Here is a 57156-nt window from a genome sequence, read left to right on the forward strand (position 1 = left end):
CGTAATATCAGATGGGCATGTAATGGATGGGGGTTCGGTATCGTTTACTGTTACCTTAAAGGAGCAGGTTGCAGCATTGCCTGCACTATCGCTAGCAGTGCATTCTACGGTTGTAGTTCCCAATTGGAAAAAGTCTCCTGATTCAAAGGTACATTCAACCATGTACGGTGGAACACCACCTGTAACATCAGGAGGCGGAAACTCAACCCTAGCTCCACATTGGCCAGGATCATTTCTTAGTGTGATATCCTGTGGGCAAGTAATGATTAATGGTACCTGACAGACCTCAACATTATCAATTCCAGTTTGGTTTGCAACCCCCGTGTACCTTACTCTGGTAATAAGATTTGAACCTGCCTCCACAGAAAGGTTTGACCAAACATCAAAAACTTCACCAATTACATTTGGGGGACCAATTGTTGTATCTACCAGATTTCCATTACTATTAAAAGCTTGTAACGTAACAGGAAAACGAGATGAGTAAAATAAACTAAGGCTAGAAATAGGCTGATTAAATAAAATTTCCTTAAATGGCCCATCTAGCCAAAAAGCCGTTGTACTTGGCGAAGGCTCATTCTCAAAGTTTCCACTACCTCCTGCATCACTATCAACTAAACCCAGCCACCCAGGAAAGAATACCTCAGTAAAACCCAAATTCATATTAGGCACTGAATTTAAATCTCCTACTCCTTCAAAGGTAATTATCGGACAGTCATTTTGGAATATTTTTATAGGAGGTCCCGTACGTCTAACATTTATTTTTTCTATTGAACCATTGTAAAAACCATTGACTCCGTTTGACATAAAAATCTCCTTTCTGCTTATTTTTATTATAATACTAATCTTTTTCCTTTCATCTAACATCTTATGTTACTAGATGCAAAGGTGTATAGGTGACTACCATTAAACAGTTTTTTAAACTCTTACAATATCAAATTGTTAATGGTTCCTTTCCAACTCCCAGCAGATTCATTTGGTTAAGGATTGGTAAAAATATAAAAAACTGCAAGGCCTTTCATCATACTAAAATTGATGTCTTGAAATCTTATAAAACTCATCAATGGCTTTGAAACAGAATAAGATGGCACTTCCTCTGAATCATCAGGTTCCTCTAATACATCCGCAATTCTCTCTACTGCCGTAGCAGAACGCTGAAATCCTGCCCACTGTCCAGCCACATGCATACCTTTTGCAGGAAAGTAAACAGGCTGTAGCTTTTGTGAAAGTATTGTAAGAAAATTGGCAAGCACGCGTTGCCCTCGCATTGAAATTGATTAAGGAAAAGCGCATTAATGAAGTAAACGAACTTATTTGCCTTGAAACACTGAAAGCAAAAATAGCAAAAACCACAGGAACAAGCCCCTGCTAAAACAGATATGATTAATAGTAATAAAGTTTTGACACTCCCTATATGAGAAAAAGTAAAGATGTTTACCAAAGTGGGAGTTTTGATGCTGATAAAGACCCTGAAGAAAAGAGCCTTACTCAGTACAATTCCGCTTTAAGATCAGAATGGACAGGAGATGGTTTTCAGCAAACCCATATAGATATGAACTAAATGGAAGTAAAGAGCACTCCTTAATCCAAATTGAGGCAGTCTCTAATGTTCAGCTAAATTCAAGGAAATTAAGACTAGGGATGCGATCTCCAATACCCAAATAGCGAAAAAAGCTGCAGGGCCAAATAGGCCCTGCAGCTTTTTTCATCTCAATTACTTGTTATTCCTCCACTCTTTCATCCTTCCCCGCCAGCCAAAAAGCCGTAGCTATGGAACCAAAAATCACGATAAACGGCGCATAAAACATTACAAATTCCGCCATGATTCTCCCCTCCTACGCATGGTCGTCACGCTTCCCCTGTACATAGTCTTTATTGAAAAGAAACAGCCTTAGCAGCAGATAAAGGGACGGCAGCAGCAATCCCAGTCCTGCTATGAAGGCAATGACCAGGGCGATGGCCATAGCTTCGTTTGTGAAACCGTCATAAATGGTCAGGTATGGATAAAGCAGATACGGATAATGCGAGATCCCATAGGCAAAGAAAGCCACAAAGAATTGCCCTGTCAGCAGCCCGAATGCAAGGCCGTAGTATCTTCTCTTCCATATTAGATAGACGGTTCCTGCAAACAGCAGGAATGAGATGCCGAACAGCCACCACAAATCCATTAATCTGCTGAAATGCTCAGGATTATGATCCCTCAGTTCGACAATGATGCCTGCCGCTGTTACGATAGAGGGCACCGCCCAAATAAGAGCGTATTTCCTCAGCAGTTCTGTGGCCGGTTCATCGCTTGCTTTATTGGCATACCAGGTAAGGAACACTGCTGATATATATAGTACTGCTGTTATACTCAGCACAACAATGCTCCATGTCAGCGGGCTGGTGAACAATGTCCAATAGTCAAGCTCCAGTCCCTCTGAACTTTCACTAACGAATCCGCCTTCTGAAATGGTCAGGACTATGGACAGAGATGCAGGAATGAAAAGACCTGAAAGTCCATACAAATAGGTCCATCTTTTTTGTCTAAGTCCCCCGTAGGTGGTAAAAGCGTAATAAGATCCGCGAATGGCAAGCAGGACTATCGCAATACTTGCCGGCACCAGCAGGATCGTTCCATAATAGTAGGCAGTTCTTGGGAAGAATCCCACAATGCCAACAAAAAAGAACACCAGGAATACATTTGTAACTTCCCAAACCGGTGATAAATAGCGTTGTATAATTCGCGTTAAAATATGCTGTTTTCCGCGGAATAGACTGTATGCGTTGAAAAATCCTGCTCCAAAATCAATAGACGCAACGATGACATAGCCGAATAGAAACAGCCATAAGACGGAAATTCCGAGGATCTCAAGCGTCATCGAAGCTCACCTTCTTTCTCCAGCTCACGGTCGGCCAATTCCTGCTCGACCGGATTTTTGCGGAACATTCTGGTGAGGACAATGAAGCTTCCGATTGCCAGCACGAGATATAATCCTGCAAACAGCAGAAGCATAAGGTCTACCTGGCCGCTTGAAGTTGCAGCATCTTCAGTACGCATGATGCCCCGGAGAATCCACGGCTGCCGTCCCACTTCCGCAAACCACCATCCCGCTTCAATCGCAATGATCGATAATGGTCCGCCAAGAACGATCAGCCAGCGGAACCATTTCGCCGAAACAAAGCGCATTTTAAACCAGGTGCCCAGGACATAGATGAGTGATAGTGCCGTCATCCACATGCCAATGGTTACCATAAGGTCAAATAAATAATGGATATAAAGCGGCGGAATTTCATCTTCCGGAAATTGATCGAGTCCGATCACCTCTGCATTCGGATTGCTGTGTGCAAGAATGCTGAGTGCATATGGAATCTTAATTGCATACTTCACTTCTCCGTCATCAAGAACCCCATAAAGCATTAACGGTGCCCCTTCTTCTGTCTCAAAATGCCACTCAGCGGCAGCCAGTTTTTCAGGCTGGTATTCTGCAAGATATTTCCCAGAGAAGTCACCAATTACCGCTGTAGCGATTGAGAAAATCAATCCGATTTTCATTGTAAGCATTAATGCCTTCTTATGGTAAATATGATTCGATCCTTTCAAAAGGCGATAAGCACCTATTGATGCCAGAACAAAAGCTGATGTCATATAGGCAGTGGAAAGCACATGCGCAACCTTTGTCGGCATGGCAGGAGTGAACATCGCCAGTACCGGGTTAACATTAACAAGCTGGCCATTCACAATATCAAATCCCTGCGGCGCGTTCATAAATGCATTTACAATTGTAATGAAAATTGCTGAAAATGATGCCCCAATTGCGACCGGGATTAATAAAAGCAAATGCTTCTTCTGATTCTCAAAGCGATCCCAAGTATAGAGATAGATCCCGAGAAATATCGCTTCAAAGAAAAAAGCAAATGTCTCCATAAACAGAGGCAGCGCAATGACATTGCCTGCGAGTTCCATAAAGTTAGGCCACAGCAATGAGAGCTGCAGTCCGATGGCAGTGCCGGTAACAACTCCGACAGCCACGGTAATGACAAAACCGCGCGTCCATCTTCTGGCAAGCAGAATATAATGTTCATCCTGCTTTTTGATTCCCACCCACTGCGCTATCATAATCATGAGCGGGATGCCGACACCAATGGTTGCGTAAATGATATGAAAGGATAATGTCAGCTCTGTTAAGACACGGCTGAAAAAAACTGATTCTTCATTTCCCATTTAATATTCTCCTTTTCCTATCCTGCAAAAATGCGTCCGATAAAAGAAAGCCCCATAATGATAGCCACTGTAAAAGCAAGCCACATTAATATGCGTTCCTGTTTTTTATACATTCACTCACTCCTCTTGAATGCTCACTATATCACATTATTGCACAGTTCCAGCCTAAAAGCTGTGACACTTAAACAACATTTATATGAGGAAAATGTGAAACTATGTAATTCCTTTTACAGCTCCCTATTCCCTTTTGAGCATAGATTAAAACGAAAAGGACATTGGAATTTGCCATGCCAAGTTTAAACAGAGATTTCTGTGTATATGTAGACCCTAATGCAGATATCTCTGCGTCGTTAGTTTTGTCTTTTTTTGTCCATTGAGCCGGCTCCTGTTTTTCTTATTAATCTGTTCAACCCTTCAAGTTTATTCTTTTTTGCCAATAAAAATCCCGGTGCATACACACCGGGCAAGAGTTAAATTTTTTTCACTGCCGTTTCTGGATCTTCACCGCCTGATACCAGGTCGAATGCCCGCTTATAGGTATTTTCCTTATCCAGCACAGCATAAAGGGTTTTAGCTACATCCTCCCGAGGAATGAAGCCCCGCTCCAAGTTTTCCGCTGCTTTAATTTTGCCGGTTCCCGGGTCATTTGTCAGGCCGCCCGGACGTACGATTGTGTAGTTCAAGCTGCTTTTTTCCAGAATTCTGTCGGCATAATGCTTCGCCGCGAAATATGGCTTGATCGTTTCACTCCACTTATCGCGATTATTTGCCTGGATAGCGCTCACCATAATAAACCGTTCCACACCAGCCTTCTCAGCCGCTTCAATTGTTTTTGCCGCTCCGTCAAGGTCAATCAGCAGAGTTTTGTCATAGCCGGTATTTCCGCCGGAACCTGCAGAAAATACAATCGCATCACAGCCTTTGGCTGCTTCAGCCAATTCATCAACTGTTCCTTCAAGGCTTGCTAGGGCCGTTTCCACGCCCATATCTTCAAACTGGCGGACCTGCTCTTCTTTTCTGACCATTGCTCTGGCTGTATGTTTATCCTCTTCTTTTATAAGCTTGACCAGCTGCTTTCCAATTTGCCCGCTTGCTCCGACGATAAGAACTTTCATGGATACCTGCCCCTTTCTGTTTTATGGCCTTTATTTTTTCAAAAGAATAATGCGTTATCAAATGAACTGTTTAAGGATCCAAACGAACAATTCGCCTTTTATAAAGAGCCGCAATTGTATTCATGATTAATACAGGGATTTTCTTTGGAAAATATCTTCTTCTGTAAAATTTATAGAATGCATGCTTCAAGTCATCCCACTGTGTGCAATTCTTCGTTTGCTTAAATCGGGCAACATCAATGATTTTAATATGCCCATCCTCTGTAAGAATAATGTTGCGCAGGTGAATATCCGAGGGATTTAGCCCACTTTCCCTCGCAAGTTTTAAGGCTTCATCAATTTGTCTTATTGTCTCCTCTTTTATCGGTACCCCCTGTGCAAGACAATCAAACAGAGTCAGCCCCTGCACATAATCAATTACAATATAGTTATCTCCAGAGCCATACAAAGAGGGGTAGTATGGATGGTCAGGCAATGCCCTGTAAATCTCCGCTTCATCCCTGGCAATTCTTTTAAATTCCGGAAAAAAGACTTTTAATACAAGATTGGTTTCTTTAATCCTAAAAGCAAAGGCACTTCTCCCTGCCCCAATAAATTCCAGGCTGTTATCATTTGCTAGAAGTCTGGTCCAATTAAGACTTCTGGAAAATTTCACACTGTCTGCAAGCTGTTGATACAGTTTCATTATTAAACCTCCCTGTTCCAGACTCTCCTAAAAAATAAAAGGCACTGAGCCATTTATTGGTCTCAGCGCCTTAAAAACAAAAGAGACCTTACCAAATAAATGGTAAAGGTCTCGCAAGCAACATCTGTTGCCAGTAAAGCCGGAGATTTAACATCCCGTATTGACGACTCTACTTGAAAGCTACTCCCCTTTAGGAAGAATCCGAACTATTTTGTTAGCTTAATTATATGTTGTATGCAGATATTAGTCAAATGATTCGGCCGCTCAAAAACTAATTATTCCTCAAAAATAGAGTTTGAAAGCAATCGGAAGAGATAATCCGTGTGATCACGGAAGCCCGCTTCAAGGCCGATTAACGTAACATCCTTATCCTGCTCTTTTACCATGATAGCCTGGCCCTGTGCTGCATTGCGATTTTTCCAGTGTCCGGCGACAAAGAAATCTTCTTCATCAGTAATGGCTGCCAGTACTTCATCATTTTCTGTGCCAGTATACCAGACTGGGCGGTAAACAAATCCAAGGTCATCTTCAGTGTAGCCTGCTGATGCGCCTGTGCCTTTATAATCTACCTTAATGATTCCATTGCTGTTGGATCCCCCTGTATTAATAACATCGTCAGTCAGGCCAAGAGTCTTTGTGGCACGGGAAGCACCGGCGCCTACAGCAATATATTTTCCGCCTTCAGAAACGAATCTTTCTACATATCCTTTAAATGCAGCCAGCTCTTCCTGATTTTTAAGGCCAAATTCTTTATTGGCATTGCTTAAATTTGAAGAAATTAAATTTTCTGTTCCGCTGTAAACAAAGACATCATGGGAAGCAAGACCGTTATTCGCTACTTCTGATGGCGTTAATTCCGTGACACTAAAGCCTAATCTTTCAAGAGCCAGTTTTGTTCCTGAATGAGTTTGAGCCTTGTTCATCCCTCCATCTTTTAAGATGGCTACACTTACTTCGCCAATTGCTTTAGCTCCAGCAGGAACCTTCCCAGAAGTGATATTAAGGCCAGAATCCTTAACAGCTGCTGAAATGGCATTCGCTGATCCCTCAGCATAGAAGTTACCTTTACTGTCGCGTTTAACCATTATCCCCTGCTCAAGAAGTGTATTCACGAGCTGAACTGCTTTCACGGAGCTGTTTGGAATAATATAAGGTCCTTTTCCGCTGATTGAGCCCTGTTCTTTTACATTATTCACTTTCGAAACCGCTGCCTTTACATCACTTTGAACAGCGATTGCTTCAAAGCCCCATAGCTCCGGAAGACTCCAGGCAGAAATATCATACATGGCAGGTGTATCATCAGTTATGTCCTCTCCATCCCAAAGCATGGTGTTTGCCAGTCCAGCCTTTGCCTGATCCATCGGTACGATGTAAGTGCCTTTCGGATAGGTCTTTCCATCAGATGTAAAGGCTTGTGAAGCCTGTACAACCTCGATATCATTCTTAATTAAATGATTCACAGCCTTATTTGTTACTGTGGGATCTTTCTCATTCACAGGCAGGACATACGCTTTTGGGAAATATCCCTCTTCATGGAAAGGGTGATCAAAGTTAATACCGCGCTTAAACATTTCAATTTGATCGGTAATCATTTCGTCCTTATTTTCTGTTGCATATTTTAATGCTCCCATAATGGCATTGTACATCCAGCGTACGCCATCTTCGTCATTTGTCGGAGCTTCAAGGGTATGCCCATATGCACCATGATACATGGCGTACATCGGTGTGAAAATCGGCGGGTAATCATCCCAGCCTGCAGAATCATCACGCTGCGGAATGTAGGTGCCTTCCATGTCACTATACAGTTTGCCTGTGTAATGATCCTTGTCGTCCATGATTTCAGCTTCCATAGCTGCCGCCTGATCATTAGCCCATTTTTGGTATAAATCATACTCATAGTTTGGATTATGAGGCGGTGTACAAGGTTCAATCAAACCCTGTTTGTTTGGCGCATAATTTTTCACATACCCATGTGTATCAAGGAACACCATCGGGTTCCACTCTTTAATAAGAGAGACGGTTTCCTGCGTTTCAGGCTGTGATTGCGTGATAAAATCACGGTTCAAATCAATTCCTTCACCATTAAAACGGGTCGCATCCACACGACCATCCGGGTTCTGCACCACGTTAAAAATTAGAATGTTATTATCCAGAATCTCCTTTGTCTCCCCGTCATTCTGTGTGGCAAAACGTTCAATCAGCTGCATCACTGCATCGCTTCCCACAAACTCTGTCCCATGGATCGATCCATTGATCATGATTGGCACTTTAAAATCCTGATTTTTAGCAATCCAATCCTGGGCTTTTTCAGGGTTTTTGAACATCTGCTTTCTTAGAGCCTGAAATTTGCCAAACTTGCCATGTGCACCAGGGTCTGCAATGGTGACAACATAGAGTGGATTTCCATCAGCGGAAGTTCCTTTTACCTCCACCTTCACTCTATTAGACTGTTTTTCAATTTCTGCAAGTTTTGTCCCTATTACTGAGAATTTCATAAAGTCGTAGTTTTCGCTATTAAATAAACTTCCGTCCTTTTCCTCTGACACATTAACATTGATCCACTTCGGACTAACGGCATGAGCGGAACTTAATGGAACAGATGCCAAAATACTTGCTGCCAGAACTCCTGATAAAACTTTCCTTTTTTTCATTATGTACCTCCAGTTGCACTTTTTGTATATTTATAAGATAGAGTTCATTTTAATTCAATTTGTTCAGTTGTGGCAATGCTACTATTTTCCTAAAATAATCTATTTAAATAGAAAAGAGGGACCAAGAAATGATCCCTTCTACTTTTCTACTTAAATGCTTCAACTCCACCCTGAACAGGAAGAATTATATGGCTTCTTTCCGGATCGACGGTTATTTTCGTGCCTGCCTCCGGTCTGATTGTATAGTTATAATCACTCGATAAAACGACGACTCCCAGGCGATCACCTTTTTTAAACACATAATCATCCGGCTGCATATCCCATGTAAATGTATATTCACGGTTCTGTGTAAGCCCAGAAGATCTATTTTCACTGTGAAGGTTCTGCGGATCCATCCACCCTCTAGTAACAATTTCCGGCTTTCCTTCCCCATATTTAACAAGAAGGGCTGTTAAGTTGGCTGTTTCCCGATCAATGCTGGCACGAATCTGAATCTCTGGTGTCCCGCTCATGCGAATATCGTTTTCTAAAGGCGGAGTCAAATAGACGAGCCTATTAGCTAATGAAGCATCAGGATTCAGAGCCAGCTCTTCAGCCTTAATTGCTGCATCGTCCACAAAATGCTGATTTTTCTTGTTCTTATTTGGTACGGGCTGCCATTCTAAGCTGCCGCCTCCATCGGAAGCCGGTTTAAAATGTAGTTTTGCGCCTGTTGTTCCTGTAGCCGGCCAGTTTGTCTCTGCATGCCACGTCTTATCCTCTCTTTGAATATCAACCATTGGTTCATCCATGACATCATTTTTAATATCATACAGCCAGTAATCAAACCATTTATTTAAAGTCGGGAGCCAAACATCACGTCTGAAGCTGTAGGGGCTGGAATGGCCGCCCTGATGGAGCCACATTTTCCTCGGAACATCATTCTCGCCAAGTGCCTGCCACCAATCTGAAAAATGCTTTGTTTTAACATTCCAGTCATTTAATCCATGGACAATAAAAACACTTGCTTTTACGTGATCAGCATCCTTTGTATAATCTCTTTTACTCCAGAATTCATTATAATCACCAGTCTCCCTGTCCTGGCCTTCCGTTAATTCTTTTATGACATTGCTGCATGCTTCAGGGTTTTTCCTGGTTAAAATCGCTTCCGCCATATTATCCGCATCTTCACCTTGATATCCGCCTGGTGCAATCACAGCACCATTTGAACGATAATAGTCATACCAGCTGCTGATTGCAGCAATAGGCACAATTGTTTTAAGGCCTTCCACTCCAGTGGCGGCCACAGCATTTGGCAGTGTTCCGTTATAGGAAACTCCTGTCATCCCAACGTTTCCTGTTGACCAATCAGCTTTTATTTCCTGTCCCTCTGCATTGAAAGCTTTTGTTCTTCCATTCAGCCAATCAATTACAGCCCGTGTTCCAAGGATTTCATGTTCATCCCCGGTTGTAGGACAGCCGTCAGAAAGGCCTGTCCCTACGCTTTCCGCCAGAACAACCGCATAGCCTCTGGGCACAAAATAATCATCATAATATCCCGGGAGATTTGCCTGCGGTTTCCCCTTTTCCCCCTTGTCTTTCCCCTTTCTTGGCACAGTGTTAAGTTCTGTATCCACATCATAAACCGGTACACCTTTAATTCCGGAACGGTAAGGGCTCATTTCATAAATAACAGGTACCTTTAAACCTTCCTCTGTTTCTTTTGGCCTGATAATATCAGCTCGTACCCTATCCAGCTTTCCATCCCGATCACTGTCAGTGGCTGTTTCAACAAAAACTCTTTCGACAATGGCATCGTCCAGGGAAAATACGGGCTGTGTCATGCCATTTTCGACTTTAATCTGTGTTTCAGCTGAGGCAATGCCGCTGTGGCTGTCTTTACCTGTTGAAGGGAAAGCCCCTCCAGTAACCAGCGGGAAAGCGATGGCTGATGTTAGGAACACTTTTAATGCAGATTTTTTCATAAAAATCCTCCCTTTATAAAACCTTATAATTTTCAGAATATATCAAATCCACAAAAGTTTCGATAGCCGAAAGACCTGTATTTTTTAGAAGGTAAGAGATAACAAGCCACCGGAGTCCTTCTAAAGTCATGACAAAAGATGTATGTATCATTGATATGGTACTTTGCATCTATCATTTTCTTGAATCCTAAAAGTTAATATCTTCCTTATCTCCCAGAATTAATTAACCTGCTAGGATAATCGATTCGTTTTACTCTCTGTTAAAAGGAAGCAGAGCTATGTAAGCGAATACATATAGATGGATTACTAGTCGAGGGGGAATAAATGATGAAAGTTGGAAAGAAAGCTTCTTCTGTCATGCTTGCAGCGATTCTGACAGCTTCAAGTTTGTATGGGGTGCCTGTTCAATTTGTGCAGACTGCTGAGGCAGCGCAAAGCCAGGCAGAACATCCCGGCTCAAAGGCGTTTGATCAGAAGGTTATCGCAAGGATAGAGGCAGCTCGCATGATGGAGGATGTCAGGTATTTATCAGAAACCATCGGGCCGCGGGTTGCAGGAACTGATGCGGAAAAAGAGGCCGCAAATTTCATTCAAAAACGCCTTGAGTCATATGGCTACACAGTCGAAACACAAGAGTTCAGCATTCCTGATAAAATGGCTGGAGGTTTGCACACCAGTGATTTGAAGGAGGTTCTAGTAACTATTCCTTCCGGGTCCGGATCGACGCCTGAAGAAGGAATTACCTCTGAATTATATGATGCCGGATTAGGCAGGGCAGCTGATTTCTCAGAGGAAGCATCAGGAAAAATAGCACTCATCTCACGGGGAGACATTACTTTCTCTGAAAAAGTTTTAAATGCAGTAAATGCCGGTGCTGCAGGGGTCCTCATTTACAATAATGTGGATCAGCCCGCCCCTATGAATCCCTCAATCGGGGGTCCATATACTATTCCTGTGGGAAGCATAACGAAAGCAAGCGGAGAAGCACTCCTTCAAGATGTTGCGGCACAAAACAAAACGGTAACACTGAGTGTAAAGAGATTTCAAAACATAAAATCGCAAAACATTATTGCCGTCAAGAACCCTAAGCCTAATAAAGGCGGTGAAGCTGATATTGTCCACATTTCTGCGCATTTCGATAGTGTCCCATTTGCTCCAGGGGCAAGCGATAACGCATCAGGTACTGCTGTTGCCCTTGAGCTGGCGAGAGTTCTGAAAAGTTATCCTTCTGACAAAGAATTGCGTTTTGCATTTGTAGGTGCAGAAGAAATTGGGCTTCTTGGTTCTAAGCATTATGTCAGTCAGCTGAGCGGCAGTGAAATAGAGCGGAGCATTGCAAATTTCAATATGGATATGGTAGGTACAGCATGGGAAAATGCAACCGCGATTTACATGAATACTCTTGATGGCCAGGCAAATATTGCAACAGAAACTGCTCTTGCTACTGCAGAGCGCATTGGCACACCTTCTGAATTAGTGCTTTATCAGCGCGGCGCATCCGATCATGTTTCTTTTCATGATGCAGGCATCCCGGCTGTTAACTTTATCAGACGGGAGCCTGTCACAGCGAATCTTGAGCCGTATTATCATACACCGCAGGATTCCATCGAGCACATAAGTGCCGAGCGGATGAAAGAAGCCGGGAACCTAATTGGCGCTTCAGTTTACAGCTTAATTCGAAAGTAGAAAAGTAGAATTGTTTTAAGGATCCCCAGGTTTTCCCCTGGGGATATTTTTTATTGCTTTCCAGCTATCCATCAAAGCCAATGCGTTTACATGCAAAATAAAAGGGTAAACTATCTTCGTTCTAAACCTCTTGTTTAATAATTGATGTTTTTACCGTTTAAATTGTAAAGAATTCGGGTAACATAATTGTAACATTACAAATAAATTAACTAACTGCCTGTTAGTCCTTTATATCCCTAAAGGAGGGAGTCATCATGGATTTTGAACACGAGGCTGTCATACTAAAGAGAGAACTCTCCCTTCTCATGGATGAATATGAAAGGTGCGAGATTGACGACGTAAAAAGTGAAATATCAAAGGATATTCAACTGCTGAGCCGTGCAATAGACGATATACTTAATTAAGTATATACCTGGGCATGGCTTTTTTTTATATTTTAATTTCCCGTTTTTTTAACCCATGGTTTATATTAGGAGTGATGTTTTATGCCTCAGCACATTTACTACAGTTTCATCCGCCTGCCTTTAGTAATCAGGATTCTGTTGATTGCCCTGTTGGTGATCTTTCTTTTTGGCGGATTAATACATATTATCGAACCCTCCTCCTTTCCGACCTTTTTTGATGGAATCTGGTGGGCTGTGGTTACAGCTTCCACCGTGGGATTTGGAGATTTATATCCGACAAGCACAGCCGGGCGCATTATAGGAATTGCGCTTATTTTAACAGGAGCGGGCTTTCTGTCTACATATTTTATTTCACTCGCAACAGCCGCAGTGACCCGGCAGAATGACTTTTTGGAGGGAAAAGTTGAATATCGGGGCAAAAATCATATTGTTGTGATCGGCTGGAATGAACGTGCACGCGAGATCGTAAATACACTCGGGGGCGATGGGATGAACCATTCCATTGCTTTAATCGATGAAACATTAAAATCAAATCCTGTCCCCCATAATAATGTCCATTTTATTCAGGGACGCGCTAACAGAGATGATGTCCTTATGAAGGCAAATATATTTGACGCGCAAAAAGTAATCATAACAGCAGATCAGAATAAAGATGAATTGCATGCTGATATGAATTCAATCTTAACCTTATTGGCAATCAAAGGGTTAAATCGGAATGTTCAATGCATCGTGGAAATATTAACTTCTGAACAGGCAGCAAATGCCAAAAGAGCGGGGGCTGATGAAATTGTCCAGACGAATGTGCTCACAAGCTTCGTTATGATCAACAGCATTTCTTCCCAGGAGCTCGTTACTTCTTTTCTTGATTTGCTGGGACAGCTTGATAAACGAAAATTAACGTTTCAGCCTGCATCGGAAGAAATAGATAATAAAACCTTTGCTGAACTTAGTGCAGAGCTTATGAATGAAGGCATCCTCCTTTTAGGTGTTAAAAGAGGGGAGGAAACTCTGGTTAATCCTCCCCAGCCATTTAAAATTCTTCAGCAGGATCAGCTGATTGTTATACTCGGTTAATCTCTTATTAATATGGACTCAAGCTCTTCGACAAGCGCTTTGCCGAGATCAATGAATTCCTTCGGAAAACTGGCGTCCTTATCCACAGGCTCCGAGAATTGATCAAAGGAGGCGCTGAAATTTCCGGTATAAGCGTGGTCATCAAGACCGCGCTGGTACTTATGGGAAAGCAGAAACGGCCTGCCTATCTCCACCGTACAGCTTGGATCATCAAGCTGCCCATCAATTGCCTTAAATGGGACCCTTAAAAACTGGTACCCCACCTCATCATCAATTTTATAGTCAAAAGAACCGTGATCATAATCCCAGTTCCCGCCAATCGAATAGCCAATCGGCTTCAAAGCCTGCTCCAGCTTATATAAATCAAAATGCTTTCCTTCCACTTTTGAAGGTATCTCAATCACTGAATCCATCCCCTTTTAAGCTTTTTGCTTAGTTTCTCCAAAGTAAGGGATATCATGAATCCGATGTCAGGAATTAGATGGAACTTTGTTTTCTCCATTTAAAAAACGCCCACCCGCAGGCAGACGTTCCTTACTCTTATTTCAATCTCTTTTCAAGTTCAGCTTTTTTCTCTTCAAATCCTGGTTTTCCTAATAGGGCAAACATGTTCACTTTGTATGCTTCAACACCAGGCTGGTCAAATGGATTCACTCCCAGAAGATAGCCGCTCATGGCACATGCTTTTTCAAAGAAGTAAACCAGATAGCCAAATGTATAGGCATCCATTTTTGGAATGGAAACGATCAGGTTTGGCACACCGCCGTCTGTGTGTGCAAGCATAGTTCCTTCAAAAGCTTTATTGTTCACAAAATCGACAGTCTCACCCGCAAGATAGTTCAGGCCATCAAGATCATTCTCTGCTTCTTCAATTGTAAGCTCATGGCGTGATTCTTCCACTTTGATAACCGTTTCAAAAAGGTCCCGGCGGCCTTCCTGAACATACTGGCCTAATGAATGAAGATCAGTGGAGAAGTTTGCTGATGAAGGAAAAATTCCTTTCTGGTCTTTTCCTTCACTTTCACCGAACAGCTGCTTCCACCACTCTGCAAAATATTGAAGACCTGGTTCATAGTTGATCAGCATTTCAATCGTTTTGCCTTTGTTATAAAGAACATTGCGGACAGCAGCGTACTGATAGGCAGCGTTCTCCTGAAGCTCAGATTTGCTGAAGTCTTCGCGTGCCTGTGCAGCACCGTTCATCATATCTTCAATGCTCGCACCGCTGACAGCTATCGGTAAAAGACCTACTGCTGTAAGAACAGAATAGCGGCCGCCCACATCATCAGGAATAATAAATGACTCGTAGCCTTCTTCTGTCGCAAGAGTTTTTAAAGCACCTCTCGCTTTGTCGGTGGTAGCATAGATTCGTTTACGCGCTTCTTCCACACCATATTTTTCCTCCAGCATTTTGCGGAAAATACGGAAAGCCAATGCCGGCTCAGTTGTTGTGCCTGATTTGGAAATCACATTAATGGACCAATCTTTTCCTTCAAGCAGATCCATTAAATCCTTCATGTATGAAGAACTGATATTGTTGCCGGCAAACAGTACCTGTGGAGTGCCGCGCTTTTCTTTTGGAAGTGCATTATAGAAGCTGTGCTGAAGCATTTCAATAGCCGCACGCGCTCCAAGATAGGAGCCTCCAATTCCAATCACAATAAGAACATCAGAATCATTCTTAATTTTCTCAGCCGCTTTTTGAATGCGGGAGAACTCTTCTTTATCGTAGTTTGAAGGCAGATCGATCCAGCCTAAATAGTCGCTGCCAGCTCCAGTTTGTTCATGAAGGGAGTGGTGAGCAACCTTCACTGCATCCTGCAAATATGTAATTTCATGTTCGCCAAAAAAAGGAAGTGCTTTTGAGTAATCAAAACGAACGTGTGTCATGAATGTCCTCCAATTTTTCTCAATTTTAAACAGCTGTTATTATTTGCTGTCATCTCTATTCCACTTTAACGAAAGCCCTAAAGTTAATCAAGAATCATCCCATATTGTAAGCGTGTCCAATTTTGACATATTTTTTACACATTAATAATGATTGCCATTTCCCGGTGAAAAATGTAAAAGGACCCCGCCTCTTGGCAGAGTCCAGTCTGAATGTTATAAAGAAGCCCGGTAGATTGAAACCACGTCAGCATGATTCAATTTCGCGAAATTGCCAAATTCCCCGTTTACCGTTGCTTTATCTGCCATCAATTCAATCTTGCTGTCATCGATGTCATAATCAGCCAGGCGGGCAGGCGCTCCAATGCTGTTCCAGAATTCACGAAGCTTTTCGATCCCTTCAAGTGCTGCCTCTTCATCCGTTTTTCCTGCCGGATCCACATTAAATACACGGACAGCCAGCTGCTTAAATCGTTCAGGCTTCACGTTCAGATTATGCTTCATCCAGTTCGGGAACAGTATGGCAAGGCCGCCGCCATGAGGAATATCATAAACAGCCGATACGGCATGCTCGATATTATGCGTTGCCCAGTCTCCGCGATAGCCCATATTCAGAATTCCATTCAACGCCATCGTGCCGGAATATAAAATGGTTGCACGATGCTCATAGCTTTCGAGGTCTTCAAGAAGTTTAGGCGCTGCTTCCATTATAGTAATCAGCAGGGATTCACACATGCGATCCTGAAAATCAGTATTTTCTTCAAGATGGAAATAATGCTCCAGCACATGGGACATCATATCGACAATTCCATACACCGTTTGATTTCTTGGCACTGTGAACGTATTAACAGGATCAAGAATTGAAAATTTAGGGAATGTCACAGGACTGCCCCATCCGTATTTTTCGTTTGTTTCCCAGTTTGTAATAACAGATCCGGCATTCATTTCAGAGCCGGTAGCAGCTAGTGTAAGAACCGTTCCAAACGGCAGAGCTTCTGCAGCAAATGCTTTCTTGATAACCAGATCCCAGGCATCGCCATCATATTTTGCACCGGCAGCAATAGCCTTAGTGCAGTCGATTACACTCCCTCCACCAACAGCGAGCAGGAAATCGATGCCTTCATTTTTACAGATTTCAACACCTTTGCGTACGGTAGAGATTCTTGGATTAGGCTCAACCCCTGCCAGTTCAAAAACTTCAGCATCAATTTCTTTCAGCTGAGCCATCACTTTATCGTATAAACCATTACTCTTAATGCTTCCGCCGCCGTAAATAACAAGAACCCTCTTGCCGTACTGAGGGATTTCAGTCTGCAAGTGCGACAGCTGATCTTTCCCAAAAATTAATTTAGTTGGATTATAAAAGGTAAAATTTTGCATATCACCATCTCCTTTTCCCCATCATTATCTTTCAAATTTTAAGCTATTGCAAAAAGTATGATTCGATATTCGGACTGCTGCTAAGACCATCCTTTTCATTATGGCCCTTTACGAATATTCCGATGAATATTTTTCATTTCCGTGCAGCAACATAATAGTGAACCTATACTATAAGGAGGAAACATCATGAGTGGCATTCAGCGTATTGCACTGGTTCTTACAATTATTGGGGCTATTAACTGGGGTTTAATCGGATTTTTCCAATTTGATCTTGTGGCAGCTATCTTTGGCGGCCAGGATTCAGCCCTTTCAAGAATCATATATGGTCTGGTGGGCATCGCCGGCCTAATCAACTTGGGCCTTCTCTTCAAACCAAATGAAGAACTGGAAAGAGAGCCTGAGACTGAGACTAGACCAACCCGTTAATGCATGCAAAAAATCCTTGCACATTGTGTGCAAGGATTTTTTATTGAACGAGTATATACCATTTGCTGAATTACACCCAGCCTCTGAAGCGGGATGCTTCAGACATTTTTCTCGCGCCGACCATGTAAGCAGCAAGACGCATATTTACCTTTCTTTGCTGTGAAGTCTGGTAAACATTATCGAAAGCCTGAACAAGTACTTTTTTCAGCTTTTCTGTAACTTCCTCTTCAGTCCAATAGTACCCCTGGTTGTTCTGCACCCATTCGAAATAGGATACAGTTACACCGCCTGAGCTGGCTAACACATCAGGAACAAGCAGGATTCCCCGGTCTGAAAGTATTTTTGTAGCTTCAAGAGTAGTTGGGCCATTTGCTGCCTCTACTATGATGGGAGCTTTAATATTATGGGCATTTGCTGCCGTAATCTGATTGGACACAGCCGCAGGAACCAGGATATCGCAATCCAGTTCAAGCAATTCTTCGTTTGTTAAAGTGTTATCGAAAAGAGTCGTTACCGTTCCAAAGCTGTCGCGTCTATCAAGAAGGTAATCAATATCTAAGCCATTTGGATCATATAGAGCACCATATGCATCTGAAATGGCGACCACTTTAGCGCCTGCATCATGCATAAATTTTGCCAGGAAGCTTCCTGCATTACCAAATCCCTGAACAGCCACACGGGCTCCTTCAATGGAAATGCCGTGCTTTTTCGCAGCTTCCTCGATGCAGATTACTACACCCTGTGCAGTTGCCTTTTCCCTTCCTTGCGATCCTCCGAGAACAAGTGGCTTGCCTGTGATGAACCCAGGAGAATCATACTCACGGAGGCGGCTGTATTCATCCATCATCCAGGCCATGATCTGTGAGTTCGTATAAACATCCGGAGCAGGTATATCTTTAGTAGGTCCAACGATCTGGCTGATTGCCCTTACATATCCTCGGCTTAAGCGTTCCAGCTCCCCCATTGACATGGAACGGGGATCACAAATGATGCCGCCTTTCCCTCCTCCATAAGGAAGATCCACAATCCCGCACTTTAAACTCATCCACATGGATAAAGCTTTTACTTCATCCTCATTTACTTCAGGATGAAAACGAACACCGCCCTTTGTCGGTCCTACCGCATCATTATGCTGAGATCGGTATCCGGTAAAAATTTTTACCGACCCGTCATCCATCCTAACTGGGATTCTCACTGTGAGCATCCTCAGCGGTTCTTTCAGCAGCTCATACATCTCATCTGCATAGCCGAGCTTGTTCAAAGCTTCTTTAATCACAACTTGAGTTGAAGTAAATAAATTTAAAGACTCTTCCATTTTTTGTTCAGTTTCTTTACCAGCTACTCCTGCAGCTCCCATCATGGCACCTCTTGATTTTAATATTTAGGAAAATTACAGCAATACTCCATAACCGGCGGCCCTGCATCACAGATTCAGACACAAAGGCCAACTGTCCGTATAATTGTATTAGCTTAATACTTTATTGATTCTTTCAATTGCCCAATCAAGCTCTTCTTCAGAAATGACTAAAGGAGGGGCAAATCGAATAACCGTGTCATGCGTTTCTTTGCAAAGCAATCCTTGTTCTTTAAGCTCTTCGCAATATTTGCGTGCCGGCTCACTCAGCTCTACACCGATAAATAAACCGCGGCCGCGCACTTCTTTAATAACAGGATTATTAATTTCTTTTAATTTGTTCATGAAATATTCGCCGAGTTTAAGGGAACGATCTGCCAGCTTTTCTTCAACCAATACATTCAAGGAAGCAACAGATACGGCACATGCCATTGGGTTTCCTCCAAATGTTGAACCATGTGATCCAGGGTTGAATACCCCAAGAACATCTTTATTCGCAACCACACATGAAATCGGGAATACTCCCCCTCCAAGCGCTTTACCTAAAATGAACATGTCAGGATCTACATCTTCCCATTCACACGCAAACATTTTTCCGGAACGGGCAAGGCCAGCCTGGATTTCATCTGCAATGAATAATACATTGTTCTCCTTACAAGTTTCATATGCTTTTTTCAGGAAGCCTTCAGGAGGAATCACAATTCCAGCTTCACCCTGGATTGGCTCAATTAAGAAAGCAGCCGTATTCTCAGTGATTGCTTCTTTAAGCGCGTCAAGGTCTCCGTACGGAATCAGCTTAATGCCAGGAAGCATAGGTCCGAAGCCTCGCTTATATTCTTCTTCAGAAGAAAGCGAAACCGCTGTCATAGTACGGCCATGGAAGTTACCTATACAAGCAATGATTTCCGCCTGATTATCTGCTACCCCTTTTACATCATAAGCCCAGCGGCGTGCAGCTTTAATTGCCGTTTCAACCGCTTCTGCCCCTGTATTCATCGGAAGAGCCATGTCTTTATTTGTCAATTCGCAAATCATTTCATACCAAGGACCCAGCTGATCGTTATGGAAAGCACGTGAAGTTAGCGTTACGCGGTCAGCCTGATCCTTCAGCGCCTTGATGATTTTCGGATGGCGGTGGCCTTGGTTTACAGCTGAATAAGCACTTAGCATATCCATGTATTTATTGCCTTCAGGATCTTCCACCCAAACACCTTCCGCTTTGGAAATAACGATTGGAAGCGGGTGATAATTGTTTGCACCGTATTTTTCAGTTTGTTCGATAAGTGAATGTGATTTTGTCGCTTCAGCCAATTAAAATTCCTCCTATTTCAGAATAGTCCTTTTTATTGTAACGTTAAGCTATTCTACTTTAAACTATTTTGGGTTTTAGCATGCACAGGATATGAAAAATCCCGTACATGCTTTACAAGTCTTAGTACATTTCAGAAGTAGTCTTCGCCTGCATGTGCAGAAGGATGTAGTCAGGACCGCCTGCTTTGGAGTCTGTTCCTGACATGTTGAATCCGCCGAATGGCTGGTATCCAACGATCGCACCTGTACAGCCGCGGTTGAAGTATAGGTTTCCAACATGGAAATCTTCACGCGCCTTTTGGATGTGCTCACGGTTCTGTGTGATCACAGCTCCTGTTAAGCCGTACTCAGTGTTGTTGGCAATTTCAAGCGCATGGTCGAAATCTTTTGCCTTTGTGAAGCCAACGACTGGCCCAAAGATTTCTTCCTGCATTAAGCGCGCGTCTGGTGCAAGGTCAGCGAATACAGTAGGTTTGATAAAGAAGCCCTTAGAATTGTCTCCTTCTCCGCCTGTCATCAGCTTGCCTTCTTCTTTGCCGGTTTCAATGTAGCTCATGATCTTGTCAAATGCACCCTGGTCAATCACTGGACCCATGTAATTGCTTTGGTCTTCAGGGTTGCCCTGCGTTAATTCATTAGTCAGTTCTACCACACGGTTCAGAACCTGATCGTATACATCTTCTACGATCACTGCACGTGAGCATGCCGAGCACTTCTGGCCGGAGAAGCCGAAAGCAGATGCCACGATTGAAGTAGCCGCTAATTCAAGGTCTGCTTCTTTGTCGACAACAATCGTATCCTTACCGCCCATTTCCGCGATGACGCGCTTCAGCCAGATTTGGCCTTCGTTTAATTTAGATGCGCGCTCGTTGATGCGAAGACCTACATCACGTGAACCTGTGAAGGAGATAAAGCGAGTGTCTTTATGGTCAACCAGGTAGTCGCCCACTTCTGCACCGCTGCCCGGAACAAAGTTTAGAACGCCCTTCGGAAGGCCTGCTTCTTCCATCACTTCAACAAATTTCGCAGCCACAACCGGTGTTGTAGAAGCTGGTTTTAATAGAACTGTGTTTCCTGCTACGATCGCAGCAACAGTTGTGCCGGCCATGATCGCAAGCGGGAAGTTCCAAGGAGAGATGATGATGCCCACTCCCAATGGAATGTAATCATAACGGTTATATTCGTTCGGACGGCTGTTAACAGGAACACCGTCTTTGATTTCTAAAATTTGGCGTGCATAGTACTCAAGGAAGTCAATCGCTTCCGCAGTATCAGCATCTGCCTCGTTCCAAGGCTTTCCTGCTTCTTTTGTTAAGAGAGCAGAGAACTCATGCTTGCGGCGGCGGATAATCGCAGCAGCTTTGAATAAAACATCTGCGCGTGTTTCCGGCTTCACTTTTCTCCATGTTTTGAATGCTTCCACAGCAGCCTGCATCGCTTTTTCCGCAAGCTCGCGGTTTGCCTTTGAAACACGGCCAACTACTTCTTCTTTATTAGAAGGATTGATTGATACAATTTTATCTTCAGTAGAAATGCGCTCTCCGCCAATTAAAAGATCATAATCCTGTCCTAAATAGCTTTCGACTGTTTTTAATCCCTGTAAGTACGCTTCACGGTTTTCTTCTGTTTTAAAATTTGTGAAAGGTTCATGTTTGTACGGCTGTACCATGATGCCATCCCCCTTTAATAAATTCATTTTTCATCCACCATTTTGTGATGCAAGAACTGTGCCAGATTTAAAAAGCTGACAAATGAATATTTTTATTAACTAAGAGCAAAATATATTTGCTATTTTTCAAATCACTAATAGTAATTGGTGCAAATTTTAATTGCATATATTTAAATTAGTATATACTATTGAATAAACTGCCGAATGAAGGAGATTACAATGAATCACAGGGAATTTGAACAGCTCCAAATGAAAAGCAAGTTCTTTCAGCGGATATTAGATGAAATTGATGTTGGTGTCCATGTAGTGAATGAGGAAGGACGAACTACATTCTATAATAAAAAAATGGCCCAAATAGAAGGCATGGATTATGAAGATGTATTGGATAAAAATCTGCTGGATGTATTTTCTTTCAATCAGGACGAAGACAGCACCTTACTTCAGGCGCTCAAAAATGGCAGCAAAATTAAAAATGCCAAACAAACCTATTTTAACAATAAGGGACAGGAAATCACCACGATCAATAACACTTTTCCAATTATGGAAAATGATGAACAGATAGGCGCTATGGAAATCGCACGTGATGTGACCAAGCTTGAAAAGCTGATCAGAGAAAATATGAATAAACGCGGAGACACACGCTATACTTTCGATAGTATTATTGGAAGCAGCTCAGAAATCCATGAAGTTATTGAAGCGAGCAAAAGAGCAACCCGGACAAGTTCTTCTGTCCTTATTATCGGGGAGACCGGCACGGGGAAAGAGCTTTTTGCCCAAAGCATCCATAATGGCAGCAGCCGCTCTTCAAAACCATTTATCTCCCAAAATTGCGCTGCTCTTCCTGACAGTCTGATAGAGGGTCTTTTATTCGGCACAAAAAAAGGGGCATTTACAGGCTCCATTGAAAGGCCAGGATTGTTTGAACAGGCAAATGGCGGAACTTTGCTGCTGGATGAAATCAATTCACTTAATCCCTCCCTGCAGGCAAAGCTTTTGAGAGTTTTGCAGGAAAAAACGGTCAGAAGGGTCGGTGACACGAAAGACCGGACAATAGATGTAAGAATTATAGCAACTATTAACGAAGACCCGATTGATGCTATCTCAGAAAACCGCATGCGAAAAGATTTATATTACAGGCTTAGTGTTGTTTCCCTCTTTATTCCGCCTCTGCGTGAGAGAAGAAAGGATATCCGGGATCTTGCACAATTTTTCATAGAAAAATACAATCAGCTATTTGGGATGAATGTAGCGGAAATCGATGAAGAAGTAATGAGCAAATTCGAGCAATACGATTGGCCGGGCAATGTAAGGGAACTGGAGCATATTATCGAAGGTGCCATGAATCTGCTTGATCAGGAAGAAGCGATCAGCTATGTGCATTTGCCTCTTCATTTCCGGAATAAGCCTCAATTCAAGGAGGAACCGCACGAAACCGGTCATTTGGAGGATTTGCTTATACAGAAAAACAAGCCTGTTAAAACACTAGAACAATATATACAGGAAGCTGAGACCTACTATTTAAAGAAAGTCCTTAAACACCATGGCAATAATATAACCCAAGCAGCAAAATCCCTTGGCATGAGCCGGCAAAATCTGCAGTATCGGCTGAAAAAGTACGGATTCAGGAAAGAAAACAGCTGATTAATTCGGCGTGGGAATCTATCGATAACAGAATAAAAAAACGAAAAGCTCCCCACGGGGAGCTTATTTGTATAGAATATCGTCCCTAAGCGCTGCCACACGAGTCAAAGCTTCGTCGATATCCCTCTCACTCACTCCAAAATGGGCAAGTGCATCATGCAGATGCCTGGCAATCGCATCAAAGTGTTCCGGCTGCAGATCCATTCCCTCATGTGCTTTTGCCATGGAATTGCCTGAATACTGATTTGGCCCTCCCAGAGCATAACTGATGAACTTGGATTGATGCCGCTTCTGCTTTGCCATATCAGTATGCTCGAAAAACTGATTGACGGTCGGATCCTTCAATACCAGTTCCTCGTAAAAATAATCAACAACCTTTTCAATAGATTCTCCGCCGCCTACTTTTTCGTAAAGTGTCTGCTCTGCCATATATATCTCTCCTTTCAACAAAATATATTCTTTGCTTACTGAAAGTTCTTATTCAAAAACTTTACAGTCAGAATCAATTTACCTTTACCCTATTATTTTTTCAAAAAACAAAGAAGACTCCGAGGATACGGAGCCTGAAATCTAAGATGCTAATTGATCTTTTTCTTCTATTTCTTTTCGTTCCTGGTCACTCATGAATGTTATTTTGTAGCCAAGCATCGCAAAGATAATAGCCAGGATCGGCACAGTGAAATTTAAAATTGCGTATGGTGCATATTCAAATGGATGAACGGACAGTGTTGACATGATAAACACTGCACAAGTATTCCATGGAACAAAAACGGACGTGACGGTACCTCCATCTTCAAGGGCCCGTGAAAGATTTTTAGATTGCAGGTTTTTATCCTTAAATGCCTGAGTGTACATTCTGCCCGGCAGCAAAATGGAAATATACTGCTCTGCAGCTGCTACATTGGTAAAGAATGCAGATAGCACGGTAGTGGCTACCAAGCTCCTTGCTGAACGGGCCAATTTCAGGATTTGTTCAACAATGGCTTTTAGCATGCCGGTCTGCTCCATAACTCCTCCAAAGGCCATCGCTACTATCGTAAGGGAAACGGTATACATCATATCGTCAATGCCGCCTCTATTAAATAGCTCGTCCACCATCGAGTTCCCTGATTCAATCGAAAACCCGCCCTGGAGTGTATTCACCGCATCCCCTACAGCGCCGCCCTGCACAAAAATATGGCAAAGCCAGCCAAGGAAAACGCCAACCGCAAGCGCGGGCAATGCAGGCACTTTTTTTGCCACTAAACCTATAACAATTAAAGGAACCAATAATAGCCAAGGAGATATGACGAAACTTTCTGATAAAACATTCATTACATCGGTAATCTTCTCACTTTTTACATCATCCCCGCCGAATTGCCTTCCCAAAAGCCAATAAGCAATAATGGCAATGACCAGCGCCGGAATGGTGGTATAAAACATGTGCTTTATATGATCGAAAAGGTCTGTACCTGTAATTCCTGCAGCCAAATTAGTCGTGTCTGACAGCGGAGACATTTTATCTCCAAAATAGGCGCCTGAGATAATAGCCCCTGCAACCATTGGTGCCGGTATGCCCATGCTGATTCCAATACCCATTCCGGCAACGCCAATCGTTCCCATAACAGACCATGAGCTCCCGATTGCAAGAGCAACAATTGCACAAATTATGCAGATGGACACCAGAAACATTGATGGTGTCATTAGCTTCAGCCCATAAAAGACCATTGTCGCTACAATTCCCCCGCCAATCCAGGATCCAATAGTCAAGCCCACCATTATAATAATTAAAATAGCCGGAAGCGCCAGCTTAATGCCTTTATAAAAGCCTTCTTCAATATCATTCCACTTATAGCCAAAACGCCAGGCAATGAAAGCGGATACAATCGTTCCGGCAATTAAAGGCACATGAGGGCTTCCCTCAAACTTAACAATCGTAATAATCATTGCAGCAATCATGACCAGCAGCGGAAGCACCGCAAACCAGAAGGGAATTTTCTTTCCTGTTATTTCTTTCATAATGTTCCTCCTTTTAAAGTTACATGTCTGTTGGTTTAACTATTGCAAGATTAATGCCAAGATATGAAATTCAAACATTTTTCAGACTATTTACCGTAAAAAAATTAATTTACATCGGTTTTATGCAGGTAAGCATGCAAAATATATTGTCGAGCGCCCGCTCATTTTGCATATAAAGCAAATATTTTTTGCATCACAATAAAAAAATAAAAACCGGGCAGCAAAACCCGGTTTTCATTTTTATTACTTCTTAATAAGGTCCTCGCGCTGGGACTGGTCAATCCACTCTTGAAGCTTATCCTTAAGTGTATTGAATCCCTGTGCAGATTCGTCTTCCATTTTGATTGGAGCTGCCTGGCGCTTGCGAGGCTTTCTTGCTTTCGCTTCTGCTTGTGGCGCTTCTTCTGTTGCACGGATTGATAAACCGATTTTTCCTGCTGCTTCGTCAACAGAAAGAACCTTCACTTTTACTTCATCGCCCACTTTAAGATGCTCATTAATATCTTTTACGAAACCATGAGTCACTTCAGAAATGTGGACTAATCCCTGTGTATTCTCATCTAATGCTACGAACGCACCATATGGCTGAATACCCGTTACCTTTCCTGTAATAACACTGCCTACTTCGATTTTCTCAGACATGAAAACACTCCTATTTAAATTCAAATTTTATCTCTTTATACGCAATAAAAAATTATATCACAACTTGATTAAAATATCAAAAGGAATTCAAATGGAAACCCCAGACATTTTATCCCATAAGGAATTACTGACTGTCATTCATTATAATAAAACAATCCGCAAACAATATGTAGACATTCTATTATTTGTTAACTAAATGTTCATGAAGTACAAAAAGGATCTTACGTTTACCGTGATAAAATATAAATAGAAGAAAATGTTAACGGGAGTGATGGATATGTCAAATATAGGCCATAACATTAAAGCTTGCCGCGAACGTGCAAATATGACCCAGCAGCAGCTCGCATTAAAGGTGAGAGTGGGTACGGGAACGATTGCAAAATACGAAAATGGAGATCAGATTCCTGATACACAGACTGTTTTAAGAATCTCAACAGCCCTGGATATTCCAGCTTCTGAACTGCTTGAACAGGAACTGCAGAAGGGCCAGTCAGGAATCGATTATGAAATCGAACAGCTTGTGCGTGAAATAGGCACAAAAAAAGCAAAGCTCATCTTGCGGAAAGCTAAGGAATTCAGTGAGGAAGATTTCCTGCGTGTCATGCAAATGCTATATGAAATAAAATATGATAAAAAAGTTTTATAAAAGGGAGTATAAAAAAGGGAATACTGGTTAGCCTTGAAGTATAAGGCTTTCTAGTATTCCCCCCCTTTTTGAAGTTGACAATCTGTTGTGGATTGTCCTTTTTTTATGCCTTCTGATTTTGCTTTAAGAAATGGCTAATTCTCTTAATCGCTTCCTGCAGAAGTTCCATGGAAGTGGCATAAGAGCAGCGCACATGGCCTTCCCCGCTTTTGCCAAAAATATTGCCTGGCACGACCGCTACCTTTTCCTCCAGCAGCAGCTTTTCTGCAAATTCTTCAGAAGAAAGCCCGGTACTTTCAATAGATGGGAAAGCATAAAAGGCTCCTCCAGGCATATGGCATGATAACCCCAGTTCATTTAGAGACTGAACAAAATAATTCCGCCTGCGCTTATAGCTCTTTTTCATATCCTCAACATCTGATCTGCCGGTCTTCAAGGCTTCAAGTGCAGCAAACTGTGCCATTGTAGGTGCGCACATCATTGCATACTGGTGAATTTTCAGCATTGCCTGTGAGATCTCCTCTGGTGCGCAGACAAACCCCAATCTCCAGCCTGTCATGGCAAACCCCTTTGAAAATCCCGAAATTAAGATTGTTCTTTTCTTCATTTCTCTGATGGCGGCAAAACTCGTATACTCATCATCATATGCAAGCTCCGCATATATTTCATCAGAAAGAACCAGCAAATCGTACCTTTCAGCTATTTGTGCAATGGCGTTCAGTTCATCTCCACTTAACATTGTTCCAGTCGGATTATTGGGTGAACAAAGTATAATGGCTTTCGTCCGGGAGCTTATTACGTTTTCCAGCTGCTCAGGCAGAATCTTAAACCCATTCTCCTTTAAAGTCTGAACCTGGACAGGCACACCTCCTGCAAGAGCTACTAAGGGAACATAGGAAACAAAGCTTGGTTCAACCACAATTACTTCATCACCCGGATCAAGGATTGCCCTTAGAGATATATCCAATGCCTGGCTCGCTCCCACTGTAACGACAATTTCACTTTGGGGTGAATAAGATACTCCAAAGCTTTTTTGCATATAGCCTGCAATTTCCTCCCTCAGCTCCATTAACCCGGCATTAGCTGTATATGAGGTGTATCCCTGCTCAAGGGAAAGGATGGCTGCTTCACGCACTGACCAGGGGGTGATGAAATCAGGTTCTCCCACCCCAAGGGAAATGACTCCTTCCATTCCTGCAGCAAGGTCAAAAAAGCGGCGAATCCCGGAAGGCTTCAGCTCTTCTACCGTTTTGGATAAATAAGACTTCGTTCCCTTCATTACGGTGACACCACAATTCGTTTATCGTCTTCATTTTGTTCAAAAATAGTGCCGTCATGTTTATATTTTTTTAGAATAAAGTGTGTCGTTGTTGACAAGACGGAATCCAGAGTCGACAGCTTCTCTGATACAAATCGGGCGACCTCATTCATGGAACGGCCTTCGATGATAACAGAAAGATCATAGGCGCCGGACATTAGATAGACAGACCTCACCTCTTTGAAACGGTAAATTCTCTGTGCAACTTCATCGAATCCTACCCCCCGCTTTGGAGCTACCTTCACATCAATCATAGCGGTAACTCCCTCATGGCCATCCACCTTTGACCAGTCAATAACAGAATTAAAACGCACAAGCACCTTCATTTCCTCGAGCTTATCTAAAATGGTTTCAGTTTCCGCCACACTTAATTGAGCCATTTTCGCAATGTCTTCCATAGGGATTCGCGCACTATTATTTTCTAAAATTTCCAGAACTTCGATTTGCTTTTCAGTTAATTTCAATACTTGTCGCTCCCATCCTTTAGTGATTTACTCTATAAAATAGTTACATTATAGCAAAAACTTCGAAGAATTAATGTGTCACTTTCATTATTTATTAATTTCTTTAAAATCATATGTGTCAAGATTAAGATTAAGGGGAAAATACTGTGAAAGTGAGTCTAGGAAGGGGAAGGCGCATGGAACAAGCGACATTTTCAGGAATAGAGGCAATTAATGGAACAGATGTTTATTATGAATACTATAAACATGAGTCCTCCAGGAATACCCTGGTTCTGCTGCACGGTTTTCTTTCTTCCACCTTTAGCTTTCGCAGGCTGATTCCTCTGCTGCAAACGGAATTCAATGTGGTATCGATGGATTTGCCGCCCTTCGGCAAAAGCGGGAAATCCCAGCAATTCGTCTACTCCTATAAAAACCTGGCTGATACGGTTATCCGCTTATCAGAAAGGCTGGGCTTTGAAAAAGTCACATTAATAGGGCATTCCATGGGGGGACAGATTGTATTAAATGTTGCACATTCCAACCCTGATTTGGTTGACCAGGCCGTACTGCTGTGCAGTTCCGGGTATATGAAACGAATGAAGCCGCATATCATCTTTTCAAGCTACATACCATTCTTTCATCTGTATGTGAAATTATATCTTCAGCGCTCAGGGGTAAAACAGAATTTAAAAAATGTTGTCTACGATCATTCCATGATTGATGATGAAATGCTCTATGGCTATTTGTCGCCATTTTTAGAAGACGATATTTTCCGGGCCTTAACCAGGATGATTCGCGACAGGGAAGGCGATATGCCTGCTGCTGCATTGAAGAAAATAGAAACACCGTGCCTTCTAATATGGGGAGAACATGACAGGGTCGTTCCGCTTCATATCGGAAAACGGCTGAATAAAGATTTAAAGAATTCCAAGCTGGTGGTATTAAAAGATACCGGTCATCTCGTGCCGGAAGAGCGCCCGGAAGATGTTCTTAAGCACATCAGGAGTTTTATAAATTCCGTTCCAGTGTGCTGATAAAAATGGCAGCCCCTGGACGGAGCTGCCATTTTTTACTTCACATAGCGCAGGAGCCATTATTCTTGATTTCAAGAAGACGCCCGGAGATTTCTATGCACTTTTCCAACGGAATGATTTCCTCAAAGGAAAATTCATATATCGATTGAATCCTCCTGGCTAATTTCACTTGATCATCCAGATCATGGACTGCCTGAACTGAATCCGCAATTTCAGTGTCATAATTGCCCGGCCCCACTCTAAACGGATCCCACTGATCCAGTGTATAAACAAGCAAAAGATTCGTTTGCTGAATTTCCATTTATATCACCTGATTATTATTCGGCTGAATGAAGCCGCAATATTTTAATTTTTAGCATCAATATCATATCATAGAGTCAGGATACATAAAAGAATTTTAAAGGCGGTGACAGAGTTGGATCGTTTTAATTTCCATCAAAAAATCAGCAGGGAAAATACAGCTTCAGTTAAGTGGGATCGGACCAGGGAGGTTTTCGGCAGAACCGATGTATTGCCGATGTGGGTAGCGGACATGGATTTTCAGCCACCCGAGGAAGTGAAGAAAGCCATAGAGGACAGAATAGCTCATGGAGTCTACGGATACACCTTTGCTCCTGATTCAACCGCAGACTCTATCGGACAGTGGCTTTACAGGCGGCATGGCTGGACAATCAATAATGAGTGGATTTTATACAGCACCGGAGTGGTTCCCTCCATCGCAACTGCCATCCAGGCTTTTACGGAAAAAGAGGATAAAGTAATGCTCCAGTCTCCCGTATATACTCCTTTCTTTGAGATGATTAAACAGAATGGCCGCAAAGTCGTTAATTCACAGCTGAAGCTCGAGAACGGCCGGTACGAAATTGATTTTGCCGATTTTGAAGACAAATTGAAAGAAGGAGTGAAACTTTTCCTGCTCTGCAATCCGCACAATCCGGGCGGCCGCATGTGGACAGAAGAGGAACTTAGGAAAATAGGGGAGCTCTGTGTTAAATATAATTGCCTTATTCTTTCCGATGAGATCCATTCTGATTTAATTTATAAAGGCCATAAGCATTATCCCATTGCTTCAATGGATCCACAATTTGCAGATATTACGGTTACCTGCATAGCTCCGACAAAAACCTGGAACCTCGCAGGGATTCAAGCGTCAGCTGCCATTATTAGCAATGAAAAGCTCCGAAAGTCTTTCCAGGCAGAACAGCACAAGCAAGGATTCTTTACGCTGTCGGCCTTCGGAATCATCGGCATGGAAGCAGCTTACCGCCATGGCGAAGAATGGCTCGATGGTCTGATGGATTATCTCGCTGAAAATAAACGGGCTGCAGCTGAATTTATTGGTGAGCACCTTCCCGGTATTCGCCTGATGGAGCCGGATGGCACATATCTGCTATGGCTTGATTGCCGCGGATTGGGATTAAGTGATGCCGAACTGCGCCAAAGTCTTTTGGAAAAAGGGAAACTCGCCCTGGAACCAGGCCCAAAATACGGCCCGGGCGGTGAAGGCTTCGTCCGAATGAACATTGCCTGCCCGCATGAAGTATTGGCGGAGGGACTGGGAAGGCTGAAGCGGGCTTTTGAGTGATAGTATGTGGAGGCACGGCTGAGAAGCCGTGCTTTTCGTGTGTGCTGAGATTGCGATCATTGGTCTCGTTTTTCGGCCTCATGAATCCCATTTCCTTCTCTGGCTCCTTGTTTTCGGCTTCATGAACCCTCCATGGCGACCATTTTCTTCTCTGCCTCCTGGTTTTCGGCCTCATGAACCCTTTATGGCGACCATTTTCTTCTCTGCCTCCTGGTTTTCGGCTTCATGAACCCTCCATGGCGACCATTTTCTTCTCTGGCTCCTCGTTTTCGGCCTCACGAACCCTCCATGGCGACCATTTTCTTCTCTGGCTCCTCGTTTTCGGCCTCACGAACCCTTTATGGCGACCATTTTCTTCTCTGGTTCTCCATAGTCGGCTTCATAATCTCCTCATGCCTCAATCCTGCTTTTTAATATAATAAGAATACTTTCCATGTCCCTGTATTAAATATCTCTTACTTAGTATCCTCCGAACAGTTTTCCTAGACCCAACACCACCGCACCATTCTACTATTGTATTTGCAGTTATTTTCCTATCTGGAAACAAAGCCCTATATTCATTCACACAACGAAGTATCGCAGTGTCCGCCTTTTCTTTCAAGCCACATTCCCCGCACGTTAAGTAACCTTGAGTAAAGGGAGTCATGAACGAAGAACACGAATCACACGGAATCCCTTTTACCAATTGGGCATAGTTATATTCTGAATTCGCATGTAGGGATTCTCCTTCAGACAGTGGGCATTTAACTGCACAGCCAGCTTTATGTTTCGGGATTTTGCCACATTTGGAGTTTTTTTAAATTTCTTAAGGAATCGTTTTAGCTGTGAAGGAAATACGGCTGGAATATTTAGTGGAGCCTGATAAAGCTGAAATCCGGGGTTGATAAATATCAGATGAGAATTGATGGGAAGATGAAAGCCGAGTTCTTTTAGGAGTCCTCGCAAAAGTGTTTCACATCTCTGCAGCTGAAGAAGGGGATTTTTTATTTCTGTTTTGGACGGAAGGGAGTACCATTTTTCGTTTTCTATGCAATAGTCACCTTCGTAGTTTTTTACTTCAAAGACAATAGAGTGCTGCCGGCGATAAGGAGGGTATCGATTTGGAAGTGGGTATTGCTGCTTTCCAGCAGGAGATCATTTAGAATGATGAAAGAGTCCGGGAAGTCCTGAAGTTCCCTGTCAAAATGAAGCTCGCCTGCATTGCCCTTCTCTAAAATAGATATTGATTTTCATCTCTCAATGGCAGCTCAAGCCGGCGGGATAGGAGGCGGAGCAATTCCAGCTCCCTTGGTTCGAAACGGGGTCTATTAATCATATTTCACCTCTCGTATTGGAATAATTTCATTTTAAGAAAAATTCTCCACACTCACAAGTAAAATCCCCTCGCGCTCCAAGCAAGGGGATTTACAGTACATATTCAGCAAGCACGCTCTGCACTTCGTAGATATTCAAGTTTTTATTAAAATGTTTTTCAATTGGTTCGTCTGATCCTGAAATCCAAATTTTCAATTCGGCCTCCAGATCAAAGCTGCCTGCGGTTTCAATGCTAAAATGGGTAATGCTTTTATAAGGGATGCTGTGATACTCGATTTTTTTCCCTGTGATTCCCTGCTTATCCACCAGAATCAGGCGCTTGTTTGTAAAGATGAATAAATCACGGACAAGCCTGTAGGCTTTTTCAACCTGTTCACTCGGAGCAAGGACTGCTGAAAATTCGTCCTGGACCTCCTTAATGTCCGCTTCAGATGCATTGCCGATAAAGCCATCGAAAATCCCCATTTAACCAACCTCCATTATAAGGTTTAACTCCATTATACGGATCATCCGGGAAAATTCCCAGTGATAAAGGCTTTCCCTTTCCGGAAAGCCTTCAGTTATTTATTCTTCTGTAGACTGATCGTCCTGTGCTTTTTTCTGCCCTTCTTCTTTTTTATCTTTTGAAATTCGGCCGCAGGCAATGCGTTCTCCGGAATCTCCTGCCGGCTGGGTCATGCCATCATCCGGCCCGTCATGGATGACAATGGAGGTCCCTTTCTTTGTCAGCAGTGAAGTTTTATCTTCTTTTAACGTGACCTGAGGCGCCATAAAATCAATCTTCACTTTGCCGTCATCCTCTACAATCAGGTTGGGAAGATCACCCGCATGGGATCCTTTTGGATGTAGCAGACCATGCTCCTTATTATCAGGATTGAAATGATTCCCGGCGGATTTGAAATCAGGGGGTTCGCATTTTGCTTCTTCATGGATATGGATGGCAAGCTCCCCCGGCGGCAGCCCGCTCAGATCTCCGGTCAATTTTACTCCGCTCGCCTGTTCCTGCACCTTAATGGTGCCTAATGAATCGCCTGCAGCATTAAACATTTCGACTTCTGTATTTGTAATGTTCTCTTCCCCGCAGCCGGACAGAAGAAGAACAAAACCCAGCATCAAAGCTTTTCTCATGATTGAATCCTCCATCAAGACAATTTGCCTTTAGTGTTGCCCAATCACTTTATTAATAAACAAGAGAAGCGCAATCGCCTTGCTCACTCCCAACTCCTGGAGGGGGCAGACGCCGGAGTTAGATCTTACAAAAAAAGAAGAACAGCCGCTCAGCTGTTCCCCTCTTGTCTATTTTGCCTGTCAATGCGCTCTTCAAGCTCTTTCGCTTTGGCTGCTTCGCGCCTTGATACACGGATTATTAATCTCATGGTAAGAATGGCCCCAACTAAAAAGATGGCAAACGTTACAGCTGCCGGGCCATATTCTGATTTATCTTCCGGAAAATATAGAAATAGTGACAGTACATACCATTGCAGCATTCTAATCAATCCTTTCTGCTAAAAGCAGTGTCCATTAAATTATTATATCAGCAATGGTTGCACAGTCCAATGAACTTATTTCAATACCTCGATCTTTTCAATGACCACATCTTCCACAGGCTTGTCCTGTGCGTCTGTTTCAACCGCTGCGATGCTGTCGACTACATCCATTCCCTCAATAACCTGCCCAAAAACGGTGTGCTTGTTGTCGAGCCAATGCGTACCGCCTTTTTCATAAGCTTTAATGATCTCTTCGGGATAGCCGGCCTTTTCCATTTCTGCTTTCAGGCTTGGATCAAGTGACTTGTTCTGAACAATAAAGAATTGGCTTCCGTTTGTGTTGGGACCGGAATTCGCCATGGATAAAGCTCCGCGGATATTATAAAGCTCATTGGAGAATTCATCCTCAAATGATTCACCGTAAATGCTTTCTCCGCCCCTGCCGGTTCCATCAGGATCGCCTCCCTGAATCATAAAGTCCTGAATGACACGGTGAAAAATCAAGCCATCGTAGTAGCCATCTTCACTGTGCTTAATGAAATTTTCAACAGCTTTTGGGGCCTGGTCCGGGAAAAGTTTAATTTTAATATTCCCTTTTGATGTCTGCATTTCCACCAGTCTTTCATTTCCCTGTACTTCTTCAGTCAGCTGCGGAAAATTGTCCGGAGTTTCACTTGCCTGGTTATTTGTCTGTTTTTCTTCAGTCTCAGAGCCATTTGCATTGTCCGCTTCTTTTTCAGTGCTTGTCCCGCATGCTGACAGGATAAACATCAGAATTAGAATTGGAGTTAACATACGCCATTTCATTATTTTCAGCCTCCTATAAAAAACTAATCATTTTTTAGCTTACCTGATTTATTGAAAATTTGCACTTTGTTTTTTCAGGCTTCATAATAGGGCTAAAGAAAATGAAAAAGGAGAGGTTAGGTTGGCAGAAGTAAATATCGGCGACAAAGTAACAGCCATCTATAAAACAGGCAAATATATCGGGGAAGTGACAGATATCCGGCCGCAGCATTACCTGGTCAGAGTGCTGGGGGTCTTAAAGCATCCCATGCAGGGCGATTTGCATAATCCTAAAGAAGCGGACGTGATGCTTTTTCATGAGCGCCGCGCGCTTGCTTACAGAGAGCAGACCAATGTGCCTAAGCAAATGGTAAAGCCCTTCACAGAAAAAATACCAGACTATAAGGATTCACTGCAAATAGCACTGGATAAAATGAGAACGGAGCTGGAAGGAGATTCTTCTCCATGGGCTGAGCAAAGCATAAGAAATCTCGACTCATTGGAGAATGATTACTTTAAGTAAAATGAAAACAAGCCAAATCGCTTTGATGGATTTGGCTTGTCAGGCAAATTTGTTAAACAGCTTCGAGAAGTCCACCCGGTCGCCAATTGTCGTAGGCTCCGGCTTTTGCAGATACTTTTTATCCTTTTCTACCAATCTGAAAATATTGTAAGTCGTCAAGGCATCATCCAGAGCTCGGTGATGTTTTCCTGTTCCTTCCTTGCCGTATTCCTGAACTGCTTTCCATAATCCTGTCTGGTTTTGGTCACCAAAGAATCGCTTATATTCCATCGAAAGGTCCACTTCCCTGCCCCTGAATGGAAAATCCACTCCAGCCTGGATGCAATTTTTTCTAAGCACCTTCATATCCATATTTCCCCACGTAACGATTGTGCAAGAACGATTTCTGTTCATATCCTTCATTTTTTTGACCAATTCAAGAAAATCCATTCCCTGATCTACTTGTTCCTGTGATATATGCAGAAAGGATTTGCACCGCTCGGACAATATCGGAAACCGGACAGGAGTTACATATGAAGAGAATTCTTCACAAACCTGATTGCTGATAACTGATACAATGCCAGCTTCGATAATTTCCGGAAAAAAACCTCTGAAAGCACTGCCTTTATCAGGCATGGTAAACTCAAAATCAATAAATAGGTATTGATGTTCCTCCCCCATGTTTTCACCTGCTTTCCCTTAAAATTTTACGGACTTAATTTCTTATATTATAGCATGAAATATTTCAATTTTCTGAGTAAATTGCTTTTATGCCGGAAATTCTCCAGCGCTCCCCTTATCTAGCTATCTATTAATGGAATAACCGCACGGCAAGCTGTATATTTCCATTCTTCCCTGCATAAACATAAACCATATTCTAGTAATTTCAAGAGATAAATAGAGAAAAAGGGGGCAGGGTATGAAAAAAGGAATGTGCTGTTTTTTGTTTGCAGTCCTGCTGTCAGTTGGATTCCTAATGCCTGCGAAAGCTGCTGATGCTGAAAAAGAGTTTGAAGATATACTCGAAGAACAGCTTCGAAGCACAGTCCATTATTACAGCGAAAACTCCTTTTCAGTCATTGATGCATACGGATTGCAGGGACAGGTAACAAAGATCGTTACATCTGATGACCTGCAAACATCAGAAAATGAAGAGGTTATTGAGGAATATACTTCCCATATCGGCATTGTTTTTTTGGAATTGGAACAAAAACGGGATGACTTATTTATATTTAAGAAAAAAGATTTCTTTTATTATGATTTTGACAAAAAAGAATTTCTGACAGCATCAAATGTGCTTGGCAATGAATCAATCAGGGAGTTCTTTGAACGGTATGTTGATAATACCGAAAAAAGCATTACCCCATTCTCCAAGTTACTCCTCCTATTCTTCCTTTCCTTTATCATTACGGTTCCGCTAGCCATCATGATTTTCCAAAACCGCGGCCGCAGTAAAACTTAATACAGCAGAAAAAGAGGATGTGCCAAAGCACACCCTCTTTTTCTTATGATGCTGTCTGTATCCTCACATATTCCCTAGGTTCAAATACCTTTAGCTTTTGTTCATTTCCAGCTTCCATTTTATAATCTGCGGGTAATAATTCGACCACTTCTTCGTCCGCAGGAATATAAAATTCCCTTTTGGTTTGGTGGTCCAATATCCAGGCGCCTGCAAACAGCAGGGCAAAGATTGTAATGGCTGCTGAAATTTTATGTTTAATCATGCATAACACCACCTACTAGTAGTGTGCTTGAATGAATGATTTTTTATACATATGTGCATTGTTTTTATATATTTTTTCAAAAAAATTTTTCCTGATACATTCGTGTTTCTACCTATTTAATAAGAATGGATAAATCCTTTACTGATAAGGGTTGGAAGAATGCACAGACTTTCTTTTTAGGTTATAATTTGTTCTGAGGTGCATGAACGGATAGTAATGATGAATATGGCACGACTGTCATGCCTGCCCTGGCTGGATAATATGGGGGAAGGTGGAAAAACTTTTATTAAGCGCTTACTAATTGCAGAAATAGATTATACATTCTGCGGAAGAAAAATACATTATTCAAATATCCATCCTGAACCGTTAGATGCCATATAGCGGCTTCATCAAGCTGCCTGATAGGATACTTCTGTTGAATAACTCGCAATTAATTTAAAGGGGGTAATGTCTTGTCTTTGCTTCACCTGGCAATAATTTCACCATTTTTGCTTGCCATCCTTGTGCCCATTGCGTACAAGCTGTTCAGGCAGATACATACGGGTTGGTTTGTACTTCCTCTGCCAATCCTTTTATTCAGTTATTTTATTTCTTATTTATCCATCACCTCCGATCAGCAGTCCGTCACAAAATCTTTTTCGTGGATACCCGTTCTGGGGATTGATTTCACGGCAAAAGTAGACGGCCTCGGTTTGCTTTTTGCTTTGCTGATTACAGGAATAGGATCACTGGTTGTTCTTTATTCCATCTATTACCTGGATAAAAACAAAGAAAAACTGAACACCTTCTATGTGTACTTGCTTCTATTTATGGGAGCTATGCTTGGGGTTGTCCTATCTGATAACCTGATTGTGCTTTATACTTTCTGGGAATTCACGAGTTTTTCTTCATTCCTGCTAATCGGGTATTGGTATCACAGAGAGAAATCAAGATATGGTGCACAGAAGTCGATGATTATCACGGTTTTCGGCGGTCTTTCTATGCTTGGAGGCATCATCCTTCTTTATTTGATGACAGGCACTTTCAGCATTTCGGAAATTATCACTGGATCAGATGAGATATTTTCACATTCATTATTCGTTCCTGCTCTGCTTTGCTTTTTACTGGGGGCATTTACCAAGTCCGCGCAATTTCCATTTCACATCTGGCTGCCGGATGCCATGGAAGCTCCAACACCCGTCAGTGCATATCTGCACTCGGCAACGATGGTTAAAGCAGGAATTTATTTAGTAGCACGTATGAGCCCGGTATTTGCCGAGCATTCGCTCTGGCTTTGGCTCATTGCAGGATTTGGAATTACAACCTTATTCTGGGGTTCTTTTTCAGCTGTCAAACAGACTGACCTTAAAGCCATCCTGGCTTTCTCAACGGTCAGTCAGCTGGGGATGATCATGTCCCTTCTTGGCATCGGTGCTGCAGCGCTTCACTTCGAAACAGTGGATGACAGTTATTTTACGGTTGCCACTACAGCTGCTGTTTTTCATTTGATCAACCATGCTACCTTTAAAGGAAGTCTCTTCATGGTAGCCGGAATTGTAGATCACGAAACCGGAACCCGTGATATCCGCAAGCTTGGCGGTCTGATGAACTTTATGCCGATTACCTTTACTTTGGCGATCATCGGCACATTTTCCATGGCCGGGCTTCCGCCTTTCAATGGGTTCTTAAGTAAGGAAATGTTCTTCACAGGAATGGTCCGTGTTTTGGAAATGGATATTTTCAATTTGGATACATGGGGATTCTTGTTCCCTGTTATTGCCTGGGTGGCAAGTGTATTCACGTTCATTTACAGCATGATTCTTGTATTCAAAACGTTCACTGGCAAATTCCAGCCTGAGCAATTAGAAAAGAAGCCGCATGAAGCTCCAATCGGGATGCTGATTTCACCCATTATCCTGGCTTCACTAGTGATCATTATCGGTTTCTTCCCTAATATTATTTCAAACACGCTCATCTCCCCGGCACAGGCTGCCATCATGCCTGTTGAAGGGTATGTGTATGATACACATATATACTTCTGGCATGGATTTACGCCTGAACTGTTCATGACTTTAGGTGTTATTACATTGGGAATTCTGCTTTTTGTCACTCTGCCGAAGTGGAGAAGAGTATATGATTTCTTCCCTGAAAAATTGGCTCTGAATCGTTTTTACGATTCTATGCTGGAAGTATCACAGAGGGCTTCCTTCAAGTTAACAAGATTATATATGAACGGATTCATCAGAACCTATCTTGTGTATATTTTTTCATTTTTCATTGTTGCTCTGGCTTCCACCCTGGTTCTGAAAGATGCTTTTAAATTCGATACGAGCGATGTGGCAACCATCCATTATGCTGAGGTTCTGCTGGCATTAGTCATCGCTGCTGCATCTATTTCCATTCTTTTTGTAAAGTCCAGAATGACATCCATCATTCTGCTGGGGGCAGTCGGATATACCGTTTCATTGTTCTTTGTTATTTTTAGGGCCCCTGACCTTGCATTAACACAGCTTGTAATCGAAACTATTTCTGTCTCTTTGTTCCTGCTAGCTTTCTACCATCTGCCAAAGCTCCGGCATGAGGAGCGGATGGGATTTAAAATGACGAATGCCCTTATTTCTGTTGGAGTGGGCGCAATTGTAACGATGATTGCCTTATCTGCCCACAGCAATAAGATGTTTCCTTCAATTGCGCAATATTACGTTGAGAATACGTATAAGGAGGCAGCCGGGAAAAACATGGTAAACGTTATTCTTGTTGATTTCCGGGGTTTTGATACCATGTTTGAAATTACGGTTCTTGGAATTGCAGCTCTTGGAATTTTCGCTATGATCAAACTTCGCCTGGAAGGGGGAAAGAAAAATGAAAACAAATGATATTATTTTGCAGACCGCTACAAAAGTAGTTTTGTTTCTCATTGTTCTTTTCTCTGTCCATATCTTTTTTGCCGGCCATTATACACCGGGCGGCGGATTTGTTGGGGGTTTGCTGACATCGGGGGCAATCGTGCTGCTGCTGCTGGCTTTTGATATGAAAACTGTCTCCAAGATTCTTCCTGTCAATTATATTCACATGATTGCAGTTGGACTGCTTTTTGCGATTGGTACAGGGGCGGGAGCATTGCTATTTAATGTCCCTTTCCTTACCCATGCCTTTGGACATATTGACCTGCCAGTTCTGGGGGACACTTCCCTCCATACAGCTACACTGTTTGACCTTGGTGTTTTTCTGGTTGTTGTTGGCGTTACGATGACCATTATTCAAACGATAGGGGAGGATGAATAATGGAAATATTAATGGCTTTCGTAATTGGAATTTTATTTATGTCAGCTACTTATCTCATGCTGTCAAAAAGCTTGCTGCGCATTATTGTCGGAACCGGGCTTTTAAGCCATGGAGCACATATGCTGATATTAACGATGGGCGGCTTAAAAAAAGGGGCTGCCCCGCTGCTGGGTGAAAACGCACCCTCCTATACCGATCCGATTCCCCAGGCTCTTATCCTGACGGCAATTGTAATCAGCTTCGGGGTCACTGCGTTTTTCCTGGTTCTGGCATACCGTGCCTACCAGGAGCTTGGCACTGATAATATGGATCGAATGAGAGGAACTGAAGGAAATGATTAACTTTTTAATATTGCCCATCCTGATCCCTTTAGTTACAGGTGTCCTTCTCATCTTTGCTTCTAAAAGAATCATGCTGCAAAGGTGGATTGCAGGCATTTCATCAGTGATTGCGATCATTTTTTCAGCCCTGCTGGTTCAGAAGGTCCGAGTCAGCGGGATCCAAACGCTGGATGTTTCAAGCTGGGAGGCTCCGTTTGGGATCACGCTTGTTTCTGACATGATGTCAGCTCTGCTGGTGCTTACAACCAGTATAATCGCATTTCTATGTCTGATTTATTCATTTTGGAGCATCGGGGAAGCCAGAGAGAAGTTTTACTATTATGCTGCATTCAACTTTTTAATTGTTGGCGTAAACGGTGCCTTTACAACAGGGGATATCTTCAACCTTTTCGTATTTTTCGAGGTTATGCTGATGGCTTCCTATGTTTTGCTTGTATTGGGAGGAAAGAAGGCACAGCTTAGGGAGTCAATTAAATACATCCTTGTGAATGTAATATCATCCGCTCTGTTTGTTATAGCTGTAGCCTATCTTTATTCTGTAGTAGGAACGCTTAATATGGCGCATATATCCGTCCGTATCAGCGAAGCAAGCCAAGGGAATCCCCCAGGAATCATTACAGTGATTGCTGTGCTATTTTTAATCGTATTTGGATTGAAAGGCGCCATTTTTCCATTATATTTCTGGATGCCAGGCTCTTACTATGCACCGCCTGCTCCTGTTTTGGCTTTATTCGGAGCGCTGCTGACAAAGGTCGGAGTTTACTCCATTACAAGAACCTATACGCTGTTCTTTTATCACGATACTGGCTTTACCCATCAGCTCTTAAGCTTTTTGGCAATTATGTCGATCATCGCAGGAGTCATTGGGGCAATTGCCTACTGGGATATTAAAAAAATCATCATCTACAATATCATCATTGCTGTAGGGGCAATTTTGTTTGGAGTATCAGCTATGACGACTGATTCCCTTACCGGGTCAATCTTCTATTTGATTCATGATATGATTATTAAGGCGGCTCTATTCTTACTTGCCGGCATCGTGATTGCAATTGCCGGAACAAGCAATTTGCATAAGATAAGCGGGTTGATCAAGCGCTATCCCGGTCTGGGATGGACCTTCTTCATCGCAGCGCTTGCTCTTGCGGGAATTCCTCCGTTAAGCGGGTTTGTTGGAAAGCTTCTAATTGTTAAAGGCGGATTTGAAGCAGAACATTACTGGGGAGCAGGGATCGTCTTAATGTCCAGTCTTCTTGTGCTGTTTTCAATCATGAAAGTCTTCATTAATGGCTTTTGGGGTACACCTCGCGCCTATAAAGGGGAAGACAAAGTACCTGTCGGCAAAATGTTGATTGCCCCAGTAATCCTTGTTATCATTGCCGTTTTCTACGGAGCCGGCTCGGAGTTTGTTTATCCGTATATCTTACAGGCTGCTGAAACTCTTGCAAATCCGGAAATATATATTGAAGCAGTTTTAAAGGAGTATTGAGTATGGCATTTCAAATATTATTAAATGTGTTCCTTGGGTTTATGTGGATGTTTTTAACAGGATCATACGAACCGGTTGCGTTCCTTAAAGGATACCTTTTTGGCCTGCTCATCATCTTTACTTTCAGAAGATTTTTCGATTCACGCTTTTATCTATTAAGAGTTGTAGCGGTAATCAATCTTTTGTTTCTTTTCATCAAAGAGCTTATCTTAGCGAACATCGGCGTGCTTAAAGTATTGTTAAGACCCAAACTTGATATGCGGCCAGGCATTTTCGCCTATCCTACTGTTCTGAAAAAGGATTGGGAAATAACAGTGCTTTCGAATTTGATCACACTTACTCCAGGGACATTGGTTGTAGATGTTTCCCCGGATAACAAGATTCTTTACATTCATGCAATTGATATTGAAGATGCAGAGGAAACCATTGATTCTATCCGGAATTCGTTTGAAAAAGCAATCTTGGAGGTGAGCCGGTAATGCTGAATACTGTTGTTCTAAGTGCCATCCTTATCATTTCGGCTGCCACCATCGGTTTGATCTACAGAGTGATCAAAGGGCCGACCACGCCAGACCGTGTGGTTGCACTTGATGCTATTGGCATAAATCTTGTTGCAATTGTTGCATTGATTTCTATCGCCCTTAATACAAGTGCGTTTGTGGAGGTTATCCTTCTGATCGGGATTCTTGCCTTTATAGGGACCGTAGCCTTCTCTAAATATCTGGAGAAGGGGGTTATTATCGAAAATGAACGAGATCGCTAATATTGTCATTATTGCGCTGATTATTCTGGGAGCTTTTTTAAGCCTTGTCGCTGCATATGGCGTTATCAGACTTCCTGATATTTATACCAGGAACCATGCGGCATCCAAGTCTGCTACACTGGGGGTTATGTCCATACTGCTCGGAGCCCTGCTGTTCTTTTATGTTAAAGATGGCTTTTTCAATTCCAGAGTGCTGCTCGGAATTATATTCATCTTCATGACATCACCTGTAGCCGGGCATTTAATTGCCCGGGCTGCCTATAACTCCGGTGTAGAGCTATGGGATAAAAGTGTGCAGGATGACTTGAAAGATGCACCACATATGAAGAAGACAAGCAGCAAGGAACAATCATAAAGTGAAACTTCAATCAGTGGAGTTTTTTCCCACTGATTGTTAGTTGAACCAATCGGGCCTTTACGGGCAGTTTGACCCCGCTTATCCTCCTTTGATTCCTCTGAGTCTTGAAGTGAGGGTCTTACTGCCCGTTAGACTGCGATAAATAGAAAAACCGCAAGAGAAATCCTCTTGCGGTTTTTTATTATTTATTTTCTTTTAATTACTGCCATAGTACATCTTGATGTGCATACCAGCTTGTCATTTTCATCAGTTATTTTAATATCCCAAACCATTGTGGTTCTTCCCTGATGCAGCACTGTTGCGACAGCCGTCACGATTCCATCTTTTTTAGCACGTATATGGTTAGCATTGATCTCAAGCCCTGCAACGGATTCCGTTTCTTTGTCGCAAAGTTCAAATGCTCCAATACTTGCAACAGTTTCTGCAAGGGCGACAGATGCCCCTCCATGAAGGAGGCCAAACGGCTGGCGGGTGCGTTCATCAACAGGCATAGTGGCAACTACACGGCCTTTTTCAAGTGACACGATTTCCATTCCGAGTGTTTCGATTAGAGTACCTTTCAATTCCATTCCCCAATCCCCTTTCGCTATGTAAAATGTTGTCATACTATACTTCATTATATAGGAACAAACTATGGATGTCCTCTTGGACAATCACAACAAAGAGGTGACCGTCATGAATCGTGTACGCGAAGGATTAATTCCAGCAGTTCTCGGCACCGCTGTTACTGCGGCAGGCTATGCAATGAGACAAAACCGCAGAACAAACAATATGTTATCAGATACCATCGTTGGTTTTGGGCTCGCCCATATTGTACTTGGAGCCATCGATCTGGTAGAGCACCGCAATCAGTACTAAGTTAGAAAAGCGCAAGCCGCCCACCCCCGACATTTCGAGGGGGCAGGCGGCTTGCGCTAGACATTTAAAAAGGCAGCTCCCGGCTGCCTTTTTATTATTATAGTCCCAGCCCCTGATCATGCAGCTTTTCTTGCTCCTTCCCGCGTTTTCTTCTGGCAAAGCGAAAAATGAGGAAGATCGCTGCAAAGCCTGCCAGGCCAAGCAGTATTTCTTTTTCATGTTTGATGATGGTGTCAATATGATCTCCAAATACGTAGCCGATCGCAAAGGCTAAAGACAGCCAGATCAGTGCGCCGCTGTATGCAAATAAAGCGAATTTTTTAAATGGCAATTTACTGAAGCCGTATAAAAAGGGGAGGAAGTTTCGGATACCCGGAACAAAATAGCTGAAGGAGAGGGAAAAGGCATGATACTTTTCCATTAGCTTTAGAGAAGAATCAATCGTTTTAGACATCCTTTTGCTTTTATAAAAATACTTTAGCAAAGGCCTTCCGATCAAACGCCCGATGGTATAACAGGTTGACAATGCCGCCAAAATGCCAAGATAAATGACAATGAATGCAAACACAGGATGAAGCGTTTTTAAAGAGGAAGAAAGTCCAACAGTCATAACAATCAATTCATTTGGCACAGGAAAAATAAAAACTCCAACCCAAAGCCAGAGAAACAGCCCCAAATATCCGTTATTTTCAATGATTTCCAAAATCAGTTCCAGTTCCATCCGGGGCCTCCAATCTATGTAAGCTTTGCACACTTATTTACCACACTAATATATTCTTCATTCCCTTCTTTTACCCCTTTTCTAATAATATCAATCCTTATAAAAATTCTCTTCCTATCCACCTCGTGTGCCGGATTCATGCATAACTTTTGAGAAAGCAATTTGTTCCATCATAGGAATAGCCTTGATTTCATATATTGGGAATGCGTGTATTTATTATTAATCGAAAGGGGCAGAACCGGATGTACCCCTATTATTATTTTCGCTACCCAAAGCCCGGATATAATCCTCAGCTTCAAAGCTGCTGGAATACGCAGGCCTATCAGTCTTATTATCACCCTGTGCATTTCTACAGGACCTTGCCTGCTGTCGATCCGCAAATGTTCATGAGCTCTGCAAAAAAAATGGAGGTCCTCATGAGAGATGCCAGCACATTGCTTGTAAATATGGCAGAGTCAAAAAAATTTTCTTATGAACTGATGTCAGCGGCCCAGCAGTCCAACAAGGCAGCAGTCGAAAATCTGCTGAAATCGACTGGCATCTCGCGAGTCCCTTCTGTTGACTATACACCCGACGGGCTAAGACTTCATTTCGAATCAGACAAAGAGGATCCTCAGAAATGCTGTGATTTAACGCTTAAATTGAGATGGATGTAAAAACAAAATCGGAAGCGCCTTGCTCACGATAGAACGCAGACTAAAAGCGCCACGTCCTGTGGCAACGTCTGCATGACCCCCATCCTGGGGGCCTCAAGCACAAGACGAGCCTCACGGAAAGGCGTTCTTTGCCTTTTTGGGAGGATTGCCCGAAATGTGGAGGCGACTGCCCAGGGACGAGAGGCATAAGACGGTTCCTGTAAGAAGGCGTACTTCCTTCTGAAAGGAAACGGCTTATGACCCCGAGTCCCTAGGAGCCGAAACAAGCCATGCTTGTGACCTCGAGGGGGTAGGCGCTGGAGCTAGATGCAGACACTCTTCCACAGAGTTAATCACCTTGTTCGATTTTATATGTCCTATCCAATAAAAAAGCTCTCAATCAAGAGAGCTTTTCACGTGTTTAACGATAATATGGATTTCCATATGGGCCATAGCCAGGGTATCCGCCACCGCCGTAAGGAGCATAAGGTGCTCCTGGCGGGCCATAGAAAGGCGGCGGAGGGCCGTAGAATGGACGTGGGGCAAATAAAGCTGCTCCCAGCCCGCCTCCCAGGAAACCGCCGATCAAGCCGCCGACAAAAGGAGCTCCTAAAAAGAAAAACCTTTCGTTCCCGTTTCTATATGGTCCTCTATAATAATACATGCAGGGTAACCTCCTTCATTTTCAATCCCTTCTCTATTTAATATGCAGATGTCCTTATTTTGAGTGGGCTACTAGAAAAGCGGAAGGCGCCCATTGGAACGCAGACTAAAATCGCCACGTCCTGTGGCAACGTCTGCATGACCCCCATCCTGCGGGCCTCAAGCATAAGACGAGCCGGCTAAAAGGTTGTTCTTTAACCTTTTGGACGGATTGGCTTAGACCCGAGAGCCGATGGCGCCTGGAGCTAGACATCACTAGGAAAGCGGAAGGCTCCTCGACTGCACAAAACAAAATCCCCTTAGCCTTTTGGCCAAGGGGATTTTTGGTCTATTAGTTAGCTGCTTTTACTTTAGCAAATGCATCTTCGACAGATACATACTCATAGCCAAGGTCTTTAGCAACCGCTGGGTATGTGATGCTGCCGTTTACAACGTTTACGCCAAGTTTTAGTGCTGCATTGTCTTCAATCGCTTTTACTACACCTTTGTTTGCAATTTGCAGAGCATAGTTGATTGTAACGTTTGTAAGAGCAATAGTAGATGTTCTTGGAACTGCACCAGGCATGTTTGCAACAGCATAGTGAACAACGCCATGCTTATCATATGTTGGGTTGTCATGAGTTGTAATGTGATCAACTGTTTCGAAAATACCGCCCTGGTCAATCGCTACGTCAACAACTACTGAACCAGGCTTCATTGTTTTAATCATTTCTTCTGTTACAAGCTTAGGCGCTTTCGCTCCCGGGATTAGAACCGCACCAATAACCAGGTCAGCATCTTTAACAGCTTGTGCAATGTTGAAAGGATTAGACATTAAAGTTTGGATGCTGTTTCCGAAGATATCGTCAAGCTGGCGCAGACGCTCTGGACTTAAGTCGATGATTGTAACTTGCGCGCCAAGTCCGATTGCCATTTTCGCTGCGTTGATTCCAACCACACCGCCGCCAACGATGGTAACTTTTCCGCGAGATACCCCTGGAACACCTGCAAGAAGGATTCCCATTCCGCCATTCGTCTTCTGAAGGAATTGAGCTCCAATTTGAGCAGACATGCGTCCTGCAACTTCACTCATTGGAGTTAGAAGAGGCAATGTGCGGTTTACTTCTACTGTTTCATAAGCAATCGCTGTAACACCTTTTTCAGTTAATGCTTTTGCAAGCTCAGGCTCTGCTGCAAGGTGAAGGTATGTGAAAAGAACTAAACCTTCACGGAAATAGCCATACTCGGATGGAAGCGGCTCTTTAACCTTCATAACCATTTCAGCTGCCCATGCTTCTGCAGCAGTATCTACGATAACGGCTCCTACTTCAGTATAATCTTCGTTAGTGAAACCGCTTCCAATTCCTGCATCGATTTCTACTAATACTTTATGTCCGGACTTTACTAATGCGTCAACGCTTGCTGGTGTCGCAGCAACACGATTTTCGTTGTTTTTAATCTCTTTAGGTACTCCAATAATCATGGAAAAATCCCCTTTCAATCTATCAATTATGATATTTACTATTGTCAGTATAATAATTTTAGTAAAGCGCTGTCATTGTTAAATCGATAAAATAAAAGAGCCTCCATTTGTGAAAATCTACAAATGAGGACTCTTCTTTTCCATTCTCCGGATTTTAAGTTCAAGATATAAAGATAGCTTTGTATTCGTATTCTTCAGGTCAACTTTCCCAATATCGGTTATCCTCTTTAATCGGTAATTCAGTGTATTCATATGAATATGCAGTTTTTTAGCTGTTTCATTCACATTGCTGTCATGATCAATGAATGCTTCCAGAGTAGTGAGCAGATTGGTCCGGTGCTCAACGTCATATTTAGTAATCTTTTCGATAGCCGGGTGCTCATACAGTTCCTGCCGTTTCTTTTCAAGGATTGCATCAAGATAGCGGAAAATGCCAAGCTGCTGATAGCTGTAAACATGATGGATCTCTTCCGGGAATTGTTCTTTAAGACGCAGAACCTGCAATGCCTCCTGATAGCTTTTTTCCACTTTTTCAAAGTGCTGATATGTTGTTCCTGTTGCCCCGTTAATATCGTCAATGCCAAATCGCGTTTTCATTTGATCAATGAAAAACTGGATGAATTCGATAAAAGTATTTTCAGCTAGAGCAGGTTCAGGCGGCACTGCTAAAATAATAAATTCATTCCCCATCCCGGCATGAAAGGTTATATGAACCTTTTGACTTGTCGTGATCAGATAGATGATGTTTTGTTCAATTTTAGAGGTCACTTCTTCTTTAAATCTAAAGACAAGCACAGCAAACGGCGATGGCGGTTTTATGCTTAATTCCTCAAATCTTTCTGCGATTTCATCATGGGTATGGAAATGGCCGGTTAACAGCTCCCAGAAAAAATCCCGGTATCCCTCAGCTCTTTTTTTCTTTTGGGCGTTTAATCTTAACATTTCCGTCCTTGCAGACTGTGCGGCCAGCTTTAGCAGATTCAGCTTGCTTTCTGTTAAGGCGGCTTCCTCTTCGACTGCCCAGATGTAGCCTAATACCTCATTATGATTGCGTATGGAAATGGCTACCCGATTTCCCAGTCCAATTTCCATTATTTCAGGGATTCTAAGCGGTTCACCGCTTTGCATCAGCTGGGGGATCACCCGTTCTTTCCATAAACGATTGATCACCTTTTCAGGAACCTTTCTGCTTATAATCGTTGCGATTCTCGCGGTATCTGTCTGGTCATCATGTGTACTGTATGCCAGCAGGCGATGATTAACATCTTCTATTGTAACAGGGCATTCCAGGACATCGCGGATCTTATCTACCAATTCCTCCAGATCACTAAATGCCCTCTTAAACGGATCTTTTTCCATTTTATTATCACCCAATCGTAAAACTTCTTTAAATTGCACTTTTTCTATCCTATTATATTATACCTCAATCACACACTGTACTCTACCAAAGCCATCAAGCCATTCGACAAAATTCGAGCGGTGCCTGCCTCCGTTTTTATAAAATTTCTAATAGTTTTACTTTTTTTATTTGACTTGAAGTTATATTCAGATAATTTTACAATAGGACATGCTCACAAAAAAATCATATATTAATAGGTTGGTCAAAGTAATTGAAAGCGTTAACATTTGGGAGGCGATGATTTTATGCTTGAAACGCTTAATAAAATTAACGGGGTGCTCTGGGGTACACCAAGTTTGATTTTGCTTTTTGGTACAGGTGTTCTTTTAACATTCATGCTGAAGGGTCTTCAATTCAGAAGGCTGATATATGCGTTTAAATTAGGATTTACAAAAGAAGGACAGGCTTCATCCAATGATGAAGGAGATGTCAGTAACTTTAAGGCTCTTATGACAGCTCTCGCAGCAACCATTGGTAATGGTAATATCGCCGGTGTTGCCACTGCGATTACACTCGGGGGACCAGGAGCCATCTTCTGGATGTGGGTTGTTGGTTTGCTTGGAATGGCAACCAAGTATGCTGAAGCATTACTGGCAATGAAATACCGTGTGAAAAATGCAAATGGCGAGTACTCCAGCGGACCGATGTATTATGTGGAACGCGGTCTCGGCAAAAAGTTTAAATGGCTTGCAGTTGCCTTTGCGGTCTTTGGTGCTTTTGCGGCACTGGGCATTGGAAACAGTGTTCAATCGAATACGATTGCAGCTGTTATGGATACTTCATTCGGGATTAATAATTGGATAACAGGTGTCATACTTGCTGTGTTGGCTGCCTTAATCATCTTTGGCGGCATTCAGCGCATCAGTACTGTAGCAGGATTCTTTGTTCCAGTTATGGCTGTTCTATATATCGGCGGAGCATTACTGATACTTGCTGTTAACTATGATCAAATCATTCCTGGTTTCCAGACAATCTTCTACTATGCATTCAATCCGGTAGCAGCAACCGGCGGTTTTGTCGGTGTTGTCGTGTCTGAAGCAATCAAGAATGGTGTTTCAAGGGGTATTTTCTCTAATGAAGCCGGTCTTGGTACAGCAGCGCTTATTGCAGGAAACGCAAAGACAGACCACCCTGTAAAACAGGCTCTTGTTGCGATGACTGGTACATTTATAGTTACAATCGTAGTTTGTACGATGACCGGCCTGGTTCTTATCATGACTGGTTTCTGGGACACAACAGGCGGATTGATCTCTGGTGTGGCGCATGACGGCAGCCTTGACGGCGGAGCATTAACAAGTGCAGCCTTTTCCCATGTTCTTGGAACAGCGGGTGAATATATCGTTGCATTCTCTGTTATCTTCTTCGGTTTCTCAACGATTGTCGGCTGGTATGTATATGGTGAAAAATGCTTTGAATACCTTGTTGGCACAAAAGGAATTATGGGCTACCGTGCCATTTACATTTTCGCGACTGGCATCGGTGCAGTTGCCAACTTAACAACTGTTTGGGCTTTCGCAGATATGGCAAATGCCTTAATGATGATTCCTAACTTAATTGCATTAATCCTATTAAGCAAAGTGGTTGTTAAAGATACTAATGAATTCTTTGAAAATCATTATAAAGCAGCCAATAAGCAGCTTAAGAAAGCTGGCTGATATATGTAGAACAAACACAGGTCCCTGATCTGTGTTTGTTTTTTGTTAAAACGGAAATAACGGCAGATCATTTTTTTCGTGAATGTAGGCGAATATTCGATAGTGATAAAGAAATTCGCCAGTGAATATTCCCTCTTCTTCAAAAGAATAAGCATCTAAAAACGCTTCTATTCTGTCTTCATCTTCTTCATCCCATACCCCTGTCATCCAGACTTTATAGGCAAGCTTGCCGTTTAAACCGGGATATCCGCTTTCTTCAAAAAGCTCCTCGATTTGCTCCCTTTCCACCTTTTCGCCTCCCCCCTCCGTTTGTTATCCATCCTTTTCTGTTTTTGTCTTCCTTATACATTTTTGGGACAAGGCAAATATACAATTTTAGCACCACATGAGGTGAACTTGTCTATACTATATCGAAGTCTATTTTAAATATCAGGATTGCTATTAATAACAAATAAGGGAGGGATAACGTTGGAATTGAACGAGTTATTTCATTTAGGCAATAAAACAGCCATTGTTACTGGAGGAGGACGCGGACTCGGAGAGCAAATGGCAAATGCACTTGGGGATGCAGGAGCAAATGTTGTCGTCTGCTCACGCAGAATTGAAGCATGTGAGCATGTCAGAAAAAACCTTGAAGCCAAGGGAGTTAAAGCTCTGGCTATCGAATGTGACATCACCAATGAAGAAGACATTCAAAAGGTCATCCAAAAGACCTTGGAGACATTTGGAAGCATCGATATCCTCATTAATAATAGCGGTACTTCCTGGGTTGCACCTTTTCTGGATTTGTCTGCTGATAAATGGGACAAAGTCATGAATGTGAACTTAAAAGGGCTATTTTTATTTTCACAGGCTGCCGCAAAAGTGATGACGAAGCAGGGAAGCGGCAAAATCATTAATATTTCTTCAGTAAATGGCATGAGAGGCACCCACTCGACATTTCTTGATGCAGTGGCTTACAGTACAAGTAAAGGAGCAGTTATTGCACTTACTAAAGATTTAGCTGTAAAATTGGCCCCTGCCAACATTCAAGTAAACGCTATTGCTCCAGGCTTCTTTCCTACCAGAATTACCAAGGTTCTTGAAAAATCGAGTTCAGTTATTCTCAGAAAGATTCCTGCCGGAAGATTTGGAAGCGAACATGACTTAAAAGGAGCAGCTGTCTTTTTATCATCCAAAGCGTCTGATTACGTGACAGGACAGGTATTAGTCGTAGATGGAGGAATGACGGTTAACCTTTAAGATTTCACAGAGCTAACTTCATAGAAAGGAGAAAGTTTATGTCTATTAACCATACAGAAGCCATATTGCAGGCAATAAAAAAGTTAGGGACAAAAGTGGAAAGAGAACTGAATGAATCTATTCAGAACTCTATTAACAAAGAAGATATTTTCAAAAACTTAGTCACTCGTTCCGAGGTGACCGCAGCAAGCATGAAAAAACTCCGGGACGCCATTGAGACACTATCCATCCCTCTTAATTTCCCTACCAAGACTGACGTGGCAAATGCAGCAAAACTAACTGTGCAGGCTGAAGAAAAAATGGATCAGATTGACGAAAAAGTCATCGCTTTGGCCAGATCAATTGAGGAAATAAAAAAAGCACTTGGCAGCCCTGCTGAAAGCGCGGAAAAATAAATGGAACAAAATACAGCTTCCAAAAAACTGCTTGGATTCGTTAATACTCTTTTACAGCCTGAACCGGAGATCAATTTAACTCCAAGGACTGCAGTCTGGAAAAGAAATAAGGCAACTCTCTGGCACTATGCCCCTTCCAGCAAAAAATACACTATTCCCATTTTCCTTGTTTATTCACTTGTCAATCAGCCCTTTATTTTAGACCTGGGACCACAGAACAGTTTAATCGAAGCTTTAATTAACAGCGGGTATGATGTCTATTTGCTGGATTTCGGGATTCCGGGCTATGAGGATAAAGACATTACGATGGAAGATTATATTACTGAATACATCCAGAAGGGGGTAAAAAGAGCTTTATATCACTCGGGAGCAGACGAAATAACTGTCATGGGCTTTTGCCTGGGCGGCACATTTGCAGCCATTTATGCGGCCATTGCGGATGAACCTGTCAAAAACTTAGTATTGTCTGTTGCACCGGTTGATTTCAGCATTGTCCCGGTCTTTGATAAATGGGCAGATGAGCTGCGAAATGGAGAAGGCAGCCTGGATGACACTTTTGATGCATGGGGACTTATCCCCGCCTTTGCCATTAAATCAGGTATGCGGCTATTTACTTCCCCCCTTTATTACTCTCCATATTTTTCGCTTCTGGCCAGGGCCGACGATGAAGTATATGCTTCCCGCTGGAAGAGATTTAACCATTGGACCAATGGCCATATTCCATTTGCAGGGGCTGCACTGAAGCAAATCCATCAAGATCTTTTAAAAGACAATAAGCTTGTGAACGGTGCATTAACGATCGGAGAAAAGAAAGCCGTCCTCAGTAATATAAAAGCTAATTTGCTCGCTGTCGCTTCAGATAATGACCGTCTTGTTCCAAAAGAACAGATTATTCCGATCATGGACTTAGTGTCTAGTGCTGATAAAACTTTTCATCTCCTTCAGGGCGGGCATGCCAACCTTACTTCAGAAGGAAAAGTTCCTGACTATATGGACAAATGGCTGTCAGCAAGATCAGGACAGATAATATTTTAATTCCCCTGCCTCTGCAGGGGATTCAATATTTAAAGGAGGTAACTTGATGACTTTATGGAATTATCCAAATTATATTATAAACGATTACTCCATCAGTGCTTATATGGGTTTTGCTTCAGTTGTGTTTAGAGACTTATTTCCTGCTTAGTTTTAAGACCATGCAATTGCTGCATGGTTTTATTTTTTTGTGTTAGCTCAAATGGTGTTTTTACATGCCAAGCTGCAAATAATAAGCAAATGAACAAAAGGCGTTCACAGGAAAGCGTTAAGCAGTTATCTGCCCAAGGACAGAAAAGGAGACTAAAAATGGACATAAAGATTTTCAAGGCAATCAGCCGTTTATCCGGACGTATGGCTTTCATGGACTTTTTGATGATTCTTTTATCAAATAGGGCAAGGTATTTATTTTTATTTGTACTGACATGCATGTGGATGGCCAAAGGACCTTCCAGAACATCCGCAAAAAAAGCTGCTGCAGCCTCCCTGATTGCTATTTTTGTAAATAAGATTATAAAAATTTGTTATTTCAGGCCCCGTCCCTTCACAAAAAACAAGGTTGGCCTACTGATTCCATCCAAAAGAGATTCAAGTTTTCCAAGCAAGCATACAGTAGTGTCGTTTGCTGCTTCTATCGTCATTTTTTACGGAAACCGATTTATAGGGCGCATTTTGCTGTGGGTTTCAGCATGCACAGGCTTCGCCCGCATCTGGGCCGGCCACCACTACCCTTCCGATGTAGTTGGCGGTGCTCTTATTGGCGGAACAATAGGCTGGTTCACAGAAAAATTTTCAAAACCAGAAATAAAAAAAATGTAAAATTCACACTTTCTTTGGCGAAAGAAAACTTGTTTTGTCAGCCGGGAAGGACTTCCCTTTATACGGAGAGAATTCATTGTGAAAACGGGAGGGGATCAGGATGAATACGAGTGCTGCTGCCAAATTATTAGGGGTTTCACCAAGCACTATTCAGCGATGGGTTAAACAACTGGAACTCCGGACGGAACGCAATGAATTGGGCCATTACTTATTTACGGAAGAAGACATTAGCCTGCTGAGACAGGTGCAGGATCAGCTTAATCAGGGGATTATATTACAGGATGTTACTGTAAAGGGTAAAAAGACGAGAAAAGGTACGGTCCATGGCGAAACAGCTGCTGCTCCGGCCATGGAGAAAATATATCTAAAAATCAGCGAGCTTGAGAAGCGGCTGAACGGAAAAGCAGATGATGTGGTGTCTTATCAGCTGCTTCAGCACCGCAGCGAAATAGAGGAACTGCAGAAGGAAAATGCACGTCTGCTTAAACGAATAGAGGTGCTTGAAGCCAGGACAGCCGTTAAAAATCGGGACATCCCTCCTGATACCCTTCTGGTTTTTGATCAGGAGAAGCCACGGAAGAAATTAAAAAAGAGAAATATTTTCACTATGCTGTTCGGATTTTAATAAGTATAAAAGCGTATGCAACGCTTTTATACTCATTAATCATCCCAGCTGAACCTCTGTTCGCGAAAGGGGTCTCCATAGTTGTGATAGCCGTTTTTCTCCCAAAAACCGGGCTTGTCGGTTTGAGAGAATTCAATGCCTCTAATCCACTTTGCACTTTTCCAGAAATATAGATGCGGAATCACTGCACGCAGCGGAAATCCGTGCTCGGGAGTAAGGGGCTCACCGTTATGAGTATGGGCAAGCAGACTGGTGCTTTTTAAAAAATCTTGAATGGGGAGGTTCGTGGTCCAGCCTTCTTCCGCATGAAGAATCACAAATTGTGATGTTTCTTTTGCACCTGCCAGCCTGGCAATCTCTGCGGCAGGGACTCCCTCCCAGACATTATCAAGCTTTGACCAGCCCGTGACACAGTGGATATCATTTTTGTACTGAGTCTGAGGAAGGTTCATTACCTCCTCATGCGAAAAGGATAATTTCTTTTCTACTTCTCCAAATATTTGCAGATTCCATTCCTTCATATCCTTATAGTACGGAACATTTCCGTAATGCAGTACAGGAAAGGCGGTAGTCACGTTTTGATTGGGCGGTACCCGGCTTGAGGTCTGTTTTCTGATTTTCCCAAAATACACTGCAGCCACCTCCGTTCCTTTTTCTTTATCGTACCCTACTTTAAGGCTGATAACAATAACAAAAGCGGAAGCGCCTTGCCCACGAAGGAACGCAGACTAAGATCGCCACGTCCTGTGGCAACGTCTGCATGACCCGCATCCTCCCAAAAGCTGTCGCTTTTGGTCGTGCGATGTTATGCTGACGAAGCCTTCCTTGTCCTGCGGGCCTCAAGCACAAGACGAGCCTCCCGGAAAGGCGTTCTTTGCCTTTTTGGGAGGATTGTCCGAAATGTGGAGGCGACTGCTTAGGGACGACAAGCATAAGACGAGCCCTGCAAGAAGGTGTTATTTCCTTCTGGAAGGGATTGGCTAGTCTTTCGTCCCTAGGAGCCGAAACAAGACAAGCTTGTGACCTCGAGGGGGTAGGCGCTGAAGCTAGACCTAGATAAATTTTTCCACAGAATTATATACATATCGCGATTTAATAATTTCCTAAAAAAATGAGAAAGCAGCCCCCTTCAGGGAAGCTGCTTACGATTATAAGATCATTGCCGCCAGCCATCCAAACAGGATGAGCGGAATATTATAGTGCAGGAATGTTGGGACACACGTATCCCAGATGTGATTGTGCTGTCCATCTGCATTCAAGCCTGCTGTTGGCCCCAAGGTACTGTCTGACGCAGGCGAACCGGCATCTCCGAGAGCAGCGGCTGTTCCAACCAGAGCAATTGTTGCCATTGGGCTGAAACCAACCTCAAGTGAAAGCGGCACAAATATGGTTGCAATAATTGGGATTGTTGAGAATGAGGAACCGATCCCCATTGTAACAAGTAAGCCGACAAGAAGCATTAACAAGGCTGCAAGTGATTTATTATTGCCAATTACCTCAGCCGCCTGTGCAACAAGGCTATCGACATCGCCTGTTTCTTTTAATACATCAGCAAATCCGAATGCAGCCAGCATGACAAATCCAATGAATGCCATCATCTTCATACCCTCAGTTAATAGCTGGTCTGCCTCGTTCCATTTAATCGCACCGCTGATGTAAATAACTATAATACCTGTCAGTGCCCCAAAGATCATCGAATCAAGCTGCAGCTGGACGATGAGAGCTGCTGCAATTGCAACAAGTGAAAAAATTATGCCCTTTTTGGAGTAATTGCCTTTTTCCGTCTCAATTAATTCTGATGGACGATAATCCCTCTTTTTACGGTAAACAAATAATGCAGCCAAAAGACCGGCAGCCATACCGGCTACTGGAATAAGCATAGCCTTCGGGATGTCAGCCATTTCCACTGCCAGCCCGCTGCTCTCCATATTTTCTGCGAGTATTCCTTGGAATATCTGGCCAAAGCCTGCAGGAAGCAAAATATATGGAGCGGTCAAACCAAATGTCAGTACAGACGCGATCAGACGCCGGTCTATTTGCAGCTCATTCATAACCTTTAATAATGGCGGAATTAAAATGGGAATAAATGCGATATGAATTGGAATTAAGTTTTGGGAAAAAATGGACATTAATAAAATAGAAAATACGATAAGTGCCTTTGATAATGTTTTCCCTCTGGACTCCCCGTCTTTTCCGACCTTGTCCAGGACCCATTCCACTAATAGATTCGGAAGCCCTGTTGCGGAAATGGCTAAGGCAAATCCGCCCAATAACGCATAACTCAATGCAACTTCAGCACTGCCTCCAAGTCCATTTGAAAAAACTTCAATTGTTTTATCTATACTTAATCCGCCTGCGAGCCCCCCTGCCAATGCACCTGCCACAAGAGCAAGAACTACATTGACGCGCAGAAGGCTGAGAACAAGCATGATCAACACTGCAAGTATAACTGCATTCATGATGCAACCCTCTTTCTTTCATTTGTTTCACTTTCACTTTAGTCTGCTA

At 42.7% G+C, this 57156-nt stretch carries 60 protein-coding genes and 1 pseudogene; 25 read left to right on the forward strand and 36 right to left on the reverse strand.

Annotated elements, in window-relative coordinates; genetic code table 11:
* From NYE23_RS21345 to NYE23_RS21380, 9 genes are all read right to left on the reverse strand, one after another.
* On the reverse strand, positions 1-804 hold an 804-nt coding region (locus NYE23_RS21345), incomplete at its 3' end, for an HYR domain-containing protein (RefSeq protein ID WP_341080874.1).
* Positions 805-977: 173 nt separating this feature from the next.
* A complete protein-coding gene (locus tag NYE23_RS21350; RefSeq protein ID WP_341080876.1) occupies positions 978-1250 on the reverse strand; it encodes a hypothetical protein in 273 nt (90 codons plus the stop codon).
* A gap of 468 nt (positions 1251-1718) precedes the next feature.
* Positions 1719-1820, reverse strand: a complete 102-nt coding sequence (cydS, locus tag NYE23_RS25305; RefSeq protein ID WP_394580472.1) for a cytochrome bd oxidase small subunit CydS — start codon at positions 1818-1820, stop codon at positions 1719-1721.
* A 12-nt stretch (positions 1821-1832) separates the two neighbouring features.
* On the reverse strand, positions 1833-2858 hold the full coding sequence (locus NYE23_RS21355; RefSeq protein WP_341080878.1) for a cytochrome d ubiquinol oxidase subunit II: 1026 nt from the start codon (positions 2856-2858) through the stop codon (positions 1833-1835).
* A complete protein-coding gene (locus NYE23_RS21360) occupies positions 2855-4201 on the reverse strand; it encodes a cytochrome ubiquinol oxidase subunit I (protein WP_159344944.1) in 1347 nt (448 codons plus the stop codon). The genes NYE23_RS21355 and NYE23_RS21360 overlap by 4 nt, the downstream gene beginning before the upstream one ends.
* Before the next feature lie 470 nt (positions 4202-4671).
* Positions 4672-5316, reverse strand: coding sequence for an SDR family oxidoreductase (locus NYE23_RS21365; protein ID WP_341080880.1), 645 nt, complete (start codon positions 5314-5316; stop codon positions 4672-4674).
* A 70-nt stretch (positions 5317-5386) separates the two neighbouring features.
* Entirely contained in the window at positions 5387-6001 is a 615-nt protein-coding gene (locus NYE23_RS21370; RefSeq protein WP_341080882.1) for a protein kinase family protein, read from the reverse strand.
* Between the two features lie 275 nt (positions 6002-6276).
* Positions 6277-8652 (reverse strand): M14 family zinc carboxypeptidase, encoded by a 2376-nt coding sequence (locus tag NYE23_RS21375; protein ID WP_341080884.1) that lies wholly within the window; start codon positions 8650-8652, stop codon positions 6277-6279.
* 146 nt (positions 8653-8798) lie between these two features.
* A complete protein-coding gene (locus tag NYE23_RS21380; protein WP_341080885.1) occupies positions 8799-10616 on the reverse strand; it encodes a Xaa-Pro dipeptidyl-peptidase in 1818 nt (605 codons plus the stop codon).
* A 327-nt stretch (positions 10617-10943) separates the two neighbouring features.
* Between NYE23_RS21380 and NYE23_RS21385 the strand changes: the two genes are divergently transcribed.
* From NYE23_RS21385 to NYE23_RS21395, 3 genes are all read left to right on the forward strand, one after another.
* Positions 10944-12302 (forward strand): M20/M25/M40 family metallo-hydrolase, encoded by a 1359-nt coding sequence (locus NYE23_RS21385; RefSeq protein WP_445662629.1) that lies wholly within the window; start codon positions 10944-10946, stop codon positions 12300-12302.
* Between the two features lie 254 nt (positions 12303-12556).
* Positions 12557-12706: a hypothetical protein gene (locus tag NYE23_RS21390; protein WP_341080890.1), complete on the forward strand. Its 150-nt coding sequence runs from the start codon at positions 12557-12559 to the stop codon at positions 12704-12706.
* Between the two features lie 81 nt (positions 12707-12787).
* A complete protein-coding gene (locus NYE23_RS21395) occupies positions 12788-13780 on the forward strand; it encodes a potassium channel family protein (protein ID WP_341080892.1) in 993 nt (330 codons plus the stop codon).
* Here NYE23_RS21395 and NYE23_RS21400 read toward each other — a convergent pair.
* The 3 genes from NYE23_RS21400 to NYE23_RS21410 form a co-directional block, all read right to left on the reverse strand.
* A complete protein-coding gene (locus NYE23_RS21400; protein ID WP_061793366.1) occupies positions 13777-14184 on the reverse strand; it encodes a YugN-like family protein in 408 nt (135 codons plus the stop codon). The two genes, NYE23_RS21395 and NYE23_RS21400, sit on opposite strands and share 4 nt — an antisense overlap.
* A 136-nt stretch (positions 14185-14320) precedes the next feature.
* Entirely contained in the window at positions 14321-15670 is a 1350-nt protein-coding gene (locus tag NYE23_RS21405; RefSeq protein WP_335688773.1) for a glucose-6-phosphate isomerase, read from the reverse strand.
* Positions 15671-15883: 213 nt separating this feature from the next.
* Positions 15884-17047, reverse strand: coding sequence for an iron-containing alcohol dehydrogenase (locus NYE23_RS21410; RefSeq protein WP_341080899.1), 1164 nt, complete (start codon positions 17045-17047; stop codon positions 15884-15886).
* Positions 17048-17233: 186 nt separating this feature from the next.
* Here NYE23_RS21410 and NYE23_RS21415 point away from each other — a divergent pair, with 186 nt between their 5' ends.
* Positions 17234-17473, forward strand: a complete 240-nt coding sequence (locus NYE23_RS21415; RefSeq protein WP_341080901.1) for a DUF378 domain-containing protein — start codon at positions 17234-17236, stop codon at positions 17471-17473.
* Positions 17474-17543: 70 nt separating this feature from the next.
* On the opposite strand, the gene NYE23_RS21420 is transcribed toward NYE23_RS21415, so the two are convergent.
* The 3 genes from NYE23_RS21420 to pruA form a co-directional block, all read right to left on the reverse strand.
* Complete coding sequence (locus tag NYE23_RS21420; protein ID WP_341081815.1) at positions 17544-18788, reverse strand: Glu/Leu/Phe/Val family dehydrogenase; 1245 nt, start codon at positions 18786-18788, stop codon at positions 17544-17546.
* A gap of 150 nt (positions 18789-18938) precedes the next feature.
* Entirely contained in the window at positions 18939-20138 is a 1200-nt protein-coding gene (locus NYE23_RS21425; RefSeq protein ID WP_341080903.1) for an ornithine--oxo-acid transaminase, read from the reverse strand.
* A gap of 121 nt (positions 20139-20259) precedes the next feature.
* Positions 20260-21807: an L-glutamate gamma-semialdehyde dehydrogenase gene (gene pruA, locus NYE23_RS21430; RefSeq protein WP_341081817.1), complete on the reverse strand. Its 1548-nt coding sequence runs from the start codon at positions 21805-21807 to the stop codon at positions 20260-20262.
* A gap of 219 nt (positions 21808-22026) precedes the next feature.
* Here pruA and NYE23_RS21435 point away from each other — a divergent pair, with 219 nt between their 5' ends.
* Positions 22027-23448 carry a sigma-54 interaction domain-containing protein gene (locus NYE23_RS21435; protein ID WP_341080907.1) on the forward strand — a complete coding sequence of 474 codons (1422 nt, stop codon included), beginning with the start codon at positions 22027-22029 and terminating at the stop codon, positions 23446-23448.
* A 63-nt stretch (positions 23449-23511) separates the two neighbouring features.
* Here the strand turns inward: NYE23_RS21435 and NYE23_RS21440 are convergent, their stop codons facing one another.
* The 3 genes from NYE23_RS21440 to yugI all read right to left on the reverse strand — a co-directional run bounded on the left by NYE23_RS21440 (position 23512) and on the right by yugI (position 26088).
* The gene (locus NYE23_RS21440) at positions 23512-23877 is read right to left on the reverse strand and encodes a group I truncated hemoglobin (RefSeq protein WP_341080909.1); all 366 of its coding nucleotides are present in this window, start codon (positions 23875-23877) and stop codon (positions 23512-23514) included.
* Positions 23878-24018: 141 nt separating this feature from the next.
* Entirely contained in the window at positions 24019-25446 is a 1428-nt protein-coding gene (gene nhaC, locus NYE23_RS21445) for a Na+/H+ antiporter NhaC (RefSeq protein ID WP_341080911.1), read from the reverse strand.
* A gap of 243 nt (positions 25447-25689) precedes the next feature.
* Positions 25690-26088, reverse strand: coding sequence for a S1 domain-containing post-transcriptional regulator GSP13 (gene yugI, locus NYE23_RS21450; RefSeq protein WP_035332058.1), 399 nt, complete (start codon positions 26086-26088; stop codon positions 25690-25692).
* A gap of 277 nt (positions 26089-26365) precedes the next feature.
* Between yugI and NYE23_RS21455 the strand changes: the two genes are divergently transcribed.
* Complete coding sequence (locus NYE23_RS21455; protein WP_341080913.1) at positions 26366-26734, forward strand: helix-turn-helix domain-containing protein; 369 nt, start codon at positions 26366-26368, stop codon at positions 26732-26734.
* Positions 26735-26837: 103 nt separating this feature from the next.
* Here the strand turns inward: NYE23_RS21455 and NYE23_RS21460 are convergent, their stop codons facing one another.
* Together NYE23_RS21460 and NYE23_RS21465 are read right to left on the reverse strand one after the other, a co-directional pair.
* Positions 26838-28013 (reverse strand): aminotransferase, encoded by a 1176-nt coding sequence (locus tag NYE23_RS21460; RefSeq protein ID WP_341080916.1) that lies wholly within the window; start codon positions 28011-28013, stop codon positions 26838-26840.
* On the reverse strand, positions 28013-28516 hold the full coding sequence (locus NYE23_RS21465) for an Lrp/AsnC family transcriptional regulator (protein ID WP_341080918.1): 504 nt from the start codon (positions 28514-28516) through the stop codon (positions 28013-28015). The genes NYE23_RS21460 and NYE23_RS21465 overlap by 1 nt, the downstream gene beginning before the upstream one ends.
* Positions 28517-28692: 176 nt before the next feature.
* Between NYE23_RS21465 and NYE23_RS21470 the strand changes: the two genes are divergently transcribed.
* The gene (locus NYE23_RS21470; protein WP_341080921.1) at positions 28693-29532 is read left to right on the forward strand and encodes an alpha/beta fold hydrolase; all 840 of its coding nucleotides are present in this window, start codon (positions 28693-28695) and stop codon (positions 29530-29532) included.
* A gap of 40 nt (positions 29533-29572) precedes the next feature.
* On the opposite strand, the gene NYE23_RS21475 is transcribed toward NYE23_RS21470, so the two are convergent.
* On the reverse strand, positions 29573-29833 hold the full coding sequence (locus NYE23_RS21475; RefSeq protein ID WP_341080922.1) for a DUF1871 family protein: 261 nt from the start codon (positions 29831-29833) through the stop codon (positions 29573-29575).
* Between the two features lie 114 nt (positions 29834-29947).
* Between NYE23_RS21475 and NYE23_RS21480 the strand changes: the two genes are divergently transcribed.
* Positions 29948-31117 carry a MalY/PatB family protein gene (locus tag NYE23_RS21480; protein ID WP_341080925.1) on the forward strand — a complete coding sequence of 390 codons (1170 nt, stop codon included), beginning with the start codon at positions 29948-29950 and terminating at the stop codon, positions 31115-31117.
* 678 nt (positions 31118-31795) lie between these two features.
* Here NYE23_RS21480 and NYE23_RS21485 read toward each other — a convergent pair.
* The 5 genes and pseudogenes from NYE23_RS21485 to NYE23_RS21505 form a co-directional block, all read right to left on the reverse strand.
* Positions 31796-32340 (reverse strand): annotated as a pseudogene (locus NYE23_RS21485) (nuclease-related domain-containing protein).
* Positions 32341-32521: 181 nt separating this feature from the next.
* Positions 32522-32896 carry a PH domain-containing protein gene (locus NYE23_RS21490; RefSeq protein WP_061794248.1) on the reverse strand — a complete coding sequence of 125 codons (375 nt, stop codon included), beginning with the start codon at positions 32894-32896 and terminating at the stop codon, positions 32522-32524.
* 99 nt (positions 32897-32995) lie between these two features.
* Positions 32996-33559, reverse strand: coding sequence for a superoxide dismutase family protein (locus NYE23_RS21495; protein ID WP_341080928.1), 564 nt, complete (start codon positions 33557-33559; stop codon positions 32996-32998).
* A gap of 149 nt (positions 33560-33708) precedes the next feature.
* A complete protein-coding gene (locus NYE23_RS21500; RefSeq protein WP_159867816.1) occupies positions 33709-33918 on the reverse strand; it encodes a hypothetical protein in 210 nt (69 codons plus the stop codon).
* 75 nt (positions 33919-33993) lie between these two features.
* Positions 33994-34725: a peptidylprolyl isomerase gene (locus NYE23_RS21505; protein ID WP_341080930.1), complete on the reverse strand. Its 732-nt coding sequence runs from the start codon at positions 34723-34725 to the stop codon at positions 33994-33996.
* 121 nt (positions 34726-34846) lie between these two features.
* On the opposite strand from NYE23_RS21505, the gene NYE23_RS21510 reads away from it, so the two are divergent.
* Complete coding sequence (locus tag NYE23_RS21510) at positions 34847-35227, forward strand: kinase-associated lipoprotein B (protein WP_341080932.1); 381 nt, start codon at positions 34847-34849, stop codon at positions 35225-35227.
* A gap of 39 nt (positions 35228-35266) precedes the next feature.
* Here NYE23_RS21510 and kapD read toward each other — a convergent pair whose 3' ends face one another.
* Positions 35267-35887 (reverse strand): 3'-5' exonuclease KapD, encoded by a 621-nt coding sequence (gene kapD, locus NYE23_RS21515; RefSeq protein ID WP_341080935.1) that lies wholly within the window; start codon positions 35885-35887, stop codon positions 35267-35269.
* 238 nt (positions 35888-36125) lie between these two features.
* Between kapD and NYE23_RS21520 the strand changes: the two genes are divergently transcribed.
* The gene (locus NYE23_RS21520; protein ID WP_341080937.1) at positions 36126-36668 is read left to right on the forward strand and encodes a hypothetical protein; all 543 of its coding nucleotides are present in this window, start codon (positions 36126-36128) and stop codon (positions 36666-36668) included.
* A gap of 43 nt (positions 36669-36711) precedes the next feature.
* Here the strand turns inward: NYE23_RS21520 and NYE23_RS21525 are convergent, their stop codons facing one another.
* Positions 36712-36930, reverse strand: a complete 219-nt coding sequence (locus tag NYE23_RS21525) for a hypothetical protein (RefSeq protein WP_304587033.1) — start codon at positions 36928-36930, stop codon at positions 36712-36714.
* Positions 36931-37382: 452 nt separating this feature from the next.
* Between NYE23_RS21525 and NYE23_RS21530 the strand changes: the two genes are divergently transcribed.
* From NYE23_RS21530 to mnhG, 7 genes are read left to right on the forward strand one after another with little or no spacing between them, the layout of a single operon-like run.
* On the forward strand, positions 37383-39785 hold the full coding sequence (locus tag NYE23_RS21530) for a Na+/H+ antiporter subunit A (RefSeq protein ID WP_341080938.1): 2403 nt from the start codon (positions 37383-37385) through the stop codon (positions 39783-39785).
* A complete protein-coding gene (locus tag NYE23_RS21535) occupies positions 39772-40194 on the forward strand; it encodes a Na(+)/H(+) antiporter subunit B (protein ID WP_048011697.1) in 423 nt (140 codons plus the stop codon). The genes NYE23_RS21530 and NYE23_RS21535 overlap by 14 nt, the downstream gene beginning before the upstream one ends.
* Complete coding sequence (locus NYE23_RS21540; RefSeq protein ID WP_035332022.1) at positions 40194-40535, forward strand: Na(+)/H(+) antiporter subunit C; 342 nt, start codon at positions 40194-40196, stop codon at positions 40533-40535. The genes NYE23_RS21535 and NYE23_RS21540 overlap by 1 nt, the downstream gene beginning before the upstream one ends.
* A complete protein-coding gene (locus NYE23_RS21545; protein WP_341080941.1) occupies positions 40528-42021 on the forward strand; it encodes a Na+/H+ antiporter subunit D in 1494 nt (497 codons plus the stop codon). The genes NYE23_RS21540 and NYE23_RS21545 overlap by 8 nt, the downstream gene beginning before the upstream one ends.
* Before the next feature lie 2 nt (positions 42022-42023).
* Positions 42024-42500: a Na+/H+ antiporter subunit E gene (locus NYE23_RS21550; RefSeq protein ID WP_009331657.1), complete on the forward strand. Its 477-nt coding sequence runs from the start codon at positions 42024-42026 to the stop codon at positions 42498-42500.
* Positions 42500-42784 carry a Na(+)/H(+) antiporter subunit F1 gene (locus NYE23_RS21555; protein WP_035332019.1) on the forward strand — a complete coding sequence of 95 codons (285 nt, stop codon included), beginning with the start codon at positions 42500-42502 and terminating at the stop codon, positions 42782-42784. The genes NYE23_RS21550 and NYE23_RS21555 overlap by 1 nt, the downstream gene beginning before the upstream one ends.
* Positions 42768-43139 carry a monovalent cation/H(+) antiporter subunit G gene (gene mnhG / locus NYE23_RS21560; RefSeq protein WP_341080943.1) on the forward strand — a complete coding sequence of 124 codons (372 nt, stop codon included), beginning with the start codon at positions 42768-42770 and terminating at the stop codon, positions 43137-43139. Before NYE23_RS21555 ends, mnhG begins: the two co-directional genes overlap by 17 nt.
* A 188-nt stretch (positions 43140-43327) precedes the next feature.
* Here mnhG and NYE23_RS21565 read toward each other — a convergent pair whose 3' ends face one another.
* Entirely contained in the window at positions 43328-43711 is a 384-nt protein-coding gene (locus NYE23_RS21565) for a hotdog fold thioesterase (RefSeq protein WP_048012008.1), read from the reverse strand.
* A gap of 106 nt (positions 43712-43817) precedes the next feature.
* On the opposite strand from NYE23_RS21565, the gene NYE23_RS21570 reads away from it, so the two are divergent.
* Entirely contained in the window at positions 43818-44000 is a 183-nt protein-coding gene (locus tag NYE23_RS21570) for an asparagine synthase (protein ID WP_341080946.1), read from the forward strand.
* Positions 44001-44097: 97 nt separating this feature from the next.
* Here the strand turns inward: NYE23_RS21570 and NYE23_RS21575 are convergent, their stop codons facing one another.
* Positions 44098-44721 (reverse strand): DedA family protein, encoded by a 624-nt coding sequence (locus NYE23_RS21575; protein ID WP_341080947.1) that lies wholly within the window; start codon positions 44719-44721, stop codon positions 44098-44100.
* A 416-nt stretch (positions 44722-45137) separates the two neighbouring features.
* Here NYE23_RS21575 and NYE23_RS21580 point away from each other — a divergent pair, with 416 nt between their 5' ends.
* Positions 45138-45377 carry a hypothetical protein gene (locus NYE23_RS21580; protein WP_227888695.1) on the forward strand — a complete coding sequence of 80 codons (240 nt, stop codon included), beginning with the start codon at positions 45138-45140 and terminating at the stop codon, positions 45375-45377.
* A gap of 400 nt (positions 45378-45777) precedes the next feature.
* Here the strand turns inward: NYE23_RS21580 and NYE23_RS21585 are convergent, their stop codons facing one another.
* From NYE23_RS21585 to NYE23_RS21595, 3 genes are all read right to left on the reverse strand, one after another.
* The gene (locus tag NYE23_RS21585) at positions 45778-46020 is read right to left on the reverse strand and encodes a hypothetical protein (protein WP_341080952.1); all 243 of its coding nucleotides are present in this window, start codon (positions 46018-46020) and stop codon (positions 45778-45780) included.
* Between the two features lie 330 nt (positions 46021-46350).
* Positions 46351-47481 carry an alanine dehydrogenase gene (ald, locus tag NYE23_RS21590; RefSeq protein WP_341080954.1) on the reverse strand — a complete coding sequence of 377 codons (1131 nt, stop codon included), beginning with the start codon at positions 47479-47481 and terminating at the stop codon, positions 46351-46353.
* A gap of 117 nt (positions 47482-47598) precedes the next feature.
* Positions 47599-48840, reverse strand: a complete 1242-nt coding sequence (locus NYE23_RS21595; protein WP_341080956.1) for a PucR family transcriptional regulator — start codon at positions 48838-48840, stop codon at positions 47599-47601.
* A 285-nt stretch (positions 48841-49125) separates the two neighbouring features.
* Between NYE23_RS21595 and NYE23_RS21600 the strand changes: the two genes are divergently transcribed.
* Positions 49126-50535, forward strand: a complete 1410-nt coding sequence (locus NYE23_RS21600) for an alanine/glycine:cation symporter family protein (protein ID WP_341080958.1) — start codon at positions 49126-49128, stop codon at positions 50533-50535.
* Positions 50536-50580: 45 nt separating this feature from the next.
* Here the strand turns inward: NYE23_RS21600 and NYE23_RS21605 are convergent, their stop codons facing one another.
* Positions 50581-50823 (reverse strand): hypothetical protein, encoded by a 243-nt coding sequence (locus tag NYE23_RS21605; protein WP_341080961.1) that lies wholly within the window; start codon positions 50821-50823, stop codon positions 50581-50583.
* Positions 50824-51003: 180 nt separating this feature from the next.
* Here NYE23_RS21605 and NYE23_RS21610 point away from each other — a divergent pair, with 180 nt between their 5' ends.
* The 5 genes from NYE23_RS21610 to NYE23_RS21630 all read left to right on the forward strand — a co-directional run bounded on the left by NYE23_RS21610 (position 51004) and on the right by NYE23_RS21630 (position 54648).
* Positions 51004-51777 carry an SDR family oxidoreductase gene (locus tag NYE23_RS21610; RefSeq protein WP_341080964.1) on the forward strand — a complete coding sequence of 258 codons (774 nt, stop codon included), beginning with the start codon at positions 51004-51006 and terminating at the stop codon, positions 51775-51777.
* 38 nt (positions 51778-51815) lie between these two features.
* Positions 51816-52172 carry a hypothetical protein gene (locus NYE23_RS21615; RefSeq protein WP_341080966.1) on the forward strand — a complete coding sequence of 119 codons (357 nt, stop codon included), beginning with the start codon at positions 51816-51818 and terminating at the stop codon, positions 52170-52172.
* The gene (locus tag NYE23_RS21620; protein ID WP_341080970.1) at positions 52173-53207 is read left to right on the forward strand and encodes an alpha/beta fold hydrolase; all 1035 of its coding nucleotides are present in this window, start codon (positions 52173-52175) and stop codon (positions 53205-53207) included.
* 306 nt (positions 53208-53513) lie between these two features.
* On the forward strand, positions 53514-54023 hold the full coding sequence (locus tag NYE23_RS21625) for a phosphatase PAP2 family protein (protein ID WP_341080973.1): 510 nt from the start codon (positions 53514-53516) through the stop codon (positions 54021-54023).
* A 100-nt stretch (positions 54024-54123) separates the two neighbouring features.
* Complete coding sequence (locus NYE23_RS21630; RefSeq protein ID WP_341080976.1) at positions 54124-54648, forward strand: MerR family transcriptional regulator; 525 nt, start codon at positions 54124-54126, stop codon at positions 54646-54648.
* A 35-nt stretch (positions 54649-54683) separates the two neighbouring features.
* Here NYE23_RS21630 and NYE23_RS21635 read toward each other — a convergent pair whose 3' ends face one another.
* Both NYE23_RS21635 and NYE23_RS21640 read right to left on the reverse strand, forming a co-directional pair.
* Positions 54684-55280: a sulfite oxidase-like oxidoreductase gene (locus NYE23_RS21635; protein WP_341080978.1), complete on the reverse strand. Its 597-nt coding sequence runs from the start codon at positions 55278-55280 to the stop codon at positions 54684-54686.
* A gap of 516 nt (positions 55281-55796) precedes the next feature.
* Positions 55797-57107, reverse strand: a complete 1311-nt coding sequence (locus NYE23_RS21640) for a Na+/H+ antiporter family protein (protein ID WP_341080981.1) — start codon at positions 57105-57107, stop codon at positions 55797-55799.
* Between the last annotated feature and the right edge of the window lie 49 nt (positions 57108-57156).

Source organism: Cytobacillus sp. FSL H8-0458, assembly GCF_038002165.1.
Lineage (GTDB): Bacteria > Bacillota > Bacilli > Bacillales > Cytobacillaceae > Cytobacillus.

Bases quoted from the DNA above. Each gene is read 5' to 3' on its own strand.
- NYE23_RS21535 (WP_048011697.1), top strand. From the start codon at position 39,772: ATGAAAACAAATGATATTATTTTGCAGACCGCTACAAAAGTAGTTTTG.
- NYE23_RS21570 (WP_341080946.1), top strand. From the start codon at position 43,818: ATGAATCGTGTACGCGAAGGATTAATTCCAGCAGTTCTCGGCACCGCT.
- NYE23_RS21435 (WP_341080907.1), top strand. From the start codon at position 22,027: ATGAATCACAGGGAATTTGAACAGCTCCAAATGAAAAGCAAGTTCTTT.
- mnhG (WP_341080943.1), top strand. From the start codon at position 42,768: ATGAACGAGATCGCTAATATTGTCATTATTGCGCTGATTATTCTGGGA.
- NYE23_RS21495 (WP_341080928.1), bottom strand. From the start codon at position 33,559: ATGAGAAAAGCTTTGATGCTGGGTTTTGTTCTTCTTCTGTCCGGCTGC.
- NYE23_RS21370 (WP_341080882.1), bottom strand. From the start codon at position 6,001: ATGAAACTGTATCAACAGCTTGCAGACAGTGTGAAATTTTCCAGAAGT.
- NYE23_RS21545 (WP_341080941.1), top strand. From the start codon at position 40,528: ATGATTAACTTTTTAATATTGCCCATCCTGATCCCTTTAGTTACAGGT.
- NYE23_RS21540 (WP_035332022.1), top strand. From the start codon at position 40,194: ATGGAAATATTAATGGCTTTCGTAATTGGAATTTTATTTATGTCAGCT.
- NYE23_RS21580 (WP_227888695.1), top strand. From the start codon at position 45,138: ATGAGAGATGCCAGCACATTGCTTGTAAATATGGCAGAGTCAAAAAAA.
- NYE23_RS21630 (WP_341080976.1), top strand. From the start codon at position 54,124: ATGAATACGAGTGCTGCTGCCAAATTATTAGGGGTTTCACCAAGCACT.
- NYE23_RS21520 (WP_341080937.1), top strand. From the start codon at position 36,126: ATGAAAAAAGGAATGTGCTGTTTTTTGTTTGCAGTCCTGCTGTCAGTT.
- NYE23_RS21390 (WP_341080890.1), top strand. From the start codon at position 12,557: ATGGATTTTGAACACGAGGCTGTCATACTAAAGAGAGAACTCTCCCTT.
- yugI (WP_035332058.1), bottom strand. From the start codon at position 26,088: ATGTCTGAGAAAATCGAAGTAGGCAGTGTTATTACAGGAAAGGTAACG.
- NYE23_RS21525 (WP_304587033.1), bottom strand. From the start codon at position 36,930: ATGATTAAACATAAAATTTCAGCAGCCATTACAATCTTTGCCCTGCTG.
- NYE23_RS21415 (WP_341080901.1), top strand. From the start codon at position 17,234: ATGAGTGGCATTCAGCGTATTGCACTGGTTCTTACAATTATTGGGGCT.
- pruA (WP_341081817.1), bottom strand. From the start codon at position 21,807: ATGGTACAGCCGTACAAACATGAACCTTTCACAAATTTTAAAACAGAA.
- NYE23_RS21640 (WP_341080981.1), bottom strand. From the start codon at position 57,107: ATGAATGCAGTTATACTTGCAGTGTTGATCATGCTTGTTCTCAGCCTT.
- cydS (WP_394580472.1), bottom strand. From the start codon at position 1,820: ATGGCGGAATTTGTAATGTTTTATGCGCCGTTTATCGTGATTTTTGGT.
- NYE23_RS21455 (WP_341080913.1), top strand. From the start codon at position 26,366: ATGTCAAATATAGGCCATAACATTAAAGCTTGCCGCGAACGTGCAAAT.
- NYE23_RS21620 (WP_341080970.1), top strand. From the start codon at position 52,173: ATGGAACAAAATACAGCTTCCAAAAAACTGCTTGGATTCGTTAATACT.
- NYE23_RS21500 (WP_159867816.1), bottom strand. From the start codon at position 33,918: ATGCTGCAATGGTATGTACTGTCACTATTTCTATATTTTCCGGAAGAT.
- NYE23_RS21565 (WP_048012008.1), bottom strand. From the start codon at position 43,711: ATGGAATTGAAAGGTACTCTAATCGAAACACTCGGAATGGAAATCGTG.
- NYE23_RS21360 (WP_159344944.1), bottom strand. From the start codon at position 4,201: ATGGGAAATGAAGAATCAGTTTTTTTCAGCCGTGTCTTAACAGAGCTG.
- NYE23_RS21385 (WP_445662629.1), top strand. From the start codon at position 10,944: ATGAAAGTTGGAAAGAAAGCTTCTTCTGTCATGCTTGCAGCGATTCTG.
- NYE23_RS21615 (WP_341080966.1), top strand. From the start codon at position 51,816: ATGTCTATTAACCATACAGAAGCCATATTGCAGGCAATAAAAAAGTTA.
- NYE23_RS21600 (WP_341080958.1), top strand. From the start codon at position 49,126: ATGCTTGAAACGCTTAATAAAATTAACGGGGTGCTCTGGGGTACACCA.
- NYE23_RS21575 (WP_341080947.1), bottom strand. From the start codon at position 44,721: ATGGAACTGGAACTGATTTTGGAAATCATTGAAAATAACGGATATTTG.
- nhaC (WP_341080911.1), bottom strand. From the start codon at position 25,446: ATGAAAGAAATAACAGGAAAGAAAATTCCCTTCTGGTTTGCGGTGCTT.
- NYE23_RS21470 (WP_341080921.1), top strand. From the start codon at position 28,693: ATGGAACAAGCGACATTTTCAGGAATAGAGGCAATTAATGGAACAGAT.
- NYE23_RS21380 (WP_341080885.1), bottom strand. From the start codon at position 10,616: ATGAAAAAATCTGCATTAAAAGTGTTCCTAACATCAGCCATCGCTTTC.
- kapD (WP_341080935.1), bottom strand. From the start codon at position 35,887: ATGGGGGAGGAACATCAATACCTATTTATTGATTTTGAGTTTACCATG.
- NYE23_RS21440 (WP_341080909.1), bottom strand. From the start codon at position 23,877: ATGGCAGAGCAGACACTTTACGAAAAAGTAGGCGGCGGAGAATCTATT.
- NYE23_RS21365 (WP_341080880.1), bottom strand. From the start codon at position 5,316: ATGAAAGTTCTTATCGTCGGAGCAAGCGGGCAAATTGGAAAGCAGCTG.
- NYE23_RS21505 (WP_341080930.1), bottom strand. From the start codon at position 34,725: ATGAAATGGCGTATGTTAACTCCAATTCTAATTCTGATGTTTATCCTG.
- NYE23_RS21550 (WP_009331657.1), top strand. From the start codon at position 42,024: ATGGCATTTCAAATATTATTAAATGTGTTCCTTGGGTTTATGTGGATG.
- NYE23_RS21595 (WP_341080956.1), bottom strand. From the start codon at position 48,840: ATGGAAAAAGATCCGTTTAAGAGGGCATTTAGTGATCTGGAGGAATTG.
- NYE23_RS21395 (WP_341080892.1), top strand. From the start codon at position 12,788: ATGCCTCAGCACATTTACTACAGTTTCATCCGCCTGCCTTTAGTAATC.
- NYE23_RS21355 (WP_341080878.1), bottom strand. From the start codon at position 2,858: ATGACGCTTGAGATCCTCGGAATTTCCGTCTTATGGCTGTTTCTATTC.
- NYE23_RS21555 (WP_035332019.1), top strand. From the start codon at position 42,500: ATGCTGAATACTGTTGTTCTAAGTGCCATCCTTATCATTTCGGCTGCC.
- NYE23_RS21585 (WP_341080952.1), bottom strand. From the start codon at position 46,020: ATGTATTATTATAGAGGACCATATAGAAACGGGAACGAAAGGTTTTTC.
- NYE23_RS21490 (WP_061794248.1), bottom strand. From the start codon at position 32,896: ATGGGGATTTTCGATGGCTTTATCGGCAATGCATCTGAAGCGGACATT.
- NYE23_RS21475 (WP_341080922.1), bottom strand. From the start codon at position 29,833: ATGGAAATTCAGCAAACGAATCTTTTGCTTGTTTATACACTGGATCAG.
- NYE23_RS21375 (WP_341080884.1), bottom strand. From the start codon at position 8,652: ATGAAAAAAAGGAAAGTTTTATCAGGAGTTCTGGCAGCAAGTATTTTG.
- NYE23_RS21460 (WP_341080916.1), bottom strand. From the start codon at position 28,013: ATGAAGGGAACGAAGTCTTATTTATCCAAAACGGTAGAAGAGCTGAAG.
- NYE23_RS21420 (WP_341081815.1), bottom strand. From the start codon at position 18,788: ATGGAAGAGTCTTTAAATTTATTTACTTCAACTCAAGTTGTGATTAAA.
- NYE23_RS21405 (WP_335688773.1), bottom strand. From the start codon at position 15,670: ATGACACACGTTCGTTTTGATTACTCAAAAGCACTTCCTTTTTTTGGC.
- ald (WP_341080954.1), bottom strand. From the start codon at position 47,481: ATGATTATTGGAGTACCTAAAGAGATTAAAAACAACGAAAATCGTGTT.
- NYE23_RS21410 (WP_341080899.1), bottom strand. From the start codon at position 17,047: ATGCAAAATTTTACCTTTTATAATCCAACTAAATTAATTTTTGGGAAA.
- NYE23_RS21625 (WP_341080973.1), top strand. From the start codon at position 53,514: ATGGACATAAAGATTTTCAAGGCAATCAGCCGTTTATCCGGACGTATG.